Genomic DNA, 56,316 nt, shown 5'->3' on the forward strand with positions numbered 1-56,316 from the left:
GTTGCGCGGACTTGACGATACCGCGGCGAACAAGGCGATGACGGCGGCGCTGGGCTCGCCGTTCGACGTTTCCGCTGCCGCTCATGTTCCGAAATCGGCATTTCGCGGCGCCTCGGGCGCACTTGGCCAACTCGGTTCGCCGCTACATGCGGTGACGCTGTTGCGCCTGGAAGGCATCACGGAATCGGCGGTCCATCGCGCGGCCGCACTTGCAAAGGCACTCTCGCCGTTCGGAGCCGCCGAGATCGTCGAAGACGGAACCTCGGCCTCGGTATGGGCTTGCGTTCGCGATGTCGAGCCGTTCGAGGTCAAGGGCGCGCTCGGCGCGTGGCCGGTGTGGCGGATCGTCTGTCCACCCGCCGCCGGCGGCGCACTCGGCGAGGGGCTGGCGCGCGATACCGGCGGCGACGTGATCTACGACTGGGGCGGTGGCCTGATCTGGGCGGCGCTGCCTCCCAAGCCGGACGCCCAGGCAGCCCTGGTGCGGACGCGCGCCGACGCGGCAGGGGGCCACGCCATGCTACTGCGGGCGTCCGAGGAAGTGAGGTGCAACGTGGAGGTGTTCCATCCGTCAGAAAGCGGCGTCGCCGCGTTGAGCGAACGGGTCCGTCAGAGCTTCGATCCCAGGAACATTCTCAACCGCGGCCGGATGACACGGGCATGAAGACCGAATTCAGCCTCTCTCAGCTCGCCGATCCCGATATCGCCGAGGCCGACAAGATCCTGCGCGCCTGCGTGCATTGCGGATTCTGCACCGCGACCTGTCCGACCTATGTGCTGCTCGGCGACGAACTCGACAGCCCGCGCGGCCGCATCTATCTCATCAAGGAGATGCTGGAAAAGAACCGCCCGCCGACCGCGGAGGTGGTCAAGCACATCGACCGCTGCCTGTCCTGCCTTGCCTGCATGACCACCTGTCCTTCGGGAGTGAACTACATGCATCTGGTCGACCAGGCGCGGGTCAGGATCGAGACGCAATATGCGAGGCCCTTGCCCGAGCGGCTGCTAAGGGCGGCGCTCGCCTTCGTGCTGCCGCGGCCGCAATGGTTTCGCGCCAGCATGACATTGGCGCGGTTGGCGCGACCGCTGGCGGGGCTGCTGCCGGCCCCCCAATCGCCATCGGCCACTCCTGGTTTATTGAGGCGGATCAAGGCGATGCTGGCGCTGGCGCCGGCCGGCCTGCCGCCGAGGGGAGCCCCCGGCGGAAGCGTTTTTCCGGCGCAAGGCGAGCGTCGCGGACGGGTCGCGCTGCTGCAGGGCTGCGCCCAGCAGGTGCTGGCGCCCCGCATCAACCAGGCCGCCATCAACCTGCTGACGCGGCACGGCATCGAGGTGGTGCTGGTCAGGGATGAGCAATGCTGCGGCGCGCTGACGCATCATCTCGGCCGCGATGACGACGCCAAGGCGCGCGCCCGCGCCAACATCGCGGTCTGGCTCGCCGAGGCCGAACAGAACGGCCTCGACGCCATCCTGGTGACGACGTCAGGTTGCGGGACGGTGATCAAGGACTATGGCTTCATGCTGCGCGAGGACCGCGATTTCGCGGCAGCAGCGGCCAGGGTTTCGGCGCTGGCCAAGGACATCACGGAGTATCTCGGCGGCATCGCATTGCAGAACTCGCAGCGACACGGCGACATAGTGGTCGCCTATCACTCGGCTTGTTCGCTGCAGCACGGACAGAAAATCAGCGAGCTTCCGAAAGAATTGCTTTCCAAGAACGGATTCGTGGTGAAAGATGTACCCGAGAGCCATTTGTGTTGCGGTTCGGCGGGGACGTACAACATTCTCCAGCCTGACATTGCGGACAAATTGCGCGATCGAAAGGTCGCCAATATCGCGATGGTCAAGCCGGACATGATTGCTGCGGGCAATATCGGATGCATGGTTCAGATTGCCGGCGGCACGTCAGTTCCTGTGGTGCACACGATTGAGCTTCTCGATTGGGCGACAGGCGGTCCAAAGCCTGGATTGAAGGCCCCAGGATTGACCTGATCGATGGGCCTCGTTGGAGGCGGACGACTTGAAACGCTCGATACACATTGATCGGCGGCAACAGGAGGATCACGATGGCTAAAGGCAAAAAGAAGAAGGGTGGCAAGAAGAACAAGAAAAGCAAAAAAGTCCTGACGGCAAAGAAGAAATCCGCGAAGAAGGCGTCCAAGAAGGCCGGCAAGAAGTCGGCGAAGAAGGCCAAGAAGTCGGCAAAGAAATCCGCCAAGAAGTCCAAGGCTGCGCCGAAAAAATCAGCCAAAAAGGCCGTCGCCAAGAAGGCCCCGGCAAAGCAGGCGCCGCCCGCGCCCGCGCCCGTCGCGGCAGCGCCGGCTGCACCGAAACCTGTTCGCAAGCCGCCGGCCCCGAAGCCTGCAGCTCCCAAACCTGCGGCTCCTCCCGCGGCAGCGCCCGCGCCGGCTCCCGCGCCTGCGGCCCCGAGCTGGGCGGCTCCGAGTCCGGCGCCGCATTCGGGATATTCGACCGACGGTTCTTCGGGCGGAGAGCACGACAACTAGAGGGCGACCGGTTCTGATTGGATCAGAACCGAAGCGCTGAACACCCGGTCCCCTCGGGTGCGTTTCAAGGCCGCAGCGCTCGCCGCTGCGGCCTTTTTGCATTGGCTTGCCGGCGACCCACCCCGAACGGCCGGCCCGAAGGCGTTTGATTCGAACGGCCCAGTCTCCCGAACTGGCCCGCGGCGGGGGCTCTGGAGTCGTCTGGGCGACGCTGAAACCGCCTGAAATTGTTGTCGGAATGCAACACCCGCCGACAACCTTTCGTAGAACGGCCATAACGCCTAAAAAGTCGGCAAATGCTTCTCTTTTTAGCTTCACGGCGCGAGTGGCGCGTTCCAGATTGCGGGCGGGTTAACGAATTTGTCGCAGTCGGTTGTCGCACGTCCCTTGGGGTCGCCGGAACGGACTGATCTTTAAAACGGGATGGGGATCGTCATGAAGAAAATCGTCTTGTTGGCAACGGCGCTGGCAATGGTATCGGGGTCTGTTCTGGCGGCAGATTTGCCGGTGAAGGCAGTCAAGGCGCCGCCCCCGGCGCCGTTCGATCCCTGGGATCTCGCTTTCGGTAGCGCGATCATGAACGACTACATCTTCCGCGGTGTCACCCAGTCCAACCACAACCCGTCGGCCGCGGCCTACTTCGAACCGCGCTACAACTTCAACAAGGACGTGCAGGTCTACATCGGCACGTCGTTCGAGAGCATCTCGTTCCCGAACCGCGCCGCGGCTGAAACCGACATCTACGGCGGTATTCGCCCGACCTTCGGCGCGGCGGCCTTCGACTTCGGTCTGTTCGGCTATCTCTATCCGGGTGGACAGTGCTTCAATGCGGGCGCTTTCCCGGGTTCGGGCATCCCGGGTTCGGAACTGGGTTGCATCATCAACGGCAGCCTGCCGTTCAACGGCAACGTGGCCAAGCGAAACGCGAGCTTCTTCGAAGGTTATGGCAAGCTTAACTACACCATCAACGACAACTGGGCGGTCGGCGTCAACGAGTACTACTCGCCGAACATGCTGAACCTCGGCGCCTGGGGCGACTACGCATCGATCACCGCCAAGTATACCGCGCCGGCCACGATCTTCGGCAGCAGCGGCGTCGGCCTGTATGTCTCCGGCGAATTCGGCCGTCAGTGGCTCGGAACGTCGGATGCGTTCTACGGCACCGGACCCGGCACGCCGTTCGCGGCGGGCGTTCCCGAGCCGAGCTACAACACCTGGAACATCGGCGTCGGCTTCACCTACAAGGTGTTCACGCTGGACCTGCGTTACTCCGACACCGACCTGTCGAAGGCCAACTGCAACGTCTACACCAGCGATTACACGACGCGTAACTTCTCGCCGTCCTTCATCACCCCGACCAATCCGGGCGGCTTCGGCTCCAACTGGTGCGGCGCGGCCGGCATCGTCAAGCTCTCGGCCGACCTGACGGCAATGACCAACCTGAAGTAAATCCTTCTCCGGCAAACAGCAGGGGCGGCAGAGCAATCTGCCGCCCCTTTTGTTTTGTCAGGGCTCGACGCTTTCGCGCTCGTCCTGCAGCGCGAACCGGTCGCCTTCTGCTGTCAGCGCGACATGGCGCTGGTGGAAAGTTTTGAGCGTGGAGCGATGTCCGATCGAGACGATGGTGGCCGTCGGCATTTTCTCTTCGAGCAGCCGGTACAGTTTCGCCTCCGAGGCTTCGTCGAGCGAGGCGGTCGCCTCGTCGAGGAACAGATATTGCGGCGCGTGCAACAGCGCGCGCGCGAGTCCCAGGCGCTGCTGTTCGCCGAGCGAGAGCATCCGGTTCCAATGCGCCTCCTCCTCCAGCCGCGAGACGAGCTGTGGCAGGCCGACCGCGAGCAGAATCTCTCTGACCTTTTCGGTATCGAACGCGCTTGCTTCCGAGGGGTAGACGATCGCGGCCTTCAGCGAGCCGATCGGAAAATACGGCCGTTGCGGCAGCACCATCAGCTTTGCCTGCGAGGGGATCGAAATCGAGCCGCTGCCGAACGGCCAGACGCCGGCGATGGCGCGGAACAGGGTCGATTTGCCGGCGCCGGAGGGGCCCGTAACCAGCGTGCGCTCACGGCTACGAATCCGAAAGCCGTCGGCCGCGACCAGCGGCGTTCCGCCGGGCAGGCCGACCACAAGCTTTTCGAGGTCGATCGTTCCGCTGTCGTCCGGCCTGACATGAATGACATCCCGCGTGACGATCAGCGCAGCGGCGTTTTCGATCGATGTCTCGAACCCATCGAGCCGTTGCACCACCGACTGCCATTCGGCGATGGTCCGGTAGGAGGTGATGATGAACGACAGCGAATCCTGCACGCTGCCGAAGGCGGATGCCGTCTGCATCATGCCACCGAGCTGAACCTTCTCGGCAAAATAGGCCGGCGCCACCAGAATGTAGGGGAAGATCACTGCGGCTTGCGAATAGCTCGCGGTAAAGGCCGTCACCCGCTTGGTACGCCGCATGATGCCGAGCCAGTTCTCGACCACCGCTCCAAATCGCGCAAGCAGCCGCGTGCGTTCGGCCGGCTCGCCGCGCAGCAACGCGATCTGCTCGGCATTCTCTCGCGCGCGCACCAGGTTGAAGCGGAAATCGGCCTCGAAGCGCTGCTGCTGGAAATTGAGCCCGACCAGCGGCCTGCCGATCAGGTGGGTCAACCATGTACCGAACAGTGCGTAGATCAGGGCGCCCCACACCAGGTAACCCGGAATCAGGATGTCCGTGCCGAACAAATGCAGCGGCGCATCATTGGACAAGCCCCAGAGGATTACGACGAAGGATGCCAGCGTCACGACCGAACTCAACAAGCCGATGCCAAGCCCCAGCGTCAGCTCGACGAAACGCTGGGTGTCTTCGGCGATGCGCTGGTCGGGGTTGTCGGCGGCATCGCCGAGCAGCTGCATCCGGTAGTGATTGGCCTCGTGCAGCCATTCGCCGAGATAGCGCGCCGTCATCCAGCGCCGCCAGCGGATCTGCAGCCATTGATTGAGATAGAGCTTATAGACACTGAGCCCGACCCAAAAGGTCGCAAGCACGCAGAAATAAATGATCTGATAGGTGAACAGGGCCTGATTGTGCTCCTGCAGCGCATTGTAAAAATCATTGTTCCATTTGTTGAGCAGCACCGTCAGGAACACGCTTGCGAGTTCGATGACAATGACCGCGGCGAGAAGTCCGCGCCCGGCCCATTTGTCTTCCGAACGGAAATAGGGCGCAGCGATCCGCCATACGGTGGCGAGCGTCGTTCGAAGATTGTTCACAGAGTGCCGTCTCCGGGAGAAATGGCCCTAAAGGCCTGAAAGATCGGGAAAATCGGAGGAAACTAGACTAAAGTCGTAGTTCTTATGGTTCGCGTTCACTTGTCCCCGGCTCCGAGTCAACCCTAGCATGGCTGCAACGGCGAGGGGCGGGGGCGTCAACACTTCGCGAGGTTGTGAGCGGATTTTGGATTTGCCCAAATTTGCGGCTCACCTCGCGTATTACTTGGGCACTCCCGCAATCGCGCCAGGCACGCCTGACCCTCCACGCTGGTCCGGGGCGCGCCGCATAACGGCGTGGGGAGGACGTGCAATGTGGAATCAAATCCATGACCCGCCCGGCAACGCTGCGTTGTCGACCAGCGCCGCCGCAACTTGCGTGGTCAGGCTGTTGGCGTCGATCGCCGGCGGGTGACGAATTTTCATCTGCCGCCTCAAGCGAACAAGCGTTCTAATCGACCGCCGTTCGGGACATCGAGCGGCGACACAAACAAAGAAGCCTACGGGCCCATACGAGGGGGAGGAATTGTCTATGTTCACGCAGATTCTCGATCCGACCGGAAACCTGTTCCTGACCTGGCTGGTCGCGCTGGTTCCGGTCGTCCTGTTGTTGTTCCTGCTGGCAGGCCTGCGCCTGTCGGCCTGGCTCGCCGTGTTGATCGGCTCGATCGTCACCTTCCTGCTGGGCTTATGGGTTTGGAAGATGCCGCTCGACGACGGCATCCGCGCCTATCTCTACGGCTCGGCCACCGGCATCTGGAATGTCGACTGGATCACGTTCTGGGGCGTGATGCTGTTCAACACGCTGATGACGACCGGCGGGTTCGACAGATTGCGCCGCTGGCTCATTCAGCACGGCACCCGTGACGTGCGGGTGCAGACCATTCTGTTCGCCTGGGCCTTCGGCGCGCTGCTCGAAGGGCTGGTCGGTTTCGGCTACCCGTGGGCGTTCGTCGCCCCCATCCTGATCGCGATCGGCATCCCCGATCTCGACGCGATCCGGGTCGCGGCGATTGCCAACAACGCGCCGGTTTCCTATGGCGCCCTGGGAGCCCCGATCATCGCGCTCGCAACCGTGACTGCCGGTACGCTCGGCATGAGCTTCGTCGAGCTGTTGCCGATCTATTCGGCTTCGGTCGGCAAGATCGTAGCCATCCTGGCCCTGCTGCCGCCGTGGATCCTGCTCTATCTCGTCTCGGGCCGCAAAGGCATGTGGTCGGCGTGGCCGCTCGCCATCGTCGGCTCGCTCGGTTATATCGCCGGCCAGTTGCCGACGGCGATCTACCTCGGGCCCTATCTGCCTGACGTGATCGGCGCGATCGTCTGCTTCGCGGCGCTGCTGCTGCTGCTCAAGATGTGGCGGCCTGCGCAGATCCTGGCCTATGGCGGCGCACCGGCGACCGGCGATACGCAGGCGGAGGCACACGGACTTTCACCCGGCGAAGTCGGCATGGCCTGGCTGCCGATCGCGATCTTGATTGCGGTGGTGGTTGCCTGGACCGGCCCCTGGTCGCCGCTGCCCGGGATCGTGCTGATACACTATGTCGTCACTGCCAGTTCGGCGATCACGCCGGGAGCGACCATCAGCGCCGTGTTCAACTGGACGCCGTTCGTTGGCGGCTCGGCCATCCTGGTGTCCTGGCTCATCACGGTGATCGTGCTGCGCGTCAACATGAGCCAGATCGCCGCAATCTTTGCCAAGACCTGGTCGCAGATGTGGGGCGCATGCCTGGTTGGCGTGTTCATCTTCGGCCTCGCCTATGTCTTCAACTATTCGGGCATGGCCGGCTCGCTCGCCAGCGCCTTCTCCAAGCTCGGAGCCGCCTTCATCGTCGTGGCGCCGCTGCTGGGCTTTATCGGCGTGGCCTTGTCGGGCAGCAACACCTCGACCAACGCCATGTTCGGCACGTTCCAGGCACTGGTCGGCAAGGTGCTCGGCTTTCCCCTGCTGCTGTTGCCGACGCTGAACTCGGTCGGTGCCGAGATCGGCAAGCCGATCGCGCCGCAAACCGCGAGCGTCGGCGTTTCGACCAGCAGGTTCGTGCGCAACGAAGGCGAGGTGATCCGCCATAATTTCGGCTGGACCCTCGTCCTGCTGGTCTATCTGGTGATCATCGGGGTGGCCTGCTATCTGTTCTTCCCGAGCATCGCGGTTTTGCCGGGACATTAGCAGCATGAGCCGAAATTACGGCAATTGAGACCTGGTATGGGCCGCCGACGGCGGCCCATTTTTTTGGCTACGATGCACGTGATGACGAGCATCGGTTCATCCGAGGACGGTGTGTCTGTTCAACGTCATTTTGGTCGAATAAAACGGCGCACGAGTTGTGGGTCATGACAGTTCGAGAGGGTGCATGGTTTCGGTCGCATGTAATGTGAAGCGGATCGTCTTAGGCGCGACCCTGCTTGCGGCCGTCGGCAATGGCGGTGCGGTTCGGGCCGATGACGGCTTTCCGTTCGGAATGAACATGACGCTGGACGTGGCGCGTCAGCCGGGATCGAAGCGGCTGCCGAACCTCGAGATCGGCGACAATGGCGAGGCGGTCCTGGAGTTGTGGTGCAAGGGCGCCAGGGGCCAGTTCTCGGTGGCGGGCAATAACCGTGATCTTCGTTCCCGGCCCGATCGAGGACCGCGCCTGTCCACCGGCGAAGGCCCAGGCCGACGACGATCTGGTCGCAACCCTCAGCGAGGCCGCCACCTGGCGGCGGCAGGGCGATTTTGTCTCGTTCATCGGGACCAGGACGTTGCGGTTCCAGCTCAATACCAACTGAGGGTTCGGCCGGATGGCGCGCCCGGTTATTTCCAGACGTATTTGTCGGAATCCCAGCGCTGGCCGTTGAATTCCTTTGTCAGCGCATCGATCGAGCCGTTGTCGTCCTTCTGCTCGCCTTCCTCGTCGGCGCTCGACTCGTCCGACAGATTGAGCTTGGCGCCGGTCGATTCGTCGGCCGTCGAAATCACGGGATTGCCGATCCACAGCATCAGCCTGTCGCTGCCGCCGGGCTTGTCGGCGGAGACCAGCGCGGTGACCTCGACGGTCTCGGTGAGGTCGAGCGCGGGGTAGAGCTGGCTCGGCCGCTTGAAGGTCAATTTCAGCGTGCCGGTATTGGCGTTCCAGCTCGATGAAGATGATTTCGCGGCAAGCGTCCTGGCCAGCACGCCGGCCATCGCGGCTGCGAGCTTGTCCTTGTTGAGCTTGTCGCCGTCGCGCCAGTCGGCGGCCGATATGCGGATCGCGCGATCCATGTCCACGATGCCGTTGGTCCAGCCCACCGCGACCACGCCGGGCTGCTGTTTGAATTTCGCGATCAATGCGGCGGCACGGTCGGGATCGACCGAAATGCTGATGGTCTGCTCGCCGGCGCGCAGCGCATCGCAGCCGACGGCAAGGCTCGAGAGGGCGACTTCGAGATCCTGCCCCTTCAGCGCTTTCAGGAAATCCTGCGCCGCGCCGAGCTTGACCCGGACGCCAATCGATTCCGGCGAGACTTCGGTAAAATCCTTCGGCGCCGGCGCGATGCCGTCATCGGTGGTCTGGCTGTCCAGAAATTCCTTCTCGCCGAGATCGGAATTGTCCGATGAGTTCACCTCGGTCACGCGCTGCCCGACGCCGATCTCGCCCTTGAATTCGAAGGTGTCGCCGGTCGGCTTGCGTATGAGCTTCACGGTCACCGGCAATTTGTCGACCAGGCTCTGAGTCGCGCCGGTCATGTTCTGCCCGTTGACCGCGAGATTGGCGACGAAGCGGTCCTTGCGCTCCGAGCCCTTGGTGGCGGGATAGCAGACGTCGAGCACGGCCGAGGTGACGGTCTTGCCCTGCCGCGTCTCTTTCAGGATGACGTCCGCATCGCCGTCCATCAGGCCGTCGATCGCGGTGAAATACCTGGTTTCGTTGGGGTTCGCAGGCTTGGTCTGCAGCTTGATCTGGGCGAAGGCTGCGTCCGGCGACGCCATCATCAGACCGAGCAGGCAGAACAGAAGCGCGCGCATGTCACATTCCCTCGAAGGACCCAAGAATCGGCCGTCACCGTAGAGATTTCTTACCAAAAAAGAAGGCCGCCGGGAGGCGGCTTTCGAGGGTTGATGATGCCGGTTGCGGGATGGCCCTCAGAAGCCCATGCCGCCCATGCCTCCCATGCCGCCGCCACCGCCGCCGGGCATCGGCGGAGCCGGCTCCTTCGGCAATTCGGCGACCATGGCCTCCGTCGTTACCAGTAGCGCCGCCACCGAAGCCGCGTCCTGCAGCGCGGCGCGCACCACCTTGGCCGGGTCGATGATGCCCTTGGCGACCATGTCGACATATTCTTCGGTCTGGGCGTCGAAGCCGAAGGTTTCCGACTTGTCCTCCAGAATCCGGCCGACCACGATCGAACCTTCGACGCCGGCATTTTCCGCGATCTGGCGGGCCGGGGCTTCCAGCGCCTTCAGCACGATGTTGATGCCGGCCTGCACGTCGGAGTTTTCGTGGTGGATGCGGCCGACCGCCTTCTTGGCGCGCAGCAGCGCCACGCCGCCGCCCGGCACGATGCCTTCCTGCACCGCCGCCCGCGTCGCATTCAGCGCGTCCTCGACGCGGTCCTTCTTCTCCTTGACCTCGATCTCGGTGGCGCCGCCGACCCGGATCACCGCGACGCCGCCGGCGAGCTTGGCCAGCCGCTCCTGCAGCTTCTCGCGGTCGTAATCGGAGGTGGTCTCCTCGATCTGCGCCTTGATCTGGCCGACCCGGGCCTCGATGTCCTTTTTCTTGCCGGCGCCTTTGACAATGGTGGTGTTTTCCTTGTCGATCACGACCTTGCCGGCGCGGCCGAGCATGTTGACCGTGACGCTTTCGAGCTTCATGCCGAGTTCATCCGAGATCAGCTGGCCGCCGGTCAGGATCGCGAGGTCTTCCAGCATCGCCTTGCGGCGGTCGCCGAAGCCCGGCGCCTTGACGGCGGCGACCTTGAGGCCGCCGCGCAGCCGGTTGACGACCAGCGTCGCCAGCGCCTCGCCTTCGACGTCCTCGGCGATGATCAGCAGCGGGCGGCCCGACTGCACCACCGCTTCCAGCACCGGCAGCATCGCCTGCAGGCCACTCAGTTTCTTCTCGTGCAGCAGCACATAGACGTCTTCCAGTTCCGCCGTCATCTTCTCGGCGTTGGTGACGAAATAGGGGCTGAGGTAACCGCGGTCGAACTTCATGCCCTCGACGATGTCGACTTCGGTGTCGAGCGACTTGTTCTCCTCCACCGTGATGACGCCCTCATTGCCGACCTTCTGCATCGCCTGCGCGATCATCTTGCCGATCGCGGCATCGCCGTTCGACGAGATGGTGCCGACCTGCGCCACTTCGGACGACGAGGCGACCGGCTTGGCCCGCTTCTCGAGGTCCTTGACCACCGCATGCACGGCGATCTCGATGCCGCGCTTGAGGTCCATTGGGTTCATGCCCGCGGCGACCGATTTGGCGCCCTCGCGCACGATCGCCTGCGCCAGCACGGTCGCGGTGGTGGTGCCGTCGCCGGCGGTGTCGTTGGTCTTGGAGGCAACCTCGCGCAGCATCTGCGCGCCCATGTTCTCGAACTTGTCCTCGAGTTCGATCTCCTTGGCGACGGTGACGCCGTCCTTGGTGATGCGGGGCGCCCCAAAACTCTTTTCGATGACGACGTTGCGGCCCTTGGGGCCGAGCGTCACCTTCACCGCATTGGCGAGAATATCGACGCCGCGCAGCATGCGATCGCGCGCGTCTCCGGAAAATTTGACGTCTTTGGCAGCCATTCTTTTGACTCCTTGAGTGATCGATTGGTCGAAATGTTGCTCGTCATTGCCGGGCTTGACCCGGCAATCCATCGCTTCACGAGACTCTTCCGAAGAGGATGGATGCCCGGGTCAGGCCCGGGCATGACGAAGGTGGGTGGTGCGGCCTCTTGACCTAGCTCACGCCAGCACGCCCATGATGTCGCTCTCCTTCATGATCAGGAGTTCCTCGCCGTCGAGCTTGATCTCGGTTCCCGACCACTTGCCGAACAGCACGCGGTCGCCGACCTTGAGGTCGATCGGGATCAGCTTGCCGCTTTCGTCGCGGCCGCCGGGACCGACCGCCGTGATTTCGCCTTGCGAGGGCTTTTCCTTGGCGGTGTCGGGAATGATAATGCCGCCCTTGGTCTTCGCTTCGGCGTCGATACGTTTGACCACGACACGGTCATGCAACGGACGAAAACTGGATTTAGCCATGGTGGTTCCTTTTGTGGGCTGGGCTTTCGGATCTGGTTTGCGCGTCGAATGCCGATCGGAATCCGGATCCCTTCTAGAGCGCCGAAGCGGCCAAATGGTCTGGATTCCTTAGCAATCGCGCTCTTGGAGTGCTAATTGGTGCGGCCGGGAATATGGCCTGACGCCGATGCTGTCAAGCAATGGGGGTTAATCCGTTGGTGAGGCCGATATAGGATGCTTCGGAAACCAAATCGGAGCGCCAGCGTAATTTGCTGGACGTCATTGCTCCGACAGCAGTTTTGCGCTTGGCTGCGGGACGGGTGCGGCCACGAATTTGCTCAGGGGAATGCCATGTTCAGGTCAGTTCGCGCGCGGACGGTTGCCAGGGTGGGGATCGCCTCGGCGCTGGCATTGTCGCTGGGCGCGTGCGAAGGCGGCTTCAACCTGCCCTCGCTGTCATCGTCCTCGCCGCCGCCGCAGGCGGCACCGGAGCCCGGCATGGCGCCCGAAATGCCCGCCACCATCCGGCCTGACGAAATCGTCGGCCGCTGGGGTCTTGCCTCCTACCAGAACCCGGCCGACCGCGTGCGCACCGAAGCCGCCGCGAAGGCGCAATGCAAGCAGCCTTACGTGATCGGCGCCGGCCAGTCCGGCGGCGTGATCATGCACCTGGCCGACCAGGCAACCCCGCAGGAGCTGCGGCTGAAGGGCTCGCCGAGCGGCAAGAACTATATCGGCCCGCCCGGGCCGACCCCCGGCGAGCAGGATCGCGAGATCGTCTCGTTCGACGGCCGCGTGCTGATCACCCGCTTCACCGACAAGGACGCCGCCACCCGCTACGGCAACATGGTTTATGTCCGCTGCGGGCCCAGGGCGTAGGGCGCAGCTCTTTCAACGTCATTGCGAGCGCAGCGAAGCAATCCATTCTTTCTTTTCTCCGCGGCAATGGATTGCTTCGCTGCGCTCGCAATGACGAAAACCAAAAACGCCGGCCTGAGGCCGGCGTTTTGTATTTCGTCCGATGCGCCAAGTCTCAGTCGAACAGCGCGTCGATGTCGTTCTGCGAGGCGTGACCTTCGTCGCCGTCGAGCTTCGGACCGTTCAGGAACCGGGCGTCGCCTTCGCGGGTATCGACGTGTGGCGGCGCATGCGCCTTGATCGCATCCACGCCACCCCAGATATCCATCATGACGTTGATGTGGTTTTCGATGAATTTCATCGTGGTCATCACCTTGCTGATGCGCTGACCGGTGAGGTCCTGGAAATTGCAGGCCTCGAAGATCGAAACCACGCGCTCCTGGATTTCCTCGCTGAGGATCTTCTGCTGATCGGGGGAGGTCACCTTGGACAGCGCGCTGGAGGCGTTGTCGATGGCTTCCGCGGCTTCCAGGATCTGCTGGGTGGCCTCCTCGGTGCCGCCGACCACCGCGCCGAGCTCGCCATTGACCTTGGCCATCTCGTTGCCGTCGAAACTCTTGCCGTGCAGCACCGCGATTTCGCGTTTGGTGCGGCTGATGGCATCGTGAATCAGGTCGAGTTCGATCTTGAGTTTCTCGCACTGCTCGATCTGGGCGCGATAGGTCTCGAGCAGCGCATGGGCCTCGGCGACCTCGCGCGTGACCGACTCGCCGATGGTCTCCGCCGTCGCGCCGCGGCCACTGGCCATCTGGGCGCGGATCGCGCGTAGCTCGTTCATGATCTCGCGATGGACCAGACCGACATCGCCGTCGGCGGCCTCCGGCATCGTCGCGTCGCCGCCGCTGAATGCTTCTTCGATTCGAAAACGTCTGCGATGAACCGGCATGAGATTGTTCCTGAGCTTCACTCCAAAAGTTTTACACAGATGCGATTTAACATCGGGTTCACGCCGGAACCGCCGTGAATGATGCGGCTTGCGGCCACACACCGGCGATTAACCATGTGCGCCCGACGTTCATCGAAAATAAACGCTACCGGACAAAACCGCGCCGATCTGGCGACGTGGTGAATCGAAAAGCCGTTTCTGTTTACCAAACCGATGCGGTTTTGGTTCTAGCTGGTGACGTGCAAGGACGCTCGGCAGCGGGCGTTTTTCGAAGAACAGTGTCAACAAGACGAAACAGTACAGAGTACGTCGATGTTCAAAACCATGTCGCTGGCGCTCCTCGCGGGCGCATCCGCTCTCAGCCTCGGACTTCATCAGGCCATCGCCTTGGAGGCTGCGCCGGACCCCAACGTGATCTACGCCGATCCCTCCGCGCAGCGGCCACTCCCGGTGCGAACCGCCTATGCCGAGCGTTCCAACATGGGCGGCGGCTTCATCGAGTTCCTGTTCGGCGACGGACCCGGACAAGGCGAGCGCTATCAGCAGCAACCCGCCTATCAGCAACCTGCCTATCAGCAGCAACCGCCGCAGGGCGCGCTGCTGCCGCAGGAGGATGCCGGCGATCCCAGACAGCGCCCGTTCGATCCGAAATTTGAAAAGCAGATCGTCGAGTATCACGGCAAGGAAGGCCCCGGCACCCTCGTCGTCGATACCCCCAACAAGTTCCTGTATCTGGTGCAGGGCGACGGCAAGGCGCTGCGCTACGGCATCGGCGTCGGCAAGCCCGGCTTCACCTGGTCGGGCGTCAAGACGATCTCGGCGAAGAAGGAATGGCCGGACTGGACCCCGCCGGCCGAAATGCTGGTGCGTCGTCCCGATCTGCCGCGGCACATGGAAGGCGGCCCGGCCAATCCGCTCGGCGCGCGCGCGATGTATCTGGGATCATCGCTGTACCGGATTCACGGCTCCAACGAGCCCTGGACCATCGGCACCAACGTCTCGTCCGGCTGCATCCGGATGCGCAACGAGGACGTGATCGATCTCTACGGCCGCGTCAATGTCGGCGCCAAGGTGGTCGTGATCTGACCGCGCCGCGATTCGAACCAGGTGGTGGAAACATCGTGCTGGTTCGAGTCCGGCCAGGGCATCAGGGTTTTTGCCACTTTGTCGCGGCTCTACCGTATCCAGGGTGCATAGACCGGCGTGGAAATGTAATAGGTCTCATGCTATATTCAGGACGCGTTCGCGTTCCGCCGATTGGGTATGATCACGCATGACCAAAGAACAGGTGAAGGAAATCCTCGACCGCGTCTTGAGTTGGCCGCAAACCGACCAGGAGAAAGTTGCGCGCTTCGTGCAGCAGGTCGAGCAGTGGCGGTCCGGCGATGACATTACCGATGAGGAGTGGACGATCATCGAAGCGCGCGCCGCCCGGCGCGATCTCGCGAGCGACGAGGAAGTCGAGGAACTGTTCAGCCGTTACCGTGGGGCATGAGGCTCCGGTATGATCGCGGCGCTCTCGCCGATCTCGACGAGATTTTTTCCTACATAGCGAGAGACAACCGGAAGGCCGCGGAGCGGCTTGTTGCTCGCTTCGAGGAGGTGGCGGCACGAATTGCCGAGAATCCCTATTTGGGTGAGGCAACGCGCAAATCGCGATTCCGGCGATTTCCGGTTGGCAGCTATTTGATCGTGTATGAAGTTGGACAGGGCGAGGTGATCGTTCATTACGTGCGCCACGGTGCCCGCCGCCGGCCGTGGGAACGCGAGTAGGACTACAAAAATACCATTGAAACGGCACGGCCGCCCGATCGGGCGGCCGTGCCGCTTTTGTGCGATTCGGAAAAGCCGATCAGGCGTAGTCGCTGTCGTTGTCGCCGCCAAAATCGTCGGAATCCAGATCCATGTCGTCGCGGTCGTCGTCGTCGGCCGAATCCTGGTCGTTGTTCGATGCCGTGTCGAACAATCCGGCACGGCTGGTGTCGTCGGTACGATTCGCCGATGAGCCGATGTCGTTGATGCCGGCGTCGCGGGCGAGGCTGCTGCCGGATTGATCGGTTAGTGGATTCTGGCTCACGCCCCTGTCGGCGAGCGCACTCTGATCGCCGAAACCGTGACGGCTGCCTCCCATCATCGAGCGGATGCCGTTGAGCAGCAGCGATCCGCCGACCATTCCGGCCGCAGTCGCCGCCGCGGTCCCCAGGAACGAGCCACCGCCGCCTCCCATCGACGCCCCTGACGGCTGACCATAGGGCGCCTGACCGTAGGGTGCTTCACCGTAAGGCGCTTGATCGTAGTGTCCGGTGGATTGGCCCTGCTGCAGCACCTGGCCGCTATTCCAGACCGGGCGGCTGGTGGGCGGCGGCACGTTCGGCACTGAGCCGCGGGGCTGATTCTGTCCGAAGATGCTGTCGCGCATCGAATCGAGGAATCCGCCCGAGGGATGTTGCTCGCCTGTGCCCGCGGCCTCCAGTTCCTGAATGCGGGCATTGGCGCGTTTGAGCGCTTCATCCTGCACCAGGACGGTCTGCACCAGCGGGTAGACGGCGTTCGGCGCCCTGCGCAAGCCATCCGAGATGGCGACAACGGCATCGGTATCGCGCGGCGTACCCTCCAGCCTGGCGAGTCGGTCGAAAAGATCGTCGATCATTTGGCGTTCTTGCGGTGTCATGGATTTTCTCCCTCGCGTCGAAGCGCAGGCGGAGATGTAGGGGGGCTTTGTGTCGCCAGTAGTGGCTCTCGAAAATTAAATTTGTGCGACGGGATTTTCGAGGGATCCTTGAAGGATATCAGCCCAGTGTAACTTTATTCGCGGCCAAAAGCCGCGGAAACTCCTCGCCCCCGATGAAGGCGTGTTCATGTTCGCGCTGGGTGGTGAGCGGGTCGAGGCTCTCCAGCGTGTCGTCGACGAAGCCGGGATGGCACATGATGAGGCCGCCTTCCGGCAGCCCGTCGAGGAATTGCCGCATCAAGTCGCCGAAGTCGGGCCGCCCTGTGAAATCATAGGCGCCGGCGAATCCGGGATTGAAGGCGATACCGGCCTGGGCGGCGCGGCGGCGAAATTGCGCGCTGAGGATGTCGAGGACAACGGCCTTGGGCGAGCCGAGCCGCCAAGCGAGGTTCTGATGGCGTCCGCCCTGGCGAACCCAGGCGCCGGGCGCGGCCGCTTTCACGGCCGCCAGGAACGCCTCGCGCACGCCCGGAAACAGCTGCGCATGCTGATGGCCGTCGACGAAGTCGGGCGCGCGGCCGAACATCTCGCCGAAGGTCGCAAGCTGCACCATCAATTCGGCCTGGATGATTTCGGGATCGAGCCGCCACAGCAGGCCAGCGCGCAATAGTTTCGCAAACGGCAGGAACATGCCGCCGTCGGCGGGGCGGAAATGCATCGTCAGCGGACGGAATGGCGCGGTTAGCGTAACGTGGAGGCCGATCGCGCAACGCGGGCTATTGGCGACGCTGTCACGAAGCTTGCCGATTTCGTCGCGGCCGGTCGCAGGGCCAACCACCATCACCGATGTCGCATTGAGACGGCTGCGCTCGATCAAATCACGAATCGCACGGTTGACGCCGGGGCTGAGACCGTAATCGTCGGCGCACAGCCAGATCCGGCGCGGCGTCGCGGCCTCGCTCATTCGGCCGCGGTCCGCTCGGTGGCGGCCGTTTCAGCTTCGGCCGCGGCATGCTTCTCGCTGTGTTCGGCGACGAAATAGATCGGGCGCGCCTTCAGCTCGGAAAGAATCTTGCCGATATATTCACCGACGATGCCGATCATGATCAGCTGCACGCCGCCGATGGTCATCAGGCCGACCACCAGCGAGGGATAGCCGGGGACCTGCTTGCCGGTGGTCCAGACCTCCCAGACGATCGACAGCCCGAACAGGAATGCGCCGGTGGCGAGCAGCACGCCGAGCAGGCTCGCAAAACGCAGCGGCGCCACCGAGAACGAGGTCAGGCCCTCGATCGAAAGCCCGACCAGCCGGCCGGCGTTGAAGGTGGTGATGCCGTGGGCGCGGGCGGCCGGTTCGTAATCGACGCGAATCTGGCGGAAGCCGATCCAGCTGGCGAGCCCCTTGAAGAAGCGGTTGCGCTCGGGCAACTGCCGCAGTGCTGCGGTCGCGCGCGGCGACAGCAGGCGGAAGTCGCCGGCATCCTCGGGGATCTTCTGCCGCGCACCCCAATTGATCAGTGCATAGAAGCCGGCCACCGCAAGCCGCCGCAGCACCGATTCATTGTCGCGGTGCGCCTTGGCGGTATAGACCACGTCATAGCCGCCATCGATCCAGTGGCCGACCAGTTGCTCGACCAGATCGGGCGGATGCTGGCCGTCGCCGTCCATGAACAACACTGCGCCGCGCCGTGCGTGATCGAGGCCCGCCATCAGCGCGGCCTCCTTGCCGAAATTGCGCGACAGCGACACCACCTGCACGTCGAGCGCATCGGCTGCGAGCGCGCGCGCGATCGCAAGCGTGGCATCGGTGCTGCCATCGTCGACATAGACGACTTCGGAAGCGAGCCGGTAGCGGCTCCGCAGCGTCCTGGCGAGGCCTTCGAGACGCTCGTGCAGCGGCGCGAGCCCGGCCGCCTCGTTATAGAGCGGCACGACGATCGACAGTCCCTGCGCCGCGGCGGTGGCCGCGGTGGTGGACAGGCTGGAAACGTCGCTACCAAGCATCATCGATCAGGTTCCAACATCGCAAGACAAGGTACCGCAACATATGGCAATCACCGCGACTTGTCGCCACGTCAACGACTGCGCCGCTTCGCCTCATTGCCGCAGGAATGCCTCGAGCCGGGCGAACAGCGGATTGTCGCGATCGAGCACATAGTCGAGCGAAGCCACCGACACTGTATCGGCGCCGTGCGCGCGAAGAAAGCTGCCGAGCGCGTAAAGCTGCGCCGGCGGGCAGTGCAGCGTCACCATGCCCGACGAAGTCGGGCCGCCGAACGGCGAGACCACCCCGAAACGATTGTGGGCCTCGGCCAGCAATGCTGCATCGCATTCCTTGAAACGGGTGCGCACTTCCCGGTACTTGCTGGCGCGCGCGCGGGCGGCGATGTGGTCGAGGATGACGCGCGCGGTCTCGCGCGCCTCCGCCGACCAGTCGGCGTCCTTCGACGCCACGAGGTTTGCCTGGCTGCGCAGGATCACGCCGTCGTCGAGCACCTTGAGGCCGTTGGCGGCGAGCGTCGCGCCGGTCGTGGTGATGTCGACGATCATCTCGGCGGTGCCGACCGCGGGCGCGCCCTCGGTGGCGCCGGCGCTCTCGACGATGCGGTAGTCGACGACGCCGTGGGAAGCAAAGAACGCCCGGGTCAGGTTGATGTATTTGGTCGCGACCCGCATCCGCCGGTTATGCTGGGCGCGAAAACCGGTGGTGACGTCGTCGAGATCGGCCATGGTGCGGACGTCGATCCAGGCCTGCGGCACCGCGACCACGACATTGGCGCTGCCGAAACCGAGATTGTCGATCAGCAATACGCGCCTGTCGGCGTCCGCAATGGTTTCGCGCACCAGGTCCTCGCCGGTGACGCCGAGATGCACCATGCCGCGCGAAAGCTGCCAGGCGATCTCGCTCGCCGAGAGATAGGCGATCTCGACATGGTCGAGGCCCGCGATGGTGCCGCGATAGTCGCGGGCGCCGCGCGGCTTTGCCAGCATCATTCCCGCGCGGGTGAAGAACGCTTCGGCATTCTCCTGCAGGCGGCCTTTCGAAGGGACCGCGACGACGAACGGCGTCGTCATGACACGCTCCCGGCCGTTGCGGGCTGGCGGCCTATCTCGGTGAGGGTTTCGACCCAGATCGAAAATCCGACCGCCGGGATCGGCTTGGCGGCGCCAAGCTGCGTCATCAAGCCGTCGTAGCGGCCGCCCGCCACCAGCGGTTCGACGCCGTTGCCCCTGGCATGCAGTTCGAATTCGAAGCCGGTGTAATAGTCGAGGCCGCGTCCGAACGAGGTGGAAAATCGCGTCGCGCCGACGTCGATGCCGCGCGCGGCCATGAAGCCGACCCGGCTTTCGAACTGATCGATTGCGGCCGCGATGTCGAGCCTGGCGTCGGCGGCGAGGGCGCGCAATCGCGCGATCGCCTCGTCGGGTTCGCCGTCGATGGCCATGAAGCGCTTGATCAGGCCGAGCGCGTCGCGCGGCAACGCGCCGCTCTTCAGCGTCGACTGTTCGAGGAAGCGATCGGCGATTTCAGCGACCGTGCGGCCGCCGACATTGGTGGTGCCGGCGATCGTCATCAGGTCGCTCACCAGCGCAAGCGCCGCCTTGCGATCGGAGCCGGCGAGCGCGGCCAGCACACCCTCATATTCGTTGTGGCCGGGTCCGGTTGCGAGCGTGATCTGTTCGATGTCCTGGGCGAGGTTGATCTTGCGGTTGAAATCCTTCAGCAGCCTGCGCCGCCACACCGGATAGAGCTTAAGCGCATCGATCAGTGCGGTGAACAGCGCCACGTCGCCGGTGCGGATCTCGATCTCGCTCAGGCCGACCGCAGCTGTGGCTTCCAGCGCCAGCGCCAGCATCTCGGCATCCGCCGCGGCGCGATCGGGCCTTCCGAACGACTCGACCCCGGCCTGCAGGAATTCGCTCGCCTGGCCGCCGCGGTAGCGAAAAACCGCCCCGAGATAGCTGAAGCCGGCGGGCTGGCCGCAGCGGTCGGATGCAAGGTAATCCCGCGCCACCGGAATGGTGAGATCGGGACGCAGGCAGAGTTCCTCGCCCCCGGCATCGGTCGTGAGATATAGACTCTTGCGGATGTCCTCGCCCGAAAGGTCGAGGAATGGCTCGGCCGGCTGCAGGATCGAAGGCTCGGCCCTGGCGTAGCCGGCTTGCGCGAACGACAACAGCAGGCCCTCCGCCCAGGCGGCGGATCCGGTCGCGCGAGGGGCGGCGGTCAGGGTCATCACGAAGTCCGGTTGAGGGCCGGAAAACCGGTTCCGGCGGTAAGCCGGGCAGCCCTTAGCATGGCCCGGGGCCGGTTTCGACAGGGATCAGCCAAGTCCCTTAATACGCCAATACGCGCCTTAATACCGGTTAAGGCTGCTACCTGTCCGGGCCGGAACCGATCCAGTCGCCGAGCGCGGCCTGGACCAGCGCCAGCGCCGCCACGCCTGCGGTGTCGGCGCGCAGGATCCGCGGCCCCAGCGAGAGCCGTAACGTGCGTTCCTGCCGCAGCAGGATGGCGCGTTCCTCCTCGGCAAATCCGCCTTCGGGGCCGACCAGGACGTCGATCCCGGCCTCGCGCCGTTCGCCCTGCAGCGCCCGAAACGGATCGGCGACTTCGGTGGCCTCGTCGCAAAAGACCAGCAGGCGCTGCGCCTCGCGCGCGGCGAGATAGCGATCGAGCGTGACCGGCTCAGCGACCTCGGCGAGGCTCAGAATGCCGCACTGCTCGGCGGCCTCGATGACGTTGGCGCGCATCCGCTCGCCGTTGACCCGCGAGACCTGGGTGAAGCGGGTCAAGACCGGTTGCAGGGTCGAGGCGCCCATTTCGACCGCCTTCTGCACCATGTAATCGAGCCTTGCATGTTTCAGCGGCGCAAACACGTAAGCGAGGTCGGGCAAGCGATCCTGTGGCCGGGCCTGGGCCAGAATGGTGAGGCTATCCACCCGTTTGCGGCCCTCGATCGAGGCCCGCCATTCCCCGTCCCGCCCGTTGAACACCAGGACGGAATCGCCCGCGCCAAGCCGCAGCACATTGCCGAGATAGTTGCCCTGGCTGCGCTCCAGCGCGACCGTTTGGCCCTCCGCCAGGGCGGCATCGACGAACAGGCGGCGACTGCGAAAATCCAGCTGAGGCATGCTTTGAGGGTCCATTGGCCCGCGGCCTTTTAGCCGAAAGGAGCAGGACTGGCGCGATAATTGATGTCCGGACGCGACTCTGCGCCGCGCTATTGCCAAATTCCACGGGTTGTTAAGGGACGGCAGGAATCGTAAAATGGGCTCGCTCGGAAGTCGCTCTTCTGTCGGGAAGACGTTGGGGAACCATTGCAGCTTGCCGGAGGGACAGCCTTGATCATCCGCCGCTTGATTATGCCGCTGGCCGTGGCGGTCGTCGCCGTCCACGCCGGTCAGGCGTTGGCGCAGGGCGCGTTTCCGGCGCCGCTGCCGAGCCAGATCCAGCCCAACGATCCGGCCTTTCCGCCGGTGAATGGCCCGGCCCAAGCCCCTTCCGCAGGCGCGGCCCCCACCTCCTTCCCGGTCACCGGCGCGGGGCCGTTCGGCGGCGGCGGAGGAGGATTCGGGCAGGGACCAGCTCCGCCGTCGCAGCAAGCCGCCGCCGAGGCGTGTATGAAGGGTTTCATCCCGTTGCGCGAAGAAGCCGAGAAGCGCGGCAAGCTGATCAAGGCCGCCGGCGATCGCAAGGCGCCCCCGGATGAGGCCTGCAAGCTGATCGGCAATTTCGGCAAGGCCGAACTCAACATGATCAGCTACGTCGAGAAGAACTCGGCGAAATGCGGGATTCCGCCGCAGGTCGCGGAGCAGCTCAGGGCCGGCCACAAGGGCACCGAGAACATGGAGAAGAAGGTCTGCGCCTTCGCCGAGCAGGCGAAGACAAGGGGGCCGGCCGGCCCGAGCCTGAGCGAAGTGCTGGGTTCTGCGGCGGCGCTTCCCGAAGCCTCTACCACGACCAAGAAGGGCGGCAGCACCTTCGATACGTTGAACGGCAATGTGCTGACGCGATGACATCAGCCCGATGAACGGCGCGGCCACCCGGGTTGCCGATGCGACCGGCAACTGGGTCGATACCCGTGCGCCGCAATGGTCGCGGCCTTATTTGCGGCTTTCGCGCCTCGACCGGCCGATCGGATCCTGGCTGCTGCTGCTGCCGTGCTGGTGGTCGGCGGCGCTGGCGGCACGGATGGCCCACTCGATCGGCCAACTGCCGCTTGTGCTGGCGCTGTTCTTCGTCGGCGCTTTTGCCATGCGCGGCGCCGGCTGCACCTGGAACGACATTACCGATCGCGATCTCGACGCGAAGGTCGAGCGGACGCGGTCGCGGCCGATCCCGGCGGGGCAAGTGAGCGTGCGGCAGGCGTTCGCCTTTCTGGTCGCGCAGGCACTGATCGGCCTTGCGGTGCTGCTGCAGTTCAACCGCTTCGCGGTTTTGACCGGCATCGCCTCGCTCGCAATCGTTGTGGTCTATCCGTTCATGAAGCGGATCACCTGGTGGCCGCAGATCGTACTGGGGCTGGCGTTCTCCTGGGGCGCCTTGATGGGGTTTGCGGTGACGCTCGGGCGGCTCGACGCGGCCGCGCTTGCGCTCTACGCCGGCTCGATCGCCTGGGTGGTCGGCTACGACACCATCTATGCCCATCAGGATGCCGAGGACGACGCGCTGATCGGGGTGAAATCGACCGCGCGCCTGTTCGGCGCGCGCACGAAACCGGCGCTGACGGTGTGTTACGCGCTCGCGGCGGTCCTGATCGGCGTGGCGCTCGGGCTTGCCGGCGCCGGCTTGCCGGCCTGGATCGGGCTTGCCGCATTCACGGCGCATCTGGTTTGGCAGATCGGGCGCCTCGAGATCGGCGATGCCGCGCTGTGCCTGCGCATTTTCAAATCCAGCCGCGATGCGGGCTTGCTGCTGTTCGCAGGCTTGCTCGCGGATGCAGTGATGGCCACCGTCTAACCCGCGCTCAATCCCGCGCGATGATCTCGCGCTCGCCCTGATGGATGTTGGCCGGGTTGAGCAGATCGCCGCTGCGCCGCCGCACCAAAAACTTCGGCCGCCGAGCGCGGATCGCGTTGTGACGGCGCCGGCGCGCCGCCGGTTCGGCCGATTTGTCTTCCGGCAATTGCGGCAGCGCGAAGATGTCGCTCCACATTGCCCAGGCGGATGCGATCTCGTCGGGGTCGGAACTTACGCACAAGGGAATCGTCAGCGAGGGGTCGCGATGCACCAGCGCCAGCATCTGGGCATCGTCGATGCCGCGCAGTGCTACGCCGAGAAAATCGCACACGCGAACATTGACCGCCATCCGCATGCCGTGCAGGGCACGACGCAGCACGACGCGCTCGCGATGCAGCTCGATGCTGCGCACGCCGCCGTCGGCACGGCTGTCATGCGTGTCGAAGCTGACGGGCAGGGAAAGAGGGTCGAGCCGCAATGCGCGGCTCGACCCGGCGGGGTTGATCCCGCTTGTTGATGTTTGACGCCTCACGGCTTTGTCTCCCCGCCGGGATTATGTTCCCGGTCGATACGCGAGAGCATGCCAGAGCGGCATCCGAAACCGCTTAAAAAGGCTGGTTAACCCGACGTCACCTGCCTTGCATTCGCCCGCATGATTGACAAGTGCTTGGCTCACATGATTGACGAGACGTTGCGGCGTTGGCGAAAATCTTTGCCGTTTCGTGCATTAAATTGCTTGAAGTCCTCGTGAATCAGGCACATCTCTGAGGACCGGCAATTCAGCCGTGCCCCCTTTCATTGTTCGGGATTTCGTTCGTGATCTCTTCACCATCCGCCGCATCGAGGCTTTCACCTGACGCCGCCAGCGCCAGCCTGTTCGATCAATCCACCCTGAGTTCGCTGGCGGAGCGGCTGGTCGAGGCGGCGAAGCGCGCCGGCGCGGATGCCGCCGACGCGGTGGCGGTGCGCGGCGTCTCGCAAGGGGTGGAGGTGCGCGACGGCCGCGTCGAGGAATCCGAGCGTTCCGAAGGCGACGACATCGGGCTGCGCGTTCTGGTGGGACAGCGCCAGGCGGTGGTCTCGACCAATGACGTCAGTGGCGACGGCATCGCGAAGCTCGCCGAGCGCGCGGTCGCCATGGCGCGGGTCGCACCCGACGACAAATATGTCGGCCTCGCCGATCCGTCGTTGTTGGCGCGCGATTTCCCGGATCTCGATCTGCTCGACGCCAATGTTCCCACCACCGCGGAGCTCGAACGCCGCGCCAGCGAGGCGGAAGCCGCGGCGCTGGCGGTTAAGGGCGTCACCAAGTCGGGCGGTGCGTCGGCGTCCTCGGGAATCGGCGGCATGGTGCTGGTGACCTCCACCGGCTTCCACGGCTCCTACCTGCGCTCGAGCCAGGGCATCTCGATGACCGCAATCGTCGGCGACGGCACCAACATGGAGCGCGACTACGACTACACCTCGGCGCCGCATGCCTCCGACCTCGCGTCACCCGAAGAAGTCGGCCGCAAGGCCGGCGAGCGCACGGTGGCGCGCGCCAATCCGCGCAAGGTCGAGACCTGCAAGGTGCCCGTGGTGTTCGACCCCCGGGTGTCGGGATCGCTGGTCGGCCATCTCGTCGGCGCGGTGAACGGCGCCTCGATCGCGCGCAAGACCAGTTTCCTGAAAGACCGGCTCGGCCAGCAATTGTTCGCGAAAAACATCCGCATCATCGACGATCCACTGCGCCGGCGCGGCTTGCGTTCGCAAACCTTCGACGCCGAGGGCGTCATCGTCCGCAAGCTCGCCATCATCGACGAGGGCGTGCTGAAATCCTGGCTGCTGGACAGCGCCACCGCGCGCGAACTCGGGCTGGTCACCACCGGCCACGCCCATCGCGGCGTATCGTCGTCGCCGTCGCCGGGGCCATACAACCTGCACCTCGAAGCCGGCGAGCCGACGCCGGCCGAGCTGATGAGCGACATCAAGCAGGGGTTCTATGTCACCGACCTGATCGGCTCCGGCGTCAACGGCGTCACCGGCGACTACAGCCGCGGCGCCTCCGGATTCTGGATCGAGAACGGCAAGATCAGCTACGCGGTGAGCGAGGTCACGATCGCGGGCCATCTGCTCGAGATCTTCAAGTCGCTCGTGCCCGCCAACGACCTGGAATTCCGCTACGGCGTCAATGCCCCGACGGTGCGCATCGAGGGGCTGACGCTTGGCGGACGCTAGCGGGGCTGATGTCGACGACGGAATTCTGGCGCGCGATGCCGCGCTGCTGCGGGATACCGTGCTGCAGGCGGGCGCGCTGGGGTTGTCGCTGTTCCGCACCGAGCTGAAGAACTGGACCAAGGGCGCCTCCTCACCGGTGTCGGAAGCCGATATCGCCGTCAACGATCTGCTGGAGCAGCGGCTGCGCTCCGCGACACCCGACTACGGCTGGTTGTCGGAGGAAAGCGTCGACGACGAGTCCCGGCTCGGCAAACACCTGGTATGGATCGTCGATCCGATCGACGGCACCCGCGGCTATCTCGCCGGCCGCGAGGATTGGTGCGTGAGCGCAGCGCTGGTCGAGGATGATTCGCCGGTGCTCGCGGCAGTGTTCGCGCCGGCCACGGACGAATTTTTCTTTGCCGCGCGTGGGCAGGGCGCGCTCCGTAACGGCGTGCCGGTTCGTGTGACCGCCGGCACTGATCTGGATTTTTCCCGCATCGCCGGACCCAAGCCCCTGGTCGAGCGGCTCAACCGCACTGGCGGCGAGATTACCCTGCATCCGCGCATCGGATCGCTGGCGCTGCGGCTCTGCCGGGTCGCGCAGGGCCGTCTTGACGCCGCATTCGCCGGCGGGCAAAGCCGCGACTGGGACCTTGCCGCGGCCAATTTGATCGTGCAGGAAGCGGATGGTAACATGACCGCGCTCTCGGGGGACGCGATTTCGTATAATCGCCGGGAGGTGACGCATGGGGTGCTGGTGGCAGCGGGGCGCGATCGTCATGCTCGCATCGTCGAGCATTTTCGCAACCGCCCGTTGCCCTGAATGCCCCGGGCTGGCGTCGCCCATTCAATCTGCCGGACACTGCGTTAGGAAAAGGGATCATGCCAGATAGTGCCCAGCAACTGCTTCATCTCGTCATCGGCGGCGAACTGACCGAACTCGGCGGCACCACCTTCAGGGATCTCGACAAGGTGGAAGTCGTCGGCCTCTATCCGAATTATGCGACCGCCTACACCGCCTGGAAGGCGAAGGCGCAGCAGACCGTGGACAACGCCCACATGCGCTACTTCATCGTCCACCTCCACCGGCTGCTCGATCCAGGTCAAGACGCGAAGTCTGCCCGTTGAAGAGACTGCTTCGCAACGTGCTGCGCAGCAGCTGGGTTCAGCGTGCTGTGGGCTTCCTCGCGGCCGAGTGGCTGCGGCTGGTGTGGCTGACCAACCGGTTCAGCTTCGAACCCAGAGACGTCTATGAACTGGTCGAGCCGCAGCAGCCGGCGATCTTCGCGTTCTGGCACGGCCAGCATTTCATGACGCCGTTCATCAAGACCAAGCAGAGCCATCGCGCCAAGGTGCTGATCTCACTGCATCGCGATGGGGAATTCAACGCCATCGCCGCCGAACGGCTGGGCATCGGCACCATCCGCGGCTCCGGCGATCACGGCTCGGCGTTCCATCGCAAGGGCGGCGTCGGCGCCTTCAGGGAGATGGTGCGCGCGCTCGAGGAGGGCTATAACGTCGCTCTCACCGCCGACGTGCCGAAGCGCTCGCGCGTCGCCGGATTAGGCATCATCATGCTGGCGCGGGAATCCGGACGGCCGATCATGCCCTTTGCAATGGCGACCAGCCGCTTCATCCGGTTGAAGAATTGGGATCGTACCACCATCAATTTGCCATTCGGCAAGGGCGCATTGGTGGGGATCGAAGCGGTAGTCGTGCCGCCGGACGCCGATGCCGAGACCATGGAAAAACTGCGCGCCGAGCTCGAGGCCAATCTGAACGAGGCGACCCGTCGCGCCTATGCGCAGCTCGGCCGTCCGCAAGGGGCGGCGCATGGCTAATACGCTGCCGATGACGCTGCGCGTCTACCGCAAGCTGTCTTTTGCGATCGTGCCGCTGGCGCCGGCGGTGATCAAGCGGCGACTGAAGCTCGGCAAGGAGGATCCGGCGCGGATCGGCGAGCGCCGCGGCATGAGCCGGGACGTCAGGCCGAACGGACCGCTGGTGTGGATCCACGGCGCCAGCGTCGGCGAGGTGCTAGCCGCCGCAGCGCTGATCGAAAAGCTGCGCGCGCTCAACATCCGCATCCTCTTGACCTCGGGCACCGTGACGTCGGCGGCGATCGTGGCCAAGCGGTTTCCCGCCGACATCATCCATCAATATGTGCCGTACGACTCGCCGCGCTATGTCACGCGCTTTCTCGATCACTGGCGGCCTTCTCTGGCGCTGTTCATCGAATCCGATCTGTGGCCCAATCTGATCCTGTTGAGCGCAGCGCGGCGGCTGCCGATGGTCCTGATCAACGGCAGGATGTCGCACCGCTCGTTCCCGCGCTGGCGCCGCGTCTCGGGCACGATCTCCGCGCTGCTCGGCCGGTTCGAGGTCTGCCTCGCGCAATCCCAGGCCGACGCCGAACGCTTCATCGCGCTCGGCAGCCGCAATGTCGTCACCACAGGCAATCTCAAGCTCGACGTGCCGGCGCCGCCCGCCGATCCGGTCAGGCTGGAGCGGCTGATGTCGGTGACGCGCGGCCGCCCGATCGTGGTGGCGGCCTCGACCCATCCCGGCGAGGAAGAGATTCTGATCGAGGCGCATCGCACGCTGGCGGGATTCTTCCCGTCCCTGCTGAGCGTGATCGTGCCGCGGCATCCGCATCGCGGCGAGGTCGTCGCCCGCACCATCGCCGCCTCGGGGCTCCGCGCGGCGTTGCGCTCGCGCGAGGAGCTGCCGATGGCGTCCACCGACATCTATGTCGCCGACACCATGGGCGAACTCGGCCTGTTCTACCGGCTGTCGGGAATCGTGTTCATGGGCGGATCGCTGGTCGAGCATGGCGGGCAGAATCCGGTCGAGGCGGTCAAGCTCGGCGCCTCGATCGTTCATGGCCCGCACGTCTTCAATTTCACCGACGTCTATGATGCGCTCGACGTCGCCGGTGGCGCCAGGCGGGCCGATACGCTGGAGGCACTGGTGAAGCAGCTCGGCCAGCTTTTGGCCGACCCCGCGGCGCGGCAAATCTCGCTGGCGGCCTCCGAGCGCGTGGTCGCCGAACTCGGCGGCGCGCTCGATCGCACGCTCGCCGCGCTGGAGCCCTATCTGTTGCAATTGCGGCTCGAAATGGGAGCGGCGAATGCGTGAGCCGGCCTTCTGGCACCGGCCGCCGTCGTGGACATCCTCGTCACTCGCGCCGCTCGGCGCACTCTACGGCCTGGTCGCGGCAAACCGGTTGCAGCGCCAGGGTTTCGATGCCGGCATTCCCGTGCTCTGCGTCGGCAACTATCATCTCGGCGGCGCCGGCAAGACGCCGATGGTGCTGGCGCTCGCAAAGCTGCTGCGCGAACTCGGCGAGACGCCGGTCGTGCTCAGCCGCGGTTATGGCGGACGGTTGCGCGGCCCGGTCAAGGTCGACCCCGAACGGCATGCGGCTGACGATGTCGGCGACGAGCCGCTGATGCTGGCGGCCACCGTGCCGGTCGCGGTAGCGCGCGATCGCGTGGAGGGCGTCGCGCTGGCGCGCTCGCAAGGTGCGACCGTGATCCTGATGGACGACGGTTTTCAGAATCCGGCGATATCCAAGGATGCTTCGCTGATCGTGATCGATGGTGACCGCGGTCTCGGCAATGGTCGCGTGTTTCCCGCCGGTCCCCTGCGCGCGCCGCTATTGCCGCAGCTCGAGCGCACCGATGCGCTGATCGTGATCGGCAATGGGACCGCCGCCGCGCCGGTTGCCGCCGCGGTCGCCGCGCGGGAAAAGCCGGTGCTGTCGGCGCATCTTGTGGCCGACGAGGCGCAGGTGGCCTCGCTGCGCGGCAAGCGCGCGCTCGCCTTCGCCGGGATCGGCGACCCCGAACGGTTTTTCCGGACGCTGCGCGGCTGCGGGATCGAGCTCGCAGCCGAACGGCCATTCGCCGACCACCATCCGTTTTCGCAAGCCGAGATCGAGAGCCTGATCGCGGACGCCGGGCGTGACGGCCTGACCCTGGTGACGACGGAAAAGGATCTGGCGCGGCTGCGCCGGGCAGGCGAGGGCCTGCCGGTCTGGGCACGCGAAATCGTGCCGTTCAAGGTGACGCTCGAATTCGACGACGCCGCGCGACTACGGAAGTTCGTCTCGGAACGGCTGTTCAGGGCGAGAGAGAAGAAGTTTCGGACTTGAATTCTTTAGGGAGGGTAAAGCCCAAAGCGTAAGCGTGCCCGCCATCTAGCGCGCGCAATCTTGATGAACGGTAGGCACGGGGGCGAAGTGCGCGCCTTTGCCCAACCTGCGTTCTCATCCCTTCAGCGCGCCGGGAAAATGCCGCTGCAGCACCGCGGTTGGAAGGGCATAGGCCTCCTGCAGATCGACGCTCCAGTATTTCAATTCGTCGAGCGGGATCCGTGCGTCGGTCACCGCGCAGCGCACATAGGTTCCCGGCGAGATCACACGGAAATCGCCGTCCAGATATTGCACCTGGGCCTCGCCATGGCCCGAGGGGCCGAATTTATTCAACACGCTCGAATTCTCCCGAACTCCCCGGTCGCCCGGCGATTCGAACCGGGCTAAAGGTTTTCCCAATGGCGATCTATCATAAATAGGTCTTGCTGTCCGCCCGTCAAACCCACCGATTTGTGATGAAATTCCGCCTTTCGCGCATGCTAGCGTTTCGCCAGAGGACGCTGTTTTCAGCGCGCCGCCGCCACCGGCCAATCGAGATGCGACTTCCGTCGGCAATCATATTCCTGACGCTGTTGAGCGTGGCCTTTGCGGCCACGGCGGCGCCGTTGCCGAGTCCGCATCAGGTCGACATACCCCAGGCCAACGGGGTGCTGCACGCGCAACTCTACAAGCCCGACGGCGATGGCCCGTTTCCGGTGGTGATCGCGCTGCACGGCTGCGGCGGACTGGCCGCCGGCCGTTCCGAACAGGTGGCGCCGCGCTATCGCGATTGGGCCGAGCAACTGATCAAGGGCGGCAAGGCCGTGCTGCTGCCGGACAGCTACGGCTCGCGCGAGCTGGGTCCGCAGTGCCGTGTCGGCGAGCGCCGGGTGCACGCCCGCCGCGAACGGGTGGCCGACATCATGGCGGCCAGGCAATGGCTGGTGCAGCAGCCCTGGGCGGCGCACGACCGCATCAGCCTGATGGGCTGGGCGAACGGCGCCAGCGCGCTGTTGTGGGCGGTGCGGCCGCAACTGTCGTCGCGCGGCGCCGAGCCGGACTTCCGTTCCGCCGTTGCGTTCTATCCGGACTGCCGGGTCTCGGCGGGGCTGGGCTGGAGCGCGCGGATTCCGACGCTGGTCCTGATCGGCGCCAAGGACGATGTCAGTTCGCCGCCGGCCTGCCGCCAGATGATCGACGGCGCCCGCGGGCGAAGCGCGCTGGTCCGGATCGTGGTCTATCCCGGCGCCTACCACGATTTCGACCGCGCCAATTTCCCGCTGCATGTGGCAAGCAGTACGTCGGATGCAGCGCTGCCCGAACGCGGCCATCTCGGCACCGACCCCGAAGCCCGCGCCGACTCGCAAAAGCGCGTCGCGGAATGGCTGGCGAGATAGCAAACGAGCTAGATCGATCGAAATAAATCGTCATGGCCGGGCTTGTCCCGGCCATGACGGCGATATTAGTTCAGAACAAGCTTCCCTGCCCGACTGGCTTGACTACCCGCTTCGGCGCCGCCGGCTTCGGCTCGCTGGCTGCGGGCCTCGCCGGGCGTATCACCGCCGGGCGATCGGCGTCGGCGGTCGCCGCGACATGGCCGTCGGAAAATTCCAGATCGAGCCGCGCGTCCGAACCCACGCTCGCTGAGGCATACACCGCGTGGCCCTGCTCGTCGCGCACCAGCACGAAGCCGCGCGCCAGCACACTGCGATAGGACAAGGCGCCGAGCAGTTGCCCGCTGTGTTCGACGCGCGCTGCAAGCCGCTGCGTCGCGGTTGCCAGCGCGCGGCGCGCGCGTTCGGCGAGCCTGGTCACACGCTCGCGGTTGCGCGCGATGGCCTGCCGCTGCGCCTGCGCGTTGGAGAGTTTCGAGGCTTGCAGCCGGACCGCAAGTCCGGCGAAGCGGTCCCTGCGTTTGTGCAGCAGCGACCGCGCGGATAGCGTCAGGCGTTCGCCGCTCACCGTCAGCCGGTGGCCGGCCTGTGCGAGCTGTCCGCGCAGCACCCGCATGGTCAGCCGCGCGCTCGAACTTGCAAAGCGGCGGAAATGAGCGTGGGTGTTCGCCCTTAGCGCGCGCGGCAGCGACGCACCCGCGCCGTCCAGCCGCTGCCGCGGGATCGCCAGCAACTCGCCGGCGGCGGGCAGCGCGCGCGCCGCGGCGCGCAATTCATTGCGGCGGGATTCTTGGCCGCGCTGCCAGCACAACAGCGTCCGCCGCGCGTGGGCTGCGACTTCGACGAACAGTTCGGCGCGCACCGGGACCGCCATTTCGGCGGCCGCGGTCGGCGTCGGCGCGCGTTTGTCAGCGGCGAAATCGATCAGCGTGATATCGGTCTCGTGACCGACCGCCGAGATCAGCGGGATCATGCTCTCGGCCGCGGCGCGGACCACGATCTCCTCGTTGAACGACCACAGATCCTCCAGCGAGCCGCCGCCGCGCGCCACGATCAACAGGTCGGGGCGCGGGATACGGCCGCCTTCCGGCAGCGCGTTGAAGCCGCGGATCGCGGCTGCGACCTGTTCGGCCGACCCTTCGCCCTGCACCTTGACCGGCCACACCAGCACGCGACGCGGAAAGCGATCCTGCAGCCGGTGCAGGATGTCGCGGATCACAGCACCGGTCGGCGAGGTGACGACGCCGATCACCTCCGGCAGCCAGGGCAATTCCTGCTTGCGTGCCGCGTCGAACAGGCCCTCGGCGGCAAGCTTCTTCTTGCGCTCCTCCATCAGCGCCATCAGCGCGCCGACGCCGGCGGGCTCCAGCGCCTCGATCACGATCTGGTATTTTGAGGAGCCGGGATAGGTCGTGAGCTTGCCGGTGGCGATGACCTCGAGCCCTTCCTGCGGCTTGAAGCGCATCCGCGCATGCGCGAATTTCCAGATCACCGCCTCGATCTTGGCGCCCTCGTCCTTCAGCGCGAAATAGCAATGTCCCGAGGAATGCGGCCCGCGGAAACCGGTGATTTCGCCGCGCACCCGGACATGGCCGAAATTGTCCTCCACCGTCCGTTTCAGGGCGGAGGACAGTTCGGTCACCGTGAATTCCGGCGCGTTGATCAGGGCTTCGGGGGCGGGCATTGCGGACAATCGATTCGGGTTTTTTGGACTGGCGCCCAAGGTAGGGATTTTCGGCGGCGACCGCTAATCGCGACTTGCAATTTGGTCCTTGCAATCCGCTTACTCTGTGATATAGAGTACTCTATATTGATCCATAGTATCGGGTGATGTCATGGCAAAATCGCTGCTAATCGGGTTCTTTAGCGCCGTCAGATGGCTGCTGTGCCTCGTGGGCGCGGCCGCCCTGTTGCTCACGGCCCTCGTCGCCACGCCGCTGAAAAGCCCTCCTGAACTGCGTTCGCTTTCGGAAGGCCGCAAGACCGTCGATTTCTCCAATCTGCCTGATGTCGAGCGGTTTTCCGCGCGCGACGGCACGCTGCTCGGCTTCCGGCACTATCCCGCCACTGGTCCGGCAATCGGCCGCGGCGCCATCGTTATTCATGGCTCCTCGGGATCGAGCGGAGGCTCCATTCACGCGCTGTCGGAGGCGCTCGCCGCGCGCGGGGTCGAGACCTGGGCGATCGACATTCGCGGCCACGGCACCTCGGGCTCCCGCGGCGATATTGGCTATGTCGGCCAACTCGAGGATGATCTGACTGATTTCGTCGCGGCGGTCCGCAAGCGCGCGCCGACCCTGCCGCTGACGCTGATCGGCCATTCCGCCGGCGGTGGGTTTGCGCTGCGGGTCGCGGGCTCGCCGATCCAGAACCTGTTCGCCCGCACCGTGCTGCTGGCGCCCTATCTTGGCTATGATGCACCGACCAACTACCCGCATTCCGGCGGCTGGGCCAACGCCGACATTCCGCGCGTGCTCGGATTGTTGGCGCTCCGCAAGCTCGGCATCGATTGCTGCGCGGCGCTGCCGACGCTTGCCTTCGCGGTGCCGCCGCATTCGGAAATGGCTCTGGTGCCGGCCTATTCCGACCGGCTGATGCGCAATTTCGCAACGCGCGGCTATCGCACGGATCTGGCGGCGGCGACCAGGCCGCTGACGATCTTCTCGGGCACCGACGACGAGTTGATGATCGCGGAGAAATATGCCGAGGCCGTGCGCGGCATTGCGCCGCCGGTCAATGTGAAGCTGATCGAGGGCGTCAATCACATCGGCATCGTCAGCGCCCCCAGGGCGGTGTCGGCGATCGCCGACGACGTCGCGAACTCGGAGCCGAACTCATGATCGGGGGTCTGACCAGCGACGCGCGGCGCCAATTCATCCGCCAGGCAATGGGGGCCGCGGCGCTACTCGCGTGTCCACCGCCCTTGCTTCGCAGTTCCGCAGTCGCCGCGCCGGAGGAATCCGCCATGCTCCATCCGTTGGTGCCGTTCTCGACCGTGGTCGACTTCTGGGATCATCATTGGTTCCTCTGGCTGCCGCATCATCCGGTCTTCGAAGCGGTCGAAGTGGCGAGCCGCGAACCGGACCATGATGGCCGCGTCGCTGTATGGGTCTGGTTCACCGAACGCGCCGGTACCAAGCGCCAGATTCACTACCGCAACGATCCCCGATTGGCGAGCTTCGTTGGCGGCAACTATCGCCAGATTACCTATCGGATATCGGGAGACGTCGGTCGACCTCGCGGCGTACAGGTGCGGTTCGACGATGTCGAATCCATGCCGGTGGCTATCGATGTCGATTTCGATGCGGACCGAACCCTGACCCGGCAGGGCGCGGGATTGACCGACCAGAGCGGTCACATGAGCGACCGGGCGTTCCTCGTCTTCTATCGCGATACCGGCGCCCTGGCCCGGGAGGGCCGCGCGCTGATCGGATCCACGAATTATGCTTTCGGCCGTGAAGAACCCCAAGGTGCATCTCGCTTCAAGTGGTCGTACAGCCACGGAATTTCGATCGCCCTCATTCTCTACCAATCGTTCAAGGCCACGTTCGGCCCTGGTGGATACATGCCGTCGTCGGAGACTGCAGGCCTTTATGTGTTGAACAAGCCTTGGGGCGGCAGCGTCTCGCTTGCGATCGACCAGACCGGACAACTCAGGGAGTATGTCGATCACAGCGCCAATGGCGAGTTTCTTCGCGTTGTTTTCGAACCTCCGCTGCCGCGCTGCGACGGTCGTGAGAGCAAACCGCAAACCTCGTCGTTTTCGATTTCAATCAGGATGGCCGCGGATCTGGTGCAGGGTCGCGTAGAGACCGTGTGCGGCGATCAAATGCAGGTGCTCGACTGGCATCCGAGCCAGCCCATCTGGGCGAGCAGGCAGCCGTTCCGATCCGAAATCTCGAGAGCGGACGAGCGGTCCGTCTTGGTCGCGGTGAAACCCGCCGTGTAAGGGAATTTCGGGCGGACACGCTGTCCCGATCGACCCCTGTTTTCAGTGCTCAAGAATTTCAATTTGGAGGCTGTTCATGTTGATGACCATCGTTTGGGGAAGCTTCAAGGCCATCGTCTGGGGCCTTGCGCTCGTCGCTTTCGTGGGACTGGTGCTGGCGGCGATGATCGCGACGCCGATCAAGCGGCCGCCGGAGCTGACGTCTATTTCGGCGGCGGCGGGCGCGGTCGATCGCAGCGATATGCCGCCCCTGCAGCGGTTTCATGCCCGCGACGGCACCGAGCTTGGCTACCGTCATTATCCAGCGCGCGGGCCCGCTAGCGGGCAGGCCGCCGTGCTCATCCACGGCTCGTCGGGGTCGAGCGTCGCCGTTCACGCGCTGGCCAAGGCGCTCGCCGCGCATGGCGTCGAGACCTGGGCGCCAGACATTCGCGGCCATGGCGCCTCCGGCACGCGCGGCGACATCGTCTATCTCGGCCAGCTCGAGGACGACATGTCGGATTTGGTCGCCGAGATCCGCAAGACCAATGCCGCCGCGCCGCTGACGCTGCTCGGCCATTCCTCCGGCGGCGGCTTTGCGCTGCGGATCGCGGGCTCCTCGATCCAGAACCTGTTCGCGCGCACGGTGCTGCTGTCGCCCTATCTCGGCTATGACGCGCCGTCGAGCCGCCAGGACGCCGGCGGCTGGGCGAGCCCCGACCTCCCGCGCTTCCTCGGCCTGTCCGTGCTGCGCCGCCTCGGCATCACCTGCTGCGAGTCGCTGCCGACGATTGCGTTCGCGGTTGGCCCGGATACCAGCGCGATCCTGGCCTCGACCTATTCGTACCGGTTGATGCGCAATTTCGGCGCCGCGCAATATCGCGCGGATCTCGCCGCCGCCGGCAAGCCGGTCGCGCTGTACGCGGGCGCCGCCGATGAATTGATGTTTCCCGACAAGTATGGCGACACGGTCGGACCGCGTGTCCCCGTGAAACTGATCGACGGCGTCAATCACATGGCTATCGTCAGCGACCCGGCGGCGCTATCTGTCATCGCCGACGATGTGGCGAAAGCAGGGAGCGGGTCATGACCAGCATCGACATCAAACAGGCTTCCGAAGCGCTCAGCCAGATCGACGATATCGTTCGCCGCGTCCGCCAGTCGCGGATCTACGACATTGCCAGCCAGATCATGATCGCAGCCGGCGTGCTGGTGCTGGCCGGCAATCTCGCGACCTACATCGCGCCGCGTTACAGCCCCTACATCTGGATCAGCATCAACATCCTCAACGTCGCTGCTGCCGCCGTCATCAGTATCGCCGGTTCTCGCCGCACCGGCGTGCGCGCGTTCGACTTCAGGGTGCTGGTCGCGTTCCTGCTGTTCTACGGCTTCGGCGTTCTTTGCACCGATGTACTCGGTCATTTCGGCCCGCGCGAGATGGGTGCGTTCTGGCCGATCTATTTCATGCTGTTTTACGTGCTCGCCGGCCTGTGGTTCGGCCACGCCTTCATCGCCATCGGCGTTGCCATCTCCGTGTTGACGCTGATCGGCTATTTCTTCATCACCGGCTTCGCATTCCTGCTGTGGATGGCCGCCGTCAATGGCGGCGGGCTGATCCTCAGCGGCCTCTGGATGCGCTGGGGCGAGTGATGGCCGAGCTCGACGACGTCATCCACCAGCCGCTGCGGCTGCAAATCATGGCGGCGCTGAACGCGCTGCCGGCCGCCGCCCCGGGGCTGGAATTCTCCCGGCTGAAGAAGCTGACCGGGGCGACCGACGGCAATCTCGGCGCCCATATCGAGACGCTGGCGCGGGCCGGCTATGTCGCGGTCGACAAGGCCTTTGTCGGCAAGAAGCCGCAGACCACGGTGACGGTCACCGCCGCCGGGCGCGGCGCCTTCATGCGCCATGTCGCGACGCTACAGGAGATCATCGCGGCCTCGGCGGGGCGGGGTTAGTTTCCCGTCATTCCGGGGCGATGCGCAGCATCGAACCCGGAATCTGGAGCTGGCATGCCTGATGCTGCAATCTCGGGATTCCGGATCGGCGCGCAGGGCGCGCCGTCCGGAATGACGGAAATCTGCCCCTTGCGGCGAGGGGCGGACTCGTGCGACCGACAGATTTTCACGCCCCATCCGGCTGCTCGTCATGCATATCCTCCTGCTCGGTTCCGGCGGCCGCGAACATGCTCTGGCGTGGAAGATTGCGGCTTCCCCCCTGGTGACGAAACTCTGGTGCGCGCCCGGCAATGCCGGGACCGCGCGCGAGGCCGAGTGCGTGGCGCTCGACATCGCCGACCACGCCGCCGTGATCGATTTCTGCAATGAAAACGCGGTGGATTTGGTCGTGGTCGGCCCGGAAACGCCGCTCGCCGCCGGCATCGTCGATGATCTCGCCGCCGCCGGCATCAAGGCGTTCGGGCCGAGCAGGCAGGCCGCGCAGCTGGAGGGGTCCAAAGGATTTACAAAAGCGCTGTGCACGGAGTTCGGCATTCCGACCGGCGCCTATGGCCGGTTCAGCAATGCGGCCGATGCGCTGGCCTATGTGCGAAAACAGGGCGCGCCGATCGTGGTCAAGGCCGACGGCCTTGCGGCGGGCAAGGGCGTCGTGGTCGCACAGACCGTGGCCGAGGCGGAAGCTGCCATTGCCATGATGTTCGACGGCGCGTTTGGGGCTGCCGGCGCCGAGGTCGTGATCGAGGAGTTTCTGTCGGGCCGCGAGATCAGTTTCTTCGCGCTGTCCGACGGCGACACCGCGATCGCGCTGGCGTCCGCCCAGGACCACAAGCGGGTATTCGATCACGATCAGGGGCCGAACACCGGCGGCATGGGCGCCTATTCGCCGACGCCCTTCGTGACGCCGGAGATTCATGATCAGATCATGTCGCGGATCATCCTGCCCACGGTTGCCGGCATGAAGGCGCGCGGAACGCCGTTTCGCGGCGTGCTCTATGCCGGCGTGATGCTGACGGCGGACGGACCAAAACTGTTCGAGTACAATGTCCGGTTCGGCGATCCCGAATGCCAGGTGCTGATGCTGCGGATGATGTCGGACCTCGTGCCGGCGATGCTCGCCTCCTGCGACGGCCAGTTGAAGAATTTCGATGTCCGCTGGTTTCCGGAGTCCGCGCTAACGGTGGTGATGGCGGCCAAGGGTTATCCCGGCGATTACGCGAAAGGCACGCGCATCGAGGGCCTCGATGAGGCTGCGAAAGTCGAGGGCGTCGAGATTTTCCATGCCGGCACGGTGGCGAAGGACAGCGCCATTCTCGCCAATGGCGGGCGCGTGCTGAATATCTGCGCGCTCGGCAAGACCGTTGCGGAAGCGCAAGCCCGCGCTTATGCGGCGGTCGACCGTATCAAGTGGCCTGACGGATTCTGCCGCCGCGACATCGGCTGGCAGGCGGTGGAGCGGGAGAAGCAAGCGGGTTGATTATTCCCGTCATTGCGAGGAGCGCTTGCGACGAAGCAATCCACCTTGCGGCACGATGGATTGCTTCGCTCCGCTCGCAATGACGGGTAATGCGCATTGCCTCCGCACCTCCACTCGTCATACGCGGGCTTGACCCGCGTATCTATCAATCTTCAAAATACTCTTGCGAAGAGGATGGATTGCCGGGTCAAGCCCGGCAATGACAATTATGCGGTCGTATCACGCGCGTCTCACAGCAAATCGCCGCCTGCGGCCAGCGCCGTGGTGCCGTGCTCGCGGAACGCCCGGATCACGTTGCGGCCGACCCGCCATTTGTGCACCTCGTCGGGACCATCGACCAGCCGCTGCGAGCGCACCTGCGTGTACCATTTGGCCAAAATCGTATCCTGGCTGAAGCCGAGCGCGCCGTGCAGCTGGATCGCGGTGTCGATCACGTGATGCACCATGTGCGCCAGATAGACCTTTGCGATCGAGTTCTCTTGCCTGAGATCCATGCCCTTCTCCGCCTTGTAGGCGATGTGCAGCAGCATCAGCCGCCCGATATAGAGCTGGGTGGCGCATTCGGCGAGCATGAATTGCACCCCCTGGCGGTCGGCCAGCAGCACCCCGAAGGTCGAACGTTTTGTCACATGCGCCGCCGCCATGTCGAGCGCGCGCTGGGCCTTTGCGACGTTGTGCATGCCGTGACGCAAGCGCCCATAGGCGAGCCGGTGCTGGCCCATATTGAAACCGTTGCCTTCGCCGCCGAGCAGATTGTCGGCCGGCACTTTCAGATCCTTGATCTCGATTTCGGAATGGCCGCCGGAGAGCTTGTCGTAATGCGGGCCCTCGATCGCCATGTTCTTGATGTTGCGCTTGATGTTGTAGCCGGGGTTCGGCAGTTCGACGATGAAGGTCGAATACTGCTTGTGGCGCGGCGCGTCCGGATCGGTCCTGGCCATCACCAGCGCCATGTCGGCGACGCTGGCGGACGAGGAGAACCATTTCTCGCCGTTGAGGATGTAATTCTCGTTGCCGTCCTTCACGGCTGTCGTCCGCATGCCGGTGGCGTCGGCGCCCGAGGCCTTTTCCGTCATCGAGAAGCAGATGCGCTTGTCGCCGTTCAACAGCGGCTTCAGGAATTTCTCCTTCTGGTACTCCGTGCCGTGCTCAAGGATGGTCAGCATCGAGGCATCGTCGGGGCCTTGCGTGTTCATCGACAGCGCGCCCAGTATGCTCTCGCCGAGCTCCATCTGCACCAGCGCGTTGGCGAGCGGGCCTAGCCCCATGCCGCCATATTGCTTCGGCACGAACGGGCACCACAGCCCTTGCGCGCGCGCCTTCGCCCGGAGCTTGCCTAGCACTTCCTCGTAGGGCTTGGTGTCGAGTTCCTTCTCCGCCGGGATGCATTCGTCATGGACGAATTTGCGGACTTTCTCGCGGATCGCCTTGGCCTCGGCCGGGATTTCGAAATCGATCGACATCGGGGGTTTCCTCGCACTGGTTTGTTGTTGGTCGGGCTTGCCGGATGGCATATATCCGCTGGCGGCCTGCGGCAACGACAAACAAAGTTTGAAGCGGACCCCGCCGCGCCGCCGACGACATGAGAGTTGTGAAAATGCCAGATTTCGCCGACCTCTATCCCGGCTATGCCTCCGAATGGATCAACACCAATTCGGGTCGCATTTTCGCCCGCGTCGGCGGCAAGGGACCACCGCTGTTGTTGCTGCACGGGTTTTCGCAGACCCATGTGCAGTGGCACCGCGTGGCGCCGCAGCTCGCCGATCGGTTCACCCTGATCATCGCCGATCTGCCGGGTTACGGCTGGTCGGACATGCCCGACAGCGACAAGGATCACATGCCCTACACCAAGCGCGCGATGGCGCGGGCGATGGTGGAGGCGATGGAGCGGCTCGGTTACGTGCATTTTGCACTCGCCGGACACGACCGCGGCGGGCGGGTGTCCTATCGCCTGGCGCTCGATCATCCCGGCCGGCTGTCGCGTTTGGCGGTGCTCGATATCCTGCCGACCTATGAATATTGGGAGCGCATGAACCGGCTCTATGCGCTGAAAATCTATCACTGGACGTTCCTGGCGCAGCCCGCGCCGCTGCCGGAGACGCTGATCGGCGGTAATCCGGATTTCTTCCTGCGTTTCAAGATGGCGAGCCAGACCAAGAGCAAGAATCTCGATGCCATCGATCCGCGCGCGCTGGAACATTATCTCGCCCCGTTCCGCGATCCCTCCCGCGTGCACGCGATGTGCGAGGACTACCGCGCCGGCGCCTATGCCGATTTCGAGATCGACAAGGCGGATCTCGCGGCCGGCAGGAAAATCACGATCCCGATGCTGGCGCTGTGGGGCAATGCCGGCATCGCCAGCGCCGCCGCGGTGACCCCGCTCGATACCTGGAGAAAATGGGCGACCAATGTGTCGGGCGAGCCGGTCGATTCCGGGCATTTTCTGACCGAGGAAAATCCCGACGCGACGGCGAGGTTGTTGCGGGAGTTTTTTCTGGCGGGTTGAATCTCTCCCATCTCCGCAACGGAAGTGCGCTCCCTCTCCCGCTCTTCGCGGGGGAGGGCCGGGGTGGGGGTGCCCGACCAATACGCCGGTGCCCGCGGATAGATTTCCCCCACCCGCCGCGCTTCGCGCGTCGACCTCCCCCGCAAGCGGGGGAGGTGACGAGCGATCACCTCCGCACCTTGAAAAAATCCTTCAAGAGCGTCGCCGCCTCGGTCTCGCCCACGGCGGAATAGACCTCCGGCGCGTGGTGGCAGGTCGGCGCGGCAAAGAACCGCACGCCGGATTCCACCGCGCCGCCCTTGGGATCGGCCGCCCCGTAATACAGTCGCCTGATCCGCGCAAACGAAATCGCGCCGGCGCACATCGTGCATGGCTCCAGCGTGACGTAGAGGTCGCAATCGACCAGCCGCTCGGTGCCGATGGCGTCGGCGGCCTGCCGGATCGCCAGGATTTCCGCGTGCGCGGTCGGATCGCGGTCGGTCAGCGTGCGGTTGCCGGCGGTAGCGATCACCTCGTAACCCCGCACGATCACGCATCCGATCGGAACTTCGCCGGATTTTCCGGTGTTTTCGGCCGTTTTCAGCGCCAAATCCATGAAAGAGGGGACGGTCATGCCTCGTATCATCGGAATAAACCTGCTATGAGAAACGCCTTCAGCAAAAGTGGACACCGATTTTGCGTGAGATTGCGCCTCGAGCCAAGAGCGCGCGCGTGATCGCCATGACAGTCCACATCTGCCGGACCGCCAATTTCACCTGTCCACGAGAGACCCTTCATGCCCCGCGACAACGATAAAGACAACGATTCCCGCGGCCGGCGTGACCGCCCGCCCAGTGGCAAGGGCCGCTCCGGCGCAGCTCGGGGACCCGAGAAGAAATTCGCCAAGCGCGGTTTTGCCGGCAAGGGCGATGGCGAGAAGCGCCCGTTTGCCGGCAAGTCAGACGGCCCCAGGACCTATGGAAAGAAGCCCTATTCCGGTCCGGGCAAACCATATGCGGGCAAGCGCGAAGGTCCGCCGCCGCGCCGCGACGATGGCGATACGCCGCGCCCGCCACGCTTCAACCGCGATGACCGCCCCCGCAGCGATGATCGCGGCGGCGACAAGCGCCCGTATACCCCCCGCGGCGATGCCCGCCCGGCCGCGCGCTTCCAGGACAAGAAGTTCGGCGACCGGAAGCCTTACACGCCGCGGGAAGGCGGCGAGAAGCGGCCCTATACGCCACGCGGCGAAGGCTTTCGCAAGGACGGTGACCGGCCCCGCGGCGATCGGCCCGAGCGAAAATTCGGTGGCGACAAGAAATTTTCGCGCGGAGCGCCGGACAGGGGCCCTCGCAAGGACTTCGGTAGTCGCCCGGATCGCGGCCCGCGCAAGGATTTTGGCGATCGCGACCGGGACCGCAAGAGCGGCCCGGGAGATCGTGGCGACTCAAAACCATGGCAGAAGCGCGATGCGTCTTCGCCCGATCACGCGGGCCGCAATTCGCGCCCGTCGCGCGACGGCGCGAGAAATTTTGACAAGCCCCGTTTCGACAAGCCGCGAGACGAACGCGGCGGCGAGGAGCGGCCGCGGTTTTCGCGGCCACGCGAGGATCGCCCTCAAGCCGATCGTCCATTCCGCGAGCGACCGAAATTCGATCGTCCCCGCGAAGGCCGCGATGAACGCCCGCGCAGCGCCTGGCAGGAGCATCCGCGCAGCGAGCCGCGATCGTTCGACCGCAACGCCGACCGGCCGCGCCGCGACAACGAAGACGACAGCAAGGTTTTTGCCAAGCGCCCCGCGTTCGGCGGCCGCGGCGCCTATCGCGAGCGTGCGCCCGATTTTGAAAAACGTGCAGCCCGCCCGCCGCGCGTCAAAAAATCCGGCGAGCGCATCGCCAAGGTGGTGTCGCGCGCCGGGCTTGCCTCGCGCCGCGACGCCGAGGAATGGATCGTGCAGGGCCGCGTCACCGTCAACGGCAGAGTCATCAATTCACCGGCGCTCGACGTTACCGAGAGCGACGTCGTCACCGTTGACGGCAAGCCGTTGCCGCCGCGCGAGCGCACGCGGCTGTTCCTGTTCCACAAGCCGCGCGGCTTGATGACCACCCATGCCGACCCGGAGGGGCGGCCGACCGTGTTCGACAATCTGCCGGAAGGCCTGCCGCGGCTGATCTCGATCGGCCGGCTCGATTTCAATACCGAGGGCCTGTTGCTGCTCACCAATGACGGCGGGCTGGCGCGCGCGCTCGAACTGCCCGACACCGGCTGGCTCAGGCGCTATCGCGTCCGCGCCCATGGCGAGGTAACGCAGGCGCAGCTCGACGAACTGAAACGCGGCGTCGAGGTCGACGGCGTCAAATACGGTCCGATCGACGCCGTGCTGGAGCGCGACCAGGGCGCCAATGTCTGGCTGGTGTTTGCGATCCGCGAGGGCAAGAACCGCGAGGTGCGCAACGTGATGGCGCATTTGGGCCTTGAGGTGAATCGGCTGATCCGGATATCCTACGGCCCGTTCCAGCTGGCCGAGCTTGCCGAAGGCGCGGTCGAGGAGGTCAAGACGCGGGTGCTGCGCGACCAGCTCGGCGAGAAGATCGCAGCACTGGCGGGGGCAGATTTCAACCGGCCGATGCCGGGCGATCAGGCCGCGAAGGCCGATGAAGAAGCCGATGCGCCCGGCGGCAAGAAGCCGTTCAAGCCGGCCGGCAAGAGCGGGTTGATCGCCGACCGCAAGGGCCGCCGCGTGCTGGTCCAGCGCACCGGCAGCGAGGAGGCCCGCGCCCGCAACGAGCTGGAGGCCAACGGCTACGGCCCGCCGCGCCGCCCGCAGCGCGGCTATCACGGCAAGCGCGACCTCAAACCGCGGGATGAGTGACGTTCGATGGTTGGAACGATGTGGCGATCTTTCAAGAAGTCGTCATGGCCGGGCATAGCCGTCCGAAGGACGGCGTCGCTTCCGCTCGCCTATGCCCGGCCATCCACGTCTTGCTTGCGTCGGCCGCCTAAAGACGTGGATGCCCGGGACAAGCCCGGGCATGACGAGATCTTCTAATGCGCGTCGTCGGCGGACGATTGAAGGGCCGCAATCTGGCCTCGCCGTCCTCGCGCGACATCCGCCCGACGGCGGATCGCTTGCGCGAGTCCGTCTTCAACATCCTGATTCACGCCTATGACGATCCAATTCAAGACGCGCGTGTGCTCGACCTGTTCGCCGGCACCGGCGCGCTCGGCATCGAGGCGGTCTCGCGAGGTGCCACTTTCACGCTGTTCGTCGACAACGGCGCCGAGGCGCGGGCGCTGTTGCGCAACAATGTCGAGGCGCTCGGTCTTGGTGGCGTGACAAAAGTCTATCGCCGCGACGCCACCGACCTCGGTCCGGCGCACCCGATGCAGCCGTTCTCGCTGGCGTTTCTCGATCCGCCCTATGGCAGGGGGCTCGCCGACAAGGCGCTCGCCTCACTGCGCGACGGCGGCTGGTTGACGCCGGGCGCACTGGTGGTGGTGGAGGAAGCGAAGGCGGCGGGGTTTGCCGCGCCCGAAGGTTTCGAGGAGCTGGAGCGGCGGGTGTATGACGATACGGAATTTGTGTTTTTGCGGAATCCGTAGGGTGGGCAAAGCCAACGGGTCGCGCAAATGCGCGCCCGATGACAGGCTCCGCGTGCCCACCGTCGTGCGTCAGGTCCGAAGCAGATGGATGGTGGGCACGGCGCAAGCGCGCCTTTGCCCACCCTACGAATTACTACGGACTAACGCCGCCCGAACAGCTTCTCGATATCGCTGAGCTTCAATTCCACATAAGTCGGCCGGCCGTGATTGCACTGGCCGGAATTCGGTGTGTCTTCCATCTCGCGCAGCAGCGCGTTCATCTCTTCCGGCTTCAGCCGCCGGCCGGCGCGGACCGAGCCGTGGCAGGCCATGGTGGCGGCGACATGCATCAGGCGCCGCTCCAGCGGCAGCGCCTCATCCCATTCCGCCATGTGCTCGGCGAGATCGCGCAGCAACGAGCCGGCGTCCGGCTTGCCGAGCAGCGACGGCGTCTCGCGCACCGCCACCGCGCCGGGGCCGAAGGATTCGATCGCAAGCCCGAACGTCGCCAACTCCTCGGCGCGGTCGAGCAGTTTTTCCACGGTGGCCTCGTCGAGTTCGACGATCTCCGGTATCAGCAGGATCTGCCGCTGCACGCCGTTCTTCGCCAACGAGGCCTTCAGCCTCTCATAGACGATGCGCTCATGCGCGGCGTGCTGGTCGACGACAACGAGCCCGTCGCGGGTCTGCGAGACGATATAGGTCTCGTGGATCTGGGTCCGCGCCGCGCCGAGCGGCCGGTCGAGCAGATCGGCCGGTGCTGCTTCCTGGAAACGCACGTCGGCGGTGGGCGTGCCGACATCGAACGCGGCCTGTCCTGGCTCGGCAAAAGCCGTCGCCGCCGCGCCCTCGAAGGCAGGCCTCGGGCCTGTCGGATAGGCCGGCGAGCGACGCCAGTCCCAATTGGCCCGCGGCGCAAACGCCGGGCGGAACGCGGAGGTGATGACGTCCGCATCGCCGTTCGCGGCGGTGCGCCTGCCTTCGCGGGCAAGCCCATCCTTCAGCGCGTGCACGATCAGTGCACGCACCAGGCCGGCATTGCGGAAGCGCACCTCGGTCTTGGCCGGATGCACATTGGCGTCGACCTCGGCGGAATCCAGCGTCACGAACAGCGCGACCACGGGATGGCGGTCGCGCGGCAGATAGTCGGAATAGGCCGCGCGCACCGCGCCGAGAATGAGCTTGTCGCGCACCGGGCGACCGTTGACGAACAAATATTGCCCGAGCGCATTGGCCCGCGTCAGCGAGGGCGCGGCGGCAAAGCCTTCGACCACGACGCCCTCGCGCTCGGCGCGGACCTCAATCGCGCTGGCGCGAAAATCACTTCCCAGGATATCGCCGAGCCGCGTCAGGCGGCCCGCCGGGCCGGGCAATGCGGCGGCCCAGGTGACCGGCGCGCGCTCCTCGCCCGCCAGCGTGAAAGCGATGTCGGGCCGCGCCATCGCGAGCCGCCGCACCACCTCGCGGATCGCTTCGGCTTCGGTGCGGTCGGTCTTGAGGAATTTCAGCCGCGCCGGGGTTGCGTAGAACAAGTCGCCGACCTCGACGCGGGTGCCTACCGAAAGCGCCGCCGGCATGATCGCGGATTTCATCCCGGCTTCGACCGACAGCGACCAGGCATGCGGCTCGCTCGCATGGCGCGTGGTGATGCCGAGCCTGGCTACCGCGCCGATCGAGGGCAGCGCCTCGCCGCGAAACCCCAGCGTGCGGATGCGCAGCAGGTCCTCGTCGTCGAGTTTCGATGTCGCATGGCGGTCGACCGCAAGCGCCAGGTCGGCCGAGGTCATGCCCGAGCCGTCGTCGGTGATGCCGATCCGCCGCCTTCCGCCGCCATCGGTGAAAATGTCGATCCGGCTGGCGCCTGCATCGATGGCGTTCTCCACCAGTTCCTTGACCACGCTCGCCGGCCGCTCGACCACTTCGCCGGCGGCGATGCGGTTGACGATTTGTTCGGGAAGCTGGCGGACGGGCATGGGATTTGGGCGACTCGCGGGAGCGGGATGCCCTCAATCTAGGAGTTTTTGCGAGGCGGCGGGAGGGCGAGGGCGGAGTCTCTCCCCACTCTTCTCGGTGGAATCGTGGATGCGGTTGCACCCAAATGACGCATGGTGATCTTTTCATGGGCGGCCGCGCTCATAATGCCGCTCGCGCGCATATCCCGCGCGGTTTCCAGCAGTTCCTCAGTCAGCCGGCGCTTGGCTTTCTTTGCCATGTCTTACCTCCATCAAGAGCCCACCATCACTGCCTGCGGGTATACCCTCAATCCTCGAACCCCGCCGAGCCGCGTTTGGCCTTGATGTCGCCGCGGCGCTTCTTGCCCTCGAGCCGGCGCTGTTTCGAGCCGAAGGTCGGCTTGGTTGCGCGACGCGGAATCGGGCGCACCATGGCCTCGCGCAACAATTCGAGCAGCCTGTCGATCGCGTCGGCGCGGTTGCGCTCCTGGGTACGGAAGCGCTGGGCATGGATCACGATCACGCCGTCCTTGGTCATGCGCTGGCCGGCGAGCCGATGGAGCCGCGCCGCGGCGTCATCCGGCAGCGTGATCTTGCGCGTATCGAAACGCAATTGGGCGGCGGTCGAGAGCTTGTTGACGTTCTGCCCGCCCGGGCCGGAGGCGCGGACGAAGGAGATCTCGATGTCGTTCTCGTCGATTGCGTGATCGCGGGAAATCCGCAGCATGGCGTCACCGAAAGCCGGGATGATCCCGAAGCAAAAAAGTACGTCATCCTGAGGTGCGAGCCGCCTTCGGCGAGCCTCGAAGGATGATATACCGTGCTGTGTAGCACATCCTTCGAGACGCCGCGCGAAGAGCGCGGCTCCTCCAGCGACGAGCGCATTTGCGCTCGCGCGGGGATGACGGCGGCATGTGCGGTGAGTCTTAATTCGCCGTCGACGACGGCGCGGTCGCCGCCGCGGGCTGGGCGACGGCTTGCGGGGCGCGGCCGACGATCACGGTGATCAGGCCCTTGCCCCACAGCCGCTGCGCCGCCTGCTTGGCGTCATCCAGCGTCACGGCGTCGATGATGGCGTTGCGCTTTTCGATATAGTCGATCGGCAGCCTGTCGAGCTGGTATTGCAGCAGGGCGCCTGCGAGATTGGAGGAAGTGTCGAGCGCCAGCATCTGCGAGCCCTTGAGATAGGATTTGGCTTCGTCGAGTTCCTTCCCGGTCGGGCCGTCCTCGGCCATGCGGCGGACCTCGCGCTCGACCGCATCGACGGTCTCTCCGGCACGGTCGGCGCGGGTACCGGTATTGCCGACGAACAGCGCGGAGTGATCCATCCACAGCAGCGACTCATAGATCGAATAGGCGAGCCCGCGCTTCTCGCGGACCTCGCGGTAGAGTCGCGACGACGATCCGCCGCCGAGAATATGGTTGACGACATAGGCCGCCATGAAATTCGGGTCGTGGCGCCTGAAGCCGGGGCCGCCGAAGGTCACCACGGTCTGCGGCACGTCGAGCGGAATGAAGGCGCGCTGCGGGGGCGCGGCGGCCACGATGTTGGGGACCGGCGTCAGGCTGGCCTTGGCGGGCAACCCGCCAAAAGTCTTGTCGAGCAGCTGGCCGAGGGTTGCCGGGTCGACATCGCCGACCACGGCAATCTTCAGCGTATCCTTCGCCAGCACGCGGCGGACATAGTCCTTCAGATCGGCGACGTCGATTTTCGGCACGCTTTCCAGGGTGCCGCTGGCGGGTCGGCCATAGGGGTGGTCGCCAAAAGCGATTTTGAGGAACTTGCGCCCGGCGAGCGAGCCCGGATCGCTGGTCTCGCGCCGCAGTCCGGATAGCACTTCCGAGCGAATCCGTTCGACGTCGGCGGCATCGAAATGGGCTGATGTCAGCGACATCCGCAGCAGGTCGAAGGCCTCGTCCCGGTTGTCCCGCAGCATCCGCAAGCTGCCGCGGAAATAGTCCCGGGTCGCCGCGAAACTCAGCTCGATGGCGCGGCGGTCGAGGTGCTCGTGGAACGCCTTGGAATCGAGGTTTTCAGAACCTTCGTCGATCAGGTCGGCGACCAGATTGGCGACGCCGGGCTTGTCGGCGGGGTCCTGGGTCGCGCCGCCGCCAAAGGCATATTCCATGGCGATCAGCGGCACGGTCGAATCCTGCACGAACCAGGCCTCGATACCGCCGGGCGAAATCAGGTGCTGGATTTTTGCCGCGGCCTGCGCAGGCGCCGCGGCAAGCGGCAGCAGCGCGAGGCCGGCGGCAACCATCCATGCGAGGCGCCGCGAGCGAACCCTGGAAGCTGCGTTGGAATAAATCACGAACGCTTCTCCTCGCGTCTGGGCGTGGTGTCCTTGACCAGATAGCCGGTCACCGAACGGTTCTTGTCGAGCCATTTCAGCGCGGCGTTGCGGACCTGTTCGGCGGTGACGGCGCGTATCCGGTCCGGCCAGCTCCTGATGTCGGCGATGCTCAGGCCCGTGGTCAGCGCGCCGCCATACCAGCGCGCCAGCGTCGCCTGGTTGTCCTGGGCGTAGATCGCCTCCGCAATCAGCTGGGTCTTGACGCGTTCGAGATCCTCTGGCGTCGCGAGCTTGCGTCCGGCATCGGCGATCACGCCGTCGATGACCTGCTCGATCTGCGAGAACTCCACGCCCTGTCTCGGCGCGGCCGAGATCATGAACTGTGTGGCGTCGAGCGAGGTGCCTTGATAGCCGGCACCGGCGCTGATCGCGAGCGGGCGGTCGACCACCAGCGCGCGATACAGGTAGGAGTTGCTGCCGCCGCCCATCAATTGTGCGAGCACGTCGAGCGCCGGGCTCTCTCCAGGTGCTGCGGTCGTGGCTGATGGAACCAGGTAATAGCGCTTGAGGCTCGGCTGTTCGACCTGCGGGTCGGCTAATGTCACCGTGCGCGGCGCGACCGGTTCCGGCTCCTGCGGGCGCAGGCGTTTTTCGGGGATCGCGGGCTGCGGCGCGACCTGGCCGAAGGTCTTTTCCGCCATCGGGCGAACCTCGGCGGCATCGACGTCGCCGGCGATCACCAGGATCGCGTTGTTGGGCGCGTAGAAGCGCCGGTAGAACGCCAGCGCGTCCTCGCGGCCGAGCGCCTCGATCTCGTGGTGCCAGCCGATCACCGGGCGGCCATAGGGATGATTGAGATAGAGCGCGGCCATGATCTGCTCGGCGAGCCGCGCGTCCGGATTGTTGGCGACCCGCATGTTGTATTCTTCGAGCACCACGTCGCGCTCCGGCAACACGTTTTCGTCCTTGAGGATCAGGCCGGTCATGCGGTCGGCCTCGAACTCCATCATGGTGCCGAGCTGCTCGCGCGGCACGCGCTGGAAATAGCCGGTGTAATCGGTCGAGGTGAAGGCGTTCTCGTTGCCGCCGACCCGCAGCACGGTCTTGGAAAATTCGCCCTCCGGATGTTTCGCCGTGCCCTTGAACATCAGGTGTTCGAGAAAATGCGCCAGCCCCGACTTGCCGGGCGTCTCGTCGGCGGAGCCGACCTTGTACCAGATCATCTGGGTGACCACGGGGGTGCGGTGATCGGGGATCACCACGACCTGCAGGCCATTTTTGAGTGTGAAGCTGGCGGGAGGATCCGATGTCACCGTGGTCTGGGCGCGCGCGGCGCAGGTCGAGAGCGCGAGGACCGAGAGCAGCACGGCGGAAAGCGTGGCAGCGAAGCGGGGTTGCGGCATCATGACCTGTGTGGCGCGTCGTTACGCAAAAGTGGGCAGCGGTCTTTTCGGGAAAGCTGTGCGCGATCTTTGCGCAAGAGCTCCGCACGGACCAGTTCGCGCCTGCACCACGGCACCGTATACCGCGTGGTGGCGGACAAGGGTCACGAAGCCGAGAGACAGAGGCGGCTATTCGCCATATTTGCCGGCGGCCGGGTTGTATTCCTTGTTCATGGATTCCTTCGGCCCGGTGCCGTAGGCGAAGTTCGGCGACGGTGTCTGGTAGCCCGGCGGAGGCTGGGTCAGGCTTTCCCGCGTCGGCTCGCCCTTGAACGGCGCCGCCTCCGCCTTGTTGCCGCCGAACAGCGAACCGAACTTGCCTTCAAAGCCGAGCTGCGACGGGCTGAGGATCGGGTTGGTGGCCGAGTTACCCGGCTGGACCGGATCGTTATTGGTGCGGATCGGAGCATCCGTCCGGCCGACATTGAGCTCGCTCGGGCTCAGGATACGCGCCGCTTCCACCGGATCCTTGTTGGCCTTCTTGCGGGCGGCGATCGCAGCCTTGCGGCGCGCCTCGTCCGGATCTTTCGGCCAGTTCGGATCCTTGATCTCGCTTCTTGCGGATTCCGGCGGCGGCAGATCGAGCTTCGGAGGCACCACCAGGGGCGACCGCTCGCGATAGTCGATGCCCCGGTTCTCCATGTTGGTGCCGCCGACGCCGGCCATGATGCCCTCGATGACCTTCTCCTCGAAGGTCTTGCCGTCATCGTCATCGTCCTGGGCGCGGGCGACGCCTGAGGTCATCATCAGGCCAATGCCGAGCGCGATCGCGGCGAGCCGCAGGCCGCGGTTGAGCGCTCCCGGCGAGTTCTGCAGCATCCGGCCGCTGGCTTCGATGTCGCGCATCGCTATTCCCGTCCAAATTTGTAAGGCGCAGAGCACGCCAAACCAGGCGCAAGCTCCGCACCTTCTGGGCAAAGCTCGGGGTCCGTATCAGCCGGGATCAGGGCGCTTTTGCGGCGGGTACCCCCAACAGCGAGTCATACAATAGAGCGGCGACGCCAGCAACAATCGCCACGTCCGCAAGGTTAAATACGTACCAGCTGAAGGGTTTTCCGCCGATCTGGACGTGAAACAGGACGAAATCGACCACCGCGCCATAGGTAAAGCGGTCGAGGGCATTGCCGATGGCGCCGCCGATGATCAGGCCGAGGGCAACAGTGGCAAGCAGGGTGCGCGACCGGGCCATCCAGATCGCCAGCACAATGACCGCCACGATTTTGACCGCGAGCAGGACAGCCTGCCCGGCCGCGCCTTCGCCCTGGAACCAGCCGTAGCTGATCCCGGTATTCCAGGCCAGCACCAGGTCGAAGAACGGCGTCACGGCCACCGCGCCGCGACGGGCGATGTCGAACACGAACAACAGCCAGGCTTTCGAGGCCTGATCGAGCGCGAGCACGGCAAGCGCGGCGATGATTCCGGGGCCGAGGCGGGAGGTCAAACCGAAACCCCCAGCGCCTTCCATTCGCGCAGCGCCTGCGCGTCGCGCGGCGAGACGTCGGGGTATTCGGGGTCCTGGCCTACGGTCGGCAGGATTTTCCAGGAGCGCGCGCATTTGAGGCCTGTGGCCTTCTCGACCACGACGGCGACGCCGGGGACGTCGTGCAGCCGAAACGCATCCGCCGGCGGGTCGTCATCGGTCACCATCGCGTTCGAGGTGATGCAGACTTCCGCCAGATCGACATCGAACAGGGTTGCGAAAATCTTCTTGTCCGAGACGTAGACCAGGGGCGAGGCCTCCAGCGAGGAGCCGATGCGCTTGGCCGCGCGCTCGACTTCCAGCGCGCCGGTGACGACGCGGCGGACATTGCGGATGATCTCCCATTTCGCCGCCAGCGCATCGTCGCGGAAGCGTTCGAACCCGTCCGGGAACAGCGTCAGATGGATCGACGGCTCGGCGTCCGGCCGGTACAGCTGCCAGGCTTCGTCGCAGGTAAAACTCAACACCGGCGCAAACCAGCGCAGGATCGCGTCGCACAGGATGTCGATTGTCGTCAGCGCCGCCTTGCGCGCCAGCGAGGAGGGCGGGTCGCAATACAGGGTGTCCTTGCGGATGTCGAAATAGAACGCCGACAGTTCGGTATTCATGAACGCCGACAGGCTCGCCACCGCGGTCTTGTAATCGAACTCGGCATAGGCCTTGCGCACGATGTCGGCCTGCTGGCTGAGCTCATGCAGCATCAGCCGCTCCAGTTCCGGCATCTCGGCATAAGCGACCGTCTCGCCGCGCCTGAAGTGATGCAAGGTGCCGAGCATCCAGCGGATCGAGTTACGAAGCTTGCGATAGGTTTCGATGGTGTTCTTCAGGATCTCCGGGCCGATGCGCTGGTCGTCGGCATAGTCGGTGGCGCAGACCCAGAGCCGCAGGATATCGGCCCCGGACTGCGCGATCACCTTTTGCGGCTCGACGGTGTTGCCGATCGACTTCGACATCTTGCGGCCGTTCTCGTCGAGCGTGAAGCCGTGGGTCAGCACCACGTCGAACGGGGCGCGGCCGCGGGTGCCGCAGCTTTCCAGCAGCGAGGACTGGAACCAGCCGCGGTGCTGGTCGCTTCCCTCCAGGTACATCACGGTATCGTCGCCGCCATCGACCTTGCGCTTGATGCCGGCCAACCCCGGGAAGTGCACGGGGTCTTCCAGCACGAAGGCATGCGTCGAGCCGGAATCGAACCAGACGTCGCAGATGTCGTCGACCTTTTTCCACTCTTCGTTGGCGAGGCTCCCAAGAAAGCGTTCGCGGGCGCCGTCCATGTACCAGGCATCGGAGCCTTCCTGTTCGAAGGCGTCCGCGATGCGCTTGTTGACGGCCTGATCGAGCAGGATTTCGGCCGAGCCGTCGCCCTTCTCGCGCACGAACACCGCGATCGGCACGCCCCAGGCGCGCTGGCGCGACAGCACCCAGTCGGGCTTGGCGTCGATCATGCCGTTGATGCGGTTCTGGCCGGACTGCGGCACCCACTGGGTGACCGAGATCGCTTTAAGCGCCCTGTTCCTTAGAGTGTCCGATGAAGCGGCGCCTGTACCTTCCCATCGGATGGGGTTTGCCGTGATTGGCTTATCCATCGCGATGAACCATTGCGGCGTGTTGCGAAAAATCACGGGCTTCTTCGAGCGCCAGGAGTGAGGATACTGGTGCTTAAGCCGCCCGCGCGCCAACAGCATGCCGGCCTCGACCAGCGCCTTGATCACGGCCTCGTTGGCGTCACCTTTTTCGCCCTTGTCATTGATGACGCGCTTTCCCGTGAAGCCCGGGGCCTGGTCGGTGAAGGCGCCGTTCTCGTCGACGGTATAGGGGATGGTGGTGTTGATTTCTGCCGCATCCAGCAGAGATTTGTTCTCCATCCAGATATCGAAATCTTCGCGGCCATGTCCCGGAGCGGTGTGTACGAATCCTGTGCCAGTATCGTCGGTTACGTGGTCCCCTTCGAGAAGAGGAACGATGAAATCATACCCCCGTCCGCGAAGAGGATGCGCACAAGTCATATTGTCTAGTACCGATGATGGAACGTCCATGACCCTTTCGAAGCTAACAACCTTTGCCTGCTTGAACACGTCGGTGGCTAGTTTGTCGGAAAGGATGAGAAGATCGCCGATCTTCGCCCAATTGTCGGCGGGGGCATCGGTTACTCGGTAAAGCCCATAAGAAATTTTGGAAGAATAGCTGATCGCGCGGTTACCCGGCAGCGTCCAAGGCGTCGTCGTCCAGATTACGACCGATGCGCCTTCTGGAAGCAAACGACGCATTTCCGGATATGGCTCGCTCGGAGGACCCAGCCGTCGTGCCGATGGTCCATATGGAATATGCGACACCGGAAACTTTACCCACACAGTATCGCTCGTATAATCCTCGTACTCCACCTCCGCCTCAGCCAGCGCGGTCTTCTCCACCACGCTCCACATCACAGGTTTCGAGCCGCGGTACAGCGTGCCGTTGGCGGCGAATTTCATCTGCTCGCGCGCGATCTGGGCCTCGGCGAAATAATCCATGGTGGCGTAGGGGTGGTCCCAGTCGCCGATGATGCCGAGCCGCTTGAACTCGTCGCGCTGCACGTTGATCCAGTGCGCGGCGTAGGCGCGGCACTCCTTGCGGAACGCGACCATCGCGGTAGAGTCACGAAAATCCGGCTTCTGCTTGCCCTTGGAGCGGTAGTTCTCCTCCTCGATCTTCCATTCGATCGGCAGCCCGTGGCAGTCCCAGCCTGGCACGTAGTTGGAATCGAAGCCGAGCATCTGCTGGCTCTTGGTGACCACGTCTTTCAGGATCTTGTTCAGCGCGTGCCCGATATGGATGTTGCCGTTGGCGTAGGGCGGGCCGTCATGCAGCACGAATTTGGTGCGGCCGCGGGCTTTTTCACGCAGGCGCTGATAGAGACCCATCTCGTTCCAGCGCTTGAGGATTTCGGGCTCGCGCTGCGGCAGGCCGGCGCGCATCGGAAATTCCGTCTGCGGCAGGAACAGGGTTTTGGAATAGTCAGTGGCGTCGGACTTTTGCGGCTTTTCGGACATGAAGGCTCTGATAGGGCTCGGAGGGCGCTGAAAATGCGATGATTCGGGATGAATATAGGGACCCCGGTCTTGCGCCGAGCCAAAGCTCAGGCGGAAGCCGGGCCGCTAATGTCGATGGTGCGCCGCGCAAACATGGAGTTTCTCATAGCAGCCGGCCGAGGAAAGCGCAAAGCCCGGCGTAAGGCAGCAGCGTTCATCTCCGGGCTCGAAAAAGCGTTTGTTGCAGTTTCTTTCAAAGATACTAATCTATTGATAAATGGAGCGAATTCATGAGAGCGAAGCTTGCGGAGGTTTATGAGAAGTTGAAGGAATCTCGCCGTCAAGGTGAGTCGGACGTCGACGCGCAAATCGGAGACAACCTCCGCGAAATATACGACGATCTCACCGACGTCGATTTCATGGTCAGGTCGCTCGACATCAAAACGCTTGCTGACCGCGTTTTTGGCGACGAAGAAAAGGCGGATGCTTGGCTGCGCCGCCCCAATACATTTCTGTCGGGCCAAAAACCGACCGACCTCCTGAAGGATGAACTCGGCGCTGCCGTCGTTCGCGAAATGCTCGAACAGATCGATCACGGAATCTTCGCCTGAGCCCGCATCGTGGAGCTCTGGCGAATTTCAAATTATCCCGACCTGTCCGGCATCGGAGGCATGAGAGCCGGTGGGCGATGGCATTCGCAGGGCAGACGCATCGTCTATCTCGCAGATCATCCATCGAGCGCCTTGCTGGAGCTGCTGGTCCACATGGACCGCGATCTGATCCCGCCTACCTACCAATTGCTTCGCATCGATATTTCCCTCGACGTGACGATTGAGGCCGTCGTGGCAGGTGATTTATCCGGGAACTGGCGGACCGACACGATAGCGAGTCGTGAAATCGGAGATCGTTGGCTCGATCGATCAACCAGTGCATTGCTGCGGGTACCATCTGCGATCAGCGAGCAGGGACAAAACTTCCTTTTGAATCCTGCTCATCCCGATGCGGCGAAGGTTACCGTAGCGGAGATCATTCACGCGCCATTTGACGCTCGCTTGCTCAGATGAATCTCAGCCAATGTCGCCCAGCTTCGGAAACGCGTCCGGCGCAGCCGCCAATATCGCACGCGCGCGGGCGCTGTCGTCGTTCATCTGGGCCACCAGCGCGTCCACGCTATCGAATTTCAGCTCCTCGCGGATGAAACCGATGAAGGCCGTATCCAGCGTCGCGCCGTAGAGGTCGCCCGAGAAGTCGAACAGGAAGACTTCCAACAGCGTCGCGCCATTGTCGAAGGTGGGGCGGCGGCCGAAGCTTGCGACGCCGTCGTAACGCTTCTCGCCGCGGCCGACCCGCACCGCATAGATGCCGTGCTTAAGCCCGCAATTCCTGTCTAGCCGCATATTGGCGGTAGGAAAACCGAGGTCGCGGCCGCGTTTGTCGCCATGGATCACCTCGCCGGTCACGAACCACGGACCCCCCAGCATCGCCGTGGCGTCCTCGATCTGTCCCTCAGCCAGCGCCATGCGGATCGCGGAGGAGGAGACCGGCCGCTCCTCGATATCGACATGCGGCTGCACGTCGACGTCGATGCCGAGCCGGGGCG

Annotated in this window: 53 protein-coding genes and 2 pseudogenes (1 of these 55 only partly in view); 30 read left to right on the forward strand and 25 right to left on the reverse strand. The window is 64.7% G+C overall.

From position 1 onward, the window contains the following. From VK804_RS24545 to VK804_RS24560, 4 genes and pseudogenes are all read left to right on the forward strand, one after another. Positions 1–664: pseudogene (locus tag VK804_RS24545) on the forward strand (2-hydroxy-acid oxidase); the annotation flags it as partial. Further along, positions 661–1,992, forward strand: coding sequence for a glycolate oxidase subunit GlcF (gene glcF / locus VK804_RS24550; RefSeq protein WP_325375052.1), 1,332 nt, complete (start codon positions 661–663; stop codon positions 1,990–1,992). The pseudogene VK804_RS24545 and the gene glcF, both read left to right, overlap by 4 nt. A 47-nt stretch (positions 1,993–2,039) precedes the next feature. Next, positions 2,040–2,507: a hypothetical protein gene (locus VK804_RS24555; protein ID WP_325375054.1), complete on the forward strand. Its 468-nt coding sequence runs from the start codon at positions 2,040–2,042 to the stop codon at positions 2,505–2,507. Between the two features lie 435 nt (positions 2,508–2,942). Continuing rightward, positions 2,943–3,956, forward strand: coding sequence for a TorF family putative porin (locus tag VK804_RS24560; RefSeq protein ID WP_325375056.1), 1,014 nt, complete (start codon positions 2,943–2,945; stop codon positions 3,954–3,956). A gap of 57 nt (positions 3,957–4,013) precedes the next feature. Here VK804_RS24560 and VK804_RS24565 read toward each other — a convergent pair whose 3' ends face one another. Beyond that, on the reverse strand, positions 4,014–5,756 hold the full coding sequence (locus VK804_RS24565; RefSeq protein WP_325375058.1) for an ABC transporter ATP-binding protein/permease: 1,743 nt from the start codon (positions 5,754–5,756) through the stop codon (positions 4,014–4,016). A 529-nt stretch (positions 5,757–6,285) separates the two neighbouring features. On the opposite strand from VK804_RS24565, the gene VK804_RS24570 reads away from it, so the two are divergent. After that, positions 6,286–7,923 carry an L-lactate permease gene (locus VK804_RS24570; protein ID WP_325375059.1) on the forward strand — a complete coding sequence of 546 codons (1,638 nt, stop codon included), beginning with the start codon at positions 6,286–6,288 and terminating at the stop codon, positions 7,921–7,923. Positions 7,924–8,215: 292 nt separating this feature from the next. Further along, positions 8,216–8,525: pseudogene (locus tag VK804_RS24575) on the forward strand (META domain-containing protein). A 25-nt stretch (positions 8,526–8,550) separates the two neighbouring features. Here the strand turns inward: VK804_RS24575 and VK804_RS24580 are convergent. The 3 genes from VK804_RS24580 to VK804_RS24590 form a co-directional block, all read right to left on the reverse strand. After that, complete coding sequence (locus VK804_RS24580) at positions 8,551–9,744, reverse strand: hypothetical protein (RefSeq protein ID WP_325375061.1); 1,194 nt, start codon at positions 9,742–9,744, stop codon at positions 8,551–8,553. Positions 9,745–9,861: 117 nt separating this feature from the next. Further along, the gene (groL, locus tag VK804_RS24585; protein ID WP_325375063.1) at positions 9,862–11,511 is read right to left on the reverse strand and encodes a chaperonin GroEL; all 1,650 of its coding nucleotides are present in this window, start codon (positions 11,509–11,511) and stop codon (positions 9,862–9,864) included. Between the two features lie 159 nt (positions 11,512–11,670). Then, on the reverse strand, positions 11,671–11,967 hold the full coding sequence (locus VK804_RS24590) for a co-chaperone GroES (protein ID WP_325375065.1): 297 nt from the start codon (positions 11,965–11,967) through the stop codon (positions 11,671–11,673). A 330-nt stretch (positions 11,968–12,297) separates the two neighbouring features. Between VK804_RS24590 and VK804_RS24595 the strand changes: the two genes are divergently transcribed. Then, a complete protein-coding gene (locus VK804_RS24595; protein WP_325375067.1) occupies positions 12,298–12,825 on the forward strand; it encodes a hypothetical protein in 528 nt (175 codons plus the stop codon). Positions 12,826–12,979: 154 nt separating this feature from the next. On the opposite strand, the gene VK804_RS24600 is transcribed toward VK804_RS24595, so the two are convergent. Beyond that, positions 12,980–13,750, reverse strand: a complete 771-nt coding sequence (locus tag VK804_RS24600) for a protein phosphatase CheZ (RefSeq protein WP_325375069.1) — start codon at positions 13,748–13,750, stop codon at positions 12,980–12,982. Positions 13,751–14,062: 312 nt separating this feature from the next. Between VK804_RS24600 and VK804_RS24605 the strand changes: the two genes are divergently transcribed. The 3 genes from VK804_RS24605 to VK804_RS33050 all read left to right on the forward strand — a co-directional run bounded on the left by VK804_RS24605 (position 14,063) and on the right by VK804_RS33050 (position 15,523). After that, on the forward strand, positions 14,063–14,836 hold the full coding sequence (locus tag VK804_RS24605; protein WP_325375071.1) for a L,D-transpeptidase: 774 nt from the start codon (positions 14,063–14,065) through the stop codon (positions 14,834–14,836). Positions 14,837–15,023: 187 nt separating this feature from the next. After that, the gene (locus VK804_RS24610; protein ID WP_325375073.1) at positions 15,024–15,245 is read left to right on the forward strand and encodes a hypothetical protein; all 222 of its coding nucleotides are present in this window, start codon (positions 15,024–15,026) and stop codon (positions 15,243–15,245) included. Further along, a complete protein-coding gene (locus tag VK804_RS33050; RefSeq protein ID WP_414642838.1) occupies positions 15,242–15,523 on the forward strand; it encodes a type II toxin-antitoxin system RelE/ParE family toxin in 282 nt (93 codons plus the stop codon). Before VK804_RS24610 ends, VK804_RS33050 begins: the two co-directional genes overlap by 4 nt. A gap of 79 nt (positions 15,524–15,602) precedes the next feature. On the opposite strand, the gene VK804_RS24615 is transcribed toward VK804_RS33050, so the two are convergent. The 6 genes from VK804_RS24615 to VK804_RS24640 all read right to left on the reverse strand — a co-directional run bounded on the left by VK804_RS24615 (position 15,603) and on the right by VK804_RS24640 (position 21,557). After that, entirely contained in the window at positions 15,603–16,421 is an 819-nt protein-coding gene (locus tag VK804_RS24615; protein WP_325375074.1) for a DUF2076 domain-containing protein, read from the reverse strand. 118 nt (positions 16,422–16,539) lie between these two features. Then, complete coding sequence (locus VK804_RS24620; RefSeq protein ID WP_325375075.1) at positions 16,540–17,385, reverse strand: ChbG/HpnK family deacetylase; 846 nt, start codon at positions 17,383–17,385, stop codon at positions 16,540–16,542. Then, positions 17,382–18,428 carry a glycosyltransferase family 2 protein gene (locus tag VK804_RS24625; RefSeq protein WP_325375076.1) on the reverse strand — a complete coding sequence of 349 codons (1,047 nt, stop codon included), beginning with the start codon at positions 18,426–18,428 and terminating at the stop codon, positions 17,382–17,384. The genes VK804_RS24620 and VK804_RS24625 overlap by 4 nt, the downstream gene beginning before the upstream one ends. Positions 18,429–18,518: 90 nt before the next feature. Continuing rightward, positions 18,519–19,496 (reverse strand): ATP phosphoribosyltransferase, encoded by a 978-nt coding sequence (hisG, locus tag VK804_RS24630; protein WP_325375078.1) that lies wholly within the window; start codon positions 19,494–19,496, stop codon positions 18,519–18,521. After that, the gene (locus VK804_RS24635; RefSeq protein ID WP_325375080.1) at positions 19,493–20,659 is read right to left on the reverse strand and encodes an ATP phosphoribosyltransferase regulatory subunit; all 1,167 of its coding nucleotides are present in this window, start codon (positions 20,657–20,659) and stop codon (positions 19,493–19,495) included. Before VK804_RS24635 ends, hisG begins: the two co-directional genes overlap by 4 nt. A gap of 139 nt (positions 20,660–20,798) precedes the next feature. Continuing rightward, positions 20,799–21,557, reverse strand: coding sequence for a 16S rRNA (uracil(1498)-N(3))-methyltransferase (locus tag VK804_RS24640; RefSeq protein WP_325375082.1), 759 nt, complete (start codon positions 21,555–21,557; stop codon positions 20,799–20,801). A 213-nt stretch (positions 21,558–21,770) separates the two neighbouring features. Here VK804_RS24640 and VK804_RS24645 point away from each other — a divergent pair, with 213 nt between their 5' ends. Next, positions 21,771–22,442, forward strand: coding sequence for a hypothetical protein (locus VK804_RS24645; RefSeq protein WP_325375191.1), 672 nt, complete (start codon positions 21,771–21,773; stop codon positions 22,440–22,442). 10 nt (positions 22,443–22,452) lie between these two features. After that, positions 22,453–23,385, forward strand: a complete 933-nt coding sequence (gene ubiA / locus VK804_RS24650) for a 4-hydroxybenzoate octaprenyltransferase (protein WP_325375083.1) — start codon at positions 22,453–22,455, stop codon at positions 23,383–23,385. Between the two features lie 7 nt (positions 23,386–23,392). On the opposite strand, the gene VK804_RS24655 is transcribed toward ubiA, so the two are convergent. Beyond that, positions 23,393–23,917 (reverse strand): DUF6101 family protein, encoded by a 525-nt coding sequence (locus VK804_RS24655; protein WP_325375085.1) that lies wholly within the window; start codon positions 23,915–23,917, stop codon positions 23,393–23,395. A gap of 284 nt (positions 23,918–24,201) precedes the next feature. Between VK804_RS24655 and VK804_RS24660 the strand changes: the two genes are divergently transcribed. From VK804_RS24660 to lpxK, 6 genes are read left to right on the forward strand one after another with little or no spacing between them, the layout of a single operon-like run. Beyond that, on the forward strand, positions 24,202–25,602 hold the full coding sequence (locus VK804_RS24660) for a TldD/PmbA family protein (protein WP_414642839.1): 1,401 nt from the start codon (positions 24,202–24,204) through the stop codon (positions 25,600–25,602). After that, a complete protein-coding gene (locus VK804_RS24665; RefSeq protein ID WP_325375087.1) occupies positions 25,589–26,407 on the forward strand; it encodes a 3'(2'),5'-bisphosphate nucleotidase CysQ in 819 nt (272 codons plus the stop codon). The genes VK804_RS24660 and VK804_RS24665 overlap by 14 nt, the downstream gene beginning before the upstream one ends. A 59-nt stretch (positions 26,408–26,466) precedes the next feature. After that, positions 26,467–26,712, forward strand: a complete 246-nt coding sequence (locus tag VK804_RS24670) for a DUF4170 domain-containing protein (protein WP_325375089.1) — start codon at positions 26,467–26,469, stop codon at positions 26,710–26,712. Beyond that, entirely contained in the window at positions 26,709–27,425 is a 717-nt protein-coding gene (locus VK804_RS24675) for a lysophospholipid acyltransferase family protein (protein ID WP_325375090.1), read from the forward strand. The genes VK804_RS24670 and VK804_RS24675 overlap by 4 nt, the downstream gene beginning before the upstream one ends. Further along, complete coding sequence (locus tag VK804_RS24680; protein WP_325375092.1) at positions 27,418–28,722, forward strand: 3-deoxy-D-manno-octulosonic acid transferase; 1,305 nt, start codon at positions 27,418–27,420, stop codon at positions 28,720–28,722. The genes VK804_RS24675 and VK804_RS24680 overlap by 8 nt, the downstream gene beginning before the upstream one ends. Then, entirely contained in the window at positions 28,715–29,740 is a 1,026-nt protein-coding gene (gene lpxK / locus VK804_RS24685) for a tetraacyldisaccharide 4'-kinase (RefSeq protein WP_325375095.1), read from the forward strand. Before VK804_RS24680 ends, lpxK begins: the two co-directional genes overlap by 8 nt. A 114-nt stretch (positions 29,741–29,854) precedes the next feature. Here the strand turns inward: lpxK and VK804_RS24690 are convergent, their stop codons facing one another. Further along, complete coding sequence (locus VK804_RS24690) at positions 29,855–30,076, reverse strand: DUF2093 domain-containing protein (RefSeq protein ID WP_325375097.1); 222 nt, start codon at positions 30,074–30,076, stop codon at positions 29,855–29,857. A 200-nt stretch (positions 30,077–30,276) separates the two neighbouring features. Between VK804_RS24690 and VK804_RS24695 the strand changes: the two genes are divergently transcribed. Continuing rightward, positions 30,277–31,116, forward strand: a complete 840-nt coding sequence (locus tag VK804_RS24695; RefSeq protein ID WP_325375099.1) for a dienelactone hydrolase family protein — start codon at positions 30,277–30,279, stop codon at positions 31,114–31,116. A gap of 70 nt (positions 31,117–31,186) precedes the next feature. Here the strand turns inward: VK804_RS24695 and xseA are convergent, their stop codons facing one another. Next, on the reverse strand, positions 31,187–32,797 hold the full coding sequence (gene xseA, locus VK804_RS24700) for an exodeoxyribonuclease VII large subunit (RefSeq protein ID WP_325375100.1): 1,611 nt from the start codon (positions 32,795–32,797) through the stop codon (positions 31,187–31,189). 151 nt (positions 32,798–32,948) lie between these two features. Here xseA and VK804_RS24705 point away from each other — a divergent pair, with 151 nt between their 5' ends. The 6 genes from VK804_RS24705 to purD all read left to right on the forward strand — a co-directional run bounded on the left by VK804_RS24705 (position 32,949) and on the right by purD (position 38,473). Next, positions 32,949–33,953, forward strand: coding sequence for an alpha/beta hydrolase (locus tag VK804_RS24705; protein ID WP_325375102.1), 1,005 nt, complete (start codon positions 32,949–32,951; stop codon positions 33,951–33,953). Between the two features lie 137 nt (positions 33,954–34,090). Next, positions 34,091–35,062 carry a hypothetical protein gene (locus VK804_RS24710; protein WP_325375104.1) on the forward strand — a complete coding sequence of 324 codons (972 nt, stop codon included), beginning with the start codon at positions 34,091–34,093 and terminating at the stop codon, positions 35,060–35,062. Between the two features lie 82 nt (positions 35,063–35,144). Next, the gene (locus VK804_RS24715) at positions 35,145–36,131 is read left to right on the forward strand and encodes an alpha/beta hydrolase (RefSeq protein ID WP_325375195.1); all 987 of its coding nucleotides are present in this window, start codon (positions 35,145–35,147) and stop codon (positions 36,129–36,131) included. Continuing rightward, positions 36,128–36,691, forward strand: coding sequence for a hypothetical protein (locus VK804_RS24720; protein ID WP_325375106.1), 564 nt, complete (start codon positions 36,128–36,130; stop codon positions 36,689–36,691). Before VK804_RS24715 ends, VK804_RS24720 begins: the two co-directional genes overlap by 4 nt. Continuing rightward, positions 36,691–36,999: a transcriptional regulator gene (locus VK804_RS24725; protein WP_325375107.1), complete on the forward strand. Its 309-nt coding sequence runs from the start codon at positions 36,691–36,693 to the stop codon at positions 36,997–36,999. The genes VK804_RS24720 and VK804_RS24725 overlap by 1 nt, the downstream gene beginning before the upstream one ends. A gap of 190 nt (positions 37,000–37,189) precedes the next feature. Continuing rightward, complete coding sequence (gene purD / locus VK804_RS24730) at positions 37,190–38,473, forward strand: phosphoribosylamine--glycine ligase (protein ID WP_325375108.1); 1,284 nt, start codon at positions 37,190–37,192, stop codon at positions 38,471–38,473. Positions 38,474–38,703: 230 nt separating this feature from the next. Here the strand turns inward: purD and VK804_RS24735 are convergent, their stop codons facing one another. Then, positions 38,704–39,936 carry an acyl-CoA dehydrogenase family protein gene (locus VK804_RS24735; RefSeq protein ID WP_325375110.1) on the reverse strand — a complete coding sequence of 411 codons (1,233 nt, stop codon included), beginning with the start codon at positions 39,934–39,936 and terminating at the stop codon, positions 38,704–38,706. A 134-nt stretch (positions 39,937–40,070) separates the two neighbouring features. Here VK804_RS24735 and VK804_RS24740 point away from each other — a divergent pair, with 134 nt between their 5' ends. Then, on the forward strand, positions 40,071–40,979 hold the full coding sequence (locus tag VK804_RS24740) for an alpha/beta hydrolase (RefSeq protein ID WP_325375111.1): 909 nt from the start codon (positions 40,071–40,073) through the stop codon (positions 40,977–40,979). Positions 40,980–41,145: 166 nt separating this feature from the next. On the opposite strand, the gene VK804_RS24745 is transcribed toward VK804_RS24740, so the two are convergent. Next, on the reverse strand, positions 41,146–41,592 hold the full coding sequence (locus VK804_RS24745) for a nucleoside deaminase (protein ID WP_325375112.1): 447 nt from the start codon (positions 41,590–41,592) through the stop codon (positions 41,146–41,148). Between the two features lie 162 nt (positions 41,593–41,754). Between VK804_RS24745 and VK804_RS24750 the strand changes: the two genes are divergently transcribed. Both VK804_RS24750 and rsmD read left to right on the forward strand, forming a co-directional pair. Next, positions 41,755–43,830 (forward strand): pseudouridine synthase, encoded by a 2,076-nt coding sequence (locus VK804_RS24750; RefSeq protein ID WP_325375114.1) that lies wholly within the window; start codon positions 41,755–41,757, stop codon positions 43,828–43,830. A 176-nt stretch (positions 43,831–44,006) separates the two neighbouring features. After that, positions 44,007–44,561 (forward strand): 16S rRNA (guanine(966)-N(2))-methyltransferase RsmD, encoded by a 555-nt coding sequence (gene rsmD / locus VK804_RS24755; protein WP_325375115.1) that lies wholly within the window; start codon positions 44,007–44,009, stop codon positions 44,559–44,561. Between the two features lie 140 nt (positions 44,562–44,701). Here the strand turns inward: rsmD and mutL are convergent, their stop codons facing one another. The 8 genes from mutL to ileS form a co-directional block, all read right to left on the reverse strand. After that, positions 44,702–46,513, reverse strand: coding sequence for a DNA mismatch repair endonuclease MutL (gene mutL, locus VK804_RS24760; RefSeq protein WP_325375117.1), 1,812 nt, complete (start codon positions 46,511–46,513; stop codon positions 44,702–44,704). A gap of 38 nt (positions 46,514–46,551) precedes the next feature. Next, positions 46,552–46,752: a hypothetical protein gene (locus VK804_RS24765; RefSeq protein WP_325375118.1), complete on the reverse strand. Its 201-nt coding sequence runs from the start codon at positions 46,750–46,752 to the stop codon at positions 46,552–46,554. A 47-nt stretch (positions 46,753–46,799) separates the two neighbouring features. After that, positions 46,800–47,219, reverse strand: coding sequence for an alternative ribosome rescue aminoacyl-tRNA hydrolase ArfB (gene arfB / locus VK804_RS24770; RefSeq protein WP_325375120.1), 420 nt, complete (start codon positions 47,217–47,219; stop codon positions 46,800–46,802). A gap of 199 nt (positions 47,220–47,418) precedes the next feature. After that, complete coding sequence (locus tag VK804_RS24775) at positions 47,419–48,756, reverse strand: pitrilysin family protein (protein WP_325375197.1); 1,338 nt, start codon at positions 48,754–48,756, stop codon at positions 47,419–47,421. A 47-nt stretch (positions 48,757–48,803) separates the two neighbouring features. Further along, entirely contained in the window at positions 48,804–50,195 is a 1,392-nt protein-coding gene (locus VK804_RS24780) for a pitrilysin family protein (RefSeq protein WP_325375121.1), read from the reverse strand. A 165-nt stretch (positions 50,196–50,360) separates the two neighbouring features. After that, the gene (locus VK804_RS24785) at positions 50,361–51,077 is read right to left on the reverse strand and encodes a hypothetical protein (RefSeq protein ID WP_325375123.1); all 717 of its coding nucleotides are present in this window, start codon (positions 51,075–51,077) and stop codon (positions 50,361–50,363) included. A 97-nt stretch (positions 51,078–51,174) separates the two neighbouring features. After that, on the reverse strand, positions 51,175–51,696 hold the full coding sequence (lspA, locus tag VK804_RS24790) for a signal peptidase II (RefSeq protein WP_325375124.1): 522 nt from the start codon (positions 51,694–51,696) through the stop codon (positions 51,175–51,177). After that, positions 51,669–54,737 carry an isoleucine--tRNA ligase gene (gene ileS, locus VK804_RS24795; protein ID WP_325375126.1) on the reverse strand — a complete coding sequence of 1,023 codons (3,069 nt, stop codon included), beginning with the start codon at positions 54,735–54,737 and terminating at the stop codon, positions 51,669–51,671. The genes lspA and ileS overlap by 28 nt, the downstream gene beginning before the upstream one ends. Before the next feature lie 269 nt (positions 54,738–55,006). Here ileS and VK804_RS24800 point away from each other — a divergent pair, with 269 nt between their 5' ends. After that, positions 55,007–55,327: an MbcA/ParS/Xre antitoxin family protein gene (locus tag VK804_RS24800; protein WP_325375127.1), complete on the forward strand. Its 321-nt coding sequence runs from the start codon at positions 55,007–55,009 to the stop codon at positions 55,325–55,327. A gap of 9 nt (positions 55,328–55,336) precedes the next feature. Then, positions 55,337–55,780, forward strand: a complete 444-nt coding sequence (locus VK804_RS24805) for an RES family NAD+ phosphorylase (protein ID WP_325375129.1) — start codon at positions 55,337–55,339, stop codon at positions 55,778–55,780. A gap of 3 nt (positions 55,781–55,783) precedes the next feature. Here VK804_RS24805 and VK804_RS24810 read toward each other — a convergent pair whose 3' ends face one another. Further along, on the reverse strand, positions 55,784–56,316 hold the 3' portion of the coding sequence (locus VK804_RS24810) for a bifunctional riboflavin kinase/FAD synthetase (protein ID WP_325375131.1). Its footprint extends 439 nt past the window's final position; the window shows 533 of its 972 coding nt (coding positions 440–972); the start codon falls outside the window, past its right edge; its stop codon occupies positions 55,784–55,786.

Source organism: Bradyrhizobium sp., from assembly GCF_035484855.1.
Classification (GTDB): domain Bacteria; phylum Pseudomonadota; class Alphaproteobacteria; order Rhizobiales; family Xanthobacteraceae; genus Bradyrhizobium.

Coding starts and splice junctions, on each gene's coding strand:
- VK804_RS24560 (WP_325375056.1), top strand. CDS start 2,943: ATGAAGAAAATCGTCTTGTTGGCAACGGCGCTGGCAATGGTATCGGGG.
- lpxK (WP_325375095.1), top strand. CDS start 28,715: ATGCGTGAGCCGGCCTTCTGGCACCGGCCGCCGTCGTGGACATCCTCG.
- VK804_RS24590 (WP_325375065.1), bottom strand. CDS start 11,967: ATGGCTAAATCCAGTTTTCGTCCGTTGCATGACCGTGTCGTGGTCAAA.
- VK804_RS24600 (WP_325375069.1), bottom strand. CDS start 13,750: ATGCCGGTTCATCGCAGACGTTTTCGAATCGAAGAAGCATTCAGCGGC.
- VK804_RS24800 (WP_325375127.1), top strand. CDS start 55,007: ATGAGAGCGAAGCTTGCGGAGGTTTATGAGAAGTTGAAGGAATCTCGC.
- arfB (WP_325375120.1), bottom strand. CDS start 47,219: ATGCTGCGGATTTCCCGCGATCACGCAATCGACGAGAACGACATCGAG.
- VK804_RS24705 (WP_325375102.1), top strand. CDS start 32,949: ATGGCAAAATCGCTGCTAATCGGGTTCTTTAGCGCCGTCAGATGGCTG.
- hisG (WP_325375078.1), bottom strand. CDS start 19,496: ATGACGACGCCGTTCGTCGTCGCGGTCCCTTCGAAAGGCCGCCTGCAG.
- VK804_RS24605 (WP_325375071.1), top strand. CDS start 14,063: ATGTTCAAAACCATGTCGCTGGCGCTCCTCGCGGGCGCATCCGCTCTC.
- VK804_RS24775 (WP_325375197.1), bottom strand. CDS start 48,756: ATGGTTGCCGCCGGCCTCGCGCTGCTGCCGCTTGCCGCGGCGCCTGCG.
- glcF (WP_325375052.1), top strand. CDS start 661: ATGAAGACCGAATTCAGCCTCTCTCAGCTCGCCGATCCCGATATCGCC.
- VK804_RS24725 (WP_325375107.1), top strand. CDS start 36,691: ATGGCCGAGCTCGACGACGTCATCCACCAGCCGCTGCGGCTGCAAATC.
- xseA (WP_325375100.1), bottom strand. CDS start 32,797: ATGCCCGCCCCCGAAGCCCTGATCAACGCGCCGGAATTCACGGTGACC.
- VK804_RS24570 (WP_325375059.1), top strand. CDS start 6,286: ATGTTCACGCAGATTCTCGATCCGACCGGAAACCTGTTCCTGACCTGG.
- VK804_RS24765 (WP_325375118.1), bottom strand. CDS start 46,752: ATGGCAAAGAAAGCCAAGCGCCGGCTGACTGAGGAACTGCTGGAAACC.
- VK804_RS24640 (WP_325375082.1), bottom strand. CDS start 21,557: ATGCCTCAGCTGGATTTTCGCAGTCGCCGCCTGTTCGTCGATGCCGCC.
- VK804_RS24785 (WP_325375123.1), bottom strand. CDS start 51,077: ATGCGCGACATCGAAGCCAGCGGCCGGATGCTGCAGAACTCGCCGGGA.
- mutL (WP_325375117.1), bottom strand. CDS start 46,513: ATGCCCGTCCGCCAGCTTCCCGAACAAATCGTCAACCGCATCGCCGCC.
- groL (WP_325375063.1), bottom strand. CDS start 11,511: ATGGCTGCCAAAGACGTCAAATTTTCCGGAGACGCGCGCGATCGCATG.
- VK804_RS24735 (WP_325375110.1), bottom strand. CDS start 39,936: ATGTCGATCGATTTCGAAATCCCGGCCGAGGCCAAGGCGATCCGCGAG.
- VK804_RS24625 (WP_325375076.1), bottom strand. CDS start 18,428: ATGATGCTTGGTAGCGACGTTTCCAGCCTGTCCACCACCGCGGCCACC.
- lspA (WP_325375124.1), bottom strand. CDS start 51,696: ATGGAAGGCGCTGGGGGTTTCGGTTTGACCTCCCGCCTCGGCCCCGGA.
- VK804_RS24595 (WP_325375067.1), top strand. CDS start 12,298: ATGTTCAGGTCAGTTCGCGCGCGGACGGTTGCCAGGGTGGGGATCGCC.
- VK804_RS24610 (WP_325375073.1), top strand. CDS start 15,024: ATGACCAAAGAACAGGTGAAGGAAATCCTCGACCGCGTCTTGAGTTGG.
- VK804_RS24780 (WP_325375121.1), bottom strand. CDS start 50,195: ATGATGCCGCAACCCCGCTTCGCTGCCACGCTTTCCGCCGTGCTGCTC.
- VK804_RS24720 (WP_325375106.1), top strand. CDS start 36,128: ATGACCAGCATCGACATCAAACAGGCTTCCGAAGCGCTCAGCCAGATC.
- VK804_RS24680 (WP_325375092.1), top strand. CDS start 27,418: ATGGCTAATACGCTGCCGATGACGCTGCGCGTCTACCGCAAGCTGTCT.
- VK804_RS24615 (WP_325375074.1), bottom strand. CDS start 16,421: ATGACACCGCAAGAACGCCAAATGATCGACGATCTTTTCGACCGACTC.
- VK804_RS24695 (WP_325375099.1), top strand. CDS start 30,277: ATGCGACTTCCGTCGGCAATCATATTCCTGACGCTGTTGAGCGTGGCC.
- VK804_RS24670 (WP_325375089.1), top strand. CDS start 26,467: ATGCCAGATAGTGCCCAGCAACTGCTTCATCTCGTCATCGGCGGCGAA.
- VK804_RS24750 (WP_325375114.1), top strand. CDS start 41,755: ATGCCCCGCGACAACGATAAAGACAACGATTCCCGCGGCCGGCGTGAC.
- VK804_RS24635 (WP_325375080.1), bottom strand. CDS start 20,659: ATGACCCTGACCGCCGCCCCTCGCGCGACCGGATCCGCCGCCTGGGCG.
- VK804_RS24620 (WP_325375075.1), bottom strand. CDS start 17,385: ATGAGCGAGGCCGCGACGCCGCGCCGGATCTGGCTGTGCGCCGACGAT.
- VK804_RS24580 (WP_325375061.1), bottom strand. CDS start 9,744: ATGCGCGCGCTTCTGTTCTGCCTGCTCGGTCTGATGATGGCGTCGCCG.
- rsmD (WP_325375115.1), top strand. CDS start 44,007: ATGCGCGTCGTCGGCGGACGATTGAAGGGCCGCAATCTGGCCTCGCCG.
- ubiA (WP_325375083.1), top strand. CDS start 22,453: ATGAACGGCGCGGCCACCCGGGTTGCCGATGCGACCGGCAACTGGGTC.
- VK804_RS24740 (WP_325375111.1), top strand. CDS start 40,071: ATGCCAGATTTCGCCGACCTCTATCCCGGCTATGCCTCCGAATGGATC.
- purD (WP_325375108.1), top strand. CDS start 37,190: ATGCATATCCTCCTGCTCGGTTCCGGCGGCCGCGAACATGCTCTGGCG.
- VK804_RS24745 (WP_325375112.1), bottom strand. CDS start 41,592: ATGACCGTCCCCTCTTTCATGGATTTGGCGCTGAAAACGGCCGAAAAC.
- VK804_RS24715 (WP_325375195.1), top strand. CDS start 35,145: ATGACCATCGTTTGGGGAAGCTTCAAGGCCATCGTCTGGGGCCTTGCG.
- ileS (WP_325375126.1), bottom strand. CDS start 54,737: ATGTCCGAAAAGCCGCAAAAGTCCGACGCCACTGACTATTCCAAAACC.
- VK804_RS33050 (WP_414642838.1), top strand. CDS start 15,242: ATGAGGCTCCGGTATGATCGCGGCGCTCTCGCCGATCTCGACGAGATT.